Source organism: Pseudoxanthomonas sp. CCNWLW251, from assembly GCF_037402255.1.
Lineage (GTDB): Bacteria > Pseudomonadota > Gammaproteobacteria > Xanthomonadales > Xanthomonadaceae > Pseudoxanthomonas_A.
Genome location: NZ_JBBEGA010000002.1, coordinates 166,959 through 222,465 on the forward strand (window position 1 = coordinate 166,959; position 55,507 = coordinate 222,465).

The window sequence follows — 55,507 nt, forward strand, 5'->3', positions numbered from 1 at the left end:
CAGCACATCGTCGACGGGACGCGACACCAGGTCGCCGCGCATCGACGGAATGATGCAGAAACTGCAGCGGTGGTTGCAGCCTTCGGAGATCTTCAGGTAGGCGTAGTGCCGCGGCGTCAGCTTGATGCCGTAGTCCGGCACCAGGTCGACGAACGGATCGTGCTTCGGCGGCAGCGCCGCATGCAGTGCTTCCATGACGCTCTGGTAGTCCTGCGGGCCGCTGATCGCCAGCACATCGGGGTACTGCTCGCGGATCTGCTCCGGGCGCTTGCCCAGGCAACCGGTGACGATGACCTTGCCGTTCTGGTTCATCGCCTCGCCGATGGCGTCGAGCGATTCGGCTACGGCGGAGTCGATGAAGCCGCAGGTGTTCACCACCACCACGTCGGCTGCGTCATAGGTCGGCACGATGTCGTATCCCTCCACACGGAGCTGGGTAAGGATGCGTTCGGAGTCGACCAGGGCCTTCGGGCAGCCGAGGCTGACGAAGCCCACCTTGGGGTTCTGCAGGGACATGGGGAGTACGGCGGCGGCATGTACGGGGCGCGGATTATAGCCTCCGGCCACCGGCGGCCAGGGCTGGAGCGTTCAGCCAGCCCCGGCACACAGCCCCGCCGCGCGCGCCCTACACTGTCCCGTTCCCCACGACCGGACCGCATGCATGGGCTACTGGACCCATTTCGATTCCCCGCATGGCCGCATCCATGCCTGGCGGGCCGATCCTCAGGGAACACCGCGCGGCGCGCTGGTCGTGGTGCAGGAGATCTTCGGCGTCAATCCGCATATCCGCACCGTGGCCGAAGGATTTGCGCGCGACAGCTATGTCGCGCTGGCACCTGCCTACTTCGACCCGGTCGAGCACGGCGTGGAACTGGACTACGATGCCGACGGCATCGCGCGCGGCAAGGTCCTGATCGGTGCATTGGGCCTGGAGCGCGCATCCGACATCACCCGCGCCGCGGCCGATGCGCTGGCGGGCCAGGGCAGGATCGGCAGCGTGGGCTATTGCTGGGGCGGTACGGTCGCGCTGCTCGCCGCGCTGCGGCTGGGCCTGCCGTCTGTCAGCTATTACGGCGCGCGCAACCTGCCGTTCCTGGGTGAGACGCCCCGCGCAGCGGTGATGTTCCATTTCGGCGAACAGGATGCCTCCATCCCACCGGACATGGTGCAGGCGCATCGCGACGCCCTTCCGCAGATGGCCGTGCATACCTACCCCGCCGGACACGGGTTCAACTGCGACCTGCGCGCCGACTATGATCCCGCCAGTGCCCAGAGGGCGCGCCAGCGCACGCTCGATTTCTTCAGGACCCACCTTTCATGAGCGACTTCGTCCTCGACCCGCGATTGGCCGCCGACAGTGTTTTCATCGCCGACGGCCCGCTGTCGCAAGTCCGGCTGATGGACGACATGCGTTTCCCCTGGCTGGTGCTGGTGCCGCGCGTCGCAGACGTCACCGAATGGCTGGAACTGGACGGCGGCCAGCAACGCCTGCTGCTGGCCGAGATCAATCAGGCGGGCCACCTGATCCGTGCTCAGGATGGCGTGCAGAAGCTCAACATTGGTGCACTCGGCAACATCGTGCGGCAACTGCACGTCCACCTGGTCGGACGGCATGAGGGCGATGCGGCATGGCCGGGGCCGGTGTGGGGCAGCGGCGCGGCGGTCCGGCACGCCCCCGGGGCATTGGCTGACGAGGTTGCCCGCTGGCAGCAGCGGCTGCGATGAGCGCCCCCCTGATCGAACTGCTGGGTGACGATGCGCTGCTGGTGCGCTTCGGCGATGGCATCGACGGCGCCACCAACCAGCGCGTGCATGCGCTGGCCCTTCATCTGCGCCGCCTGGCACCCGCATGGCTGCGCGACCTGGTGCCGGCCTACGCCAGCCTCGGCGTGTTTTTCGACAGCGCGTACATGCCGGGCGAGGATCCCCGTGAGGTGATCGCGCAGGCCGTGGCCGGGTGGTCGGATCCGCCGTCGCCCCTCGAGAATGCGACGCCTACGCTGCACGAAATTCCGGTGTGCTACGGCGCCGGTTTCGGCGAGGACCTCGCAGCGGCCGCACGTGAACTCGGGCTGGCGGAAGCCGAGCTGATCGCGCGCCACAGCGCACCGCTCTATCGCGTCGCAATGATCGGCTTCGCGCCGGGATTCCCCTACCTGCTGGGCCTGGATCCCGCGCTCGCGCTGCCGCGAATGGCGACGCCGCGCGCACGCGTACCCGCCGGTTCCGTGGCCGTGGGCGGCGCGCAGACCGGCATCTATCCGCATGCGAGCCCCGGTGGCTGGCGCCTGCTCGGACGCACGCCACTGGTGCTGTTCGATGCGCTGCGCGATGCGCCCTCGTTGCTGCTGCCGGGTGATGAGGTCCGCTTCGTGCCGATCGATGCGCAAGCCTTCGCCGCGCTGGCGGGTGCCGCATGAGCCGCTGGGAAGTGCTGTCACCGGGTGTGCAGACCACCGTGCAGGACCAGGGCCGCACCGGCTGGCGTCACCTGGGCGTTGCGCGCGCCGGCGCACTGGATCCGTCTGCGCTCGCACTGGCCAACCGGCTGGTCGGCAATGCGGAATCCTGCGCGGGGCTGGAGATCGTACTGCAGGGGCCACGCCTTCACCTGCCCCGCCCCTCCCTCATCGCACTGGTGGGCGCACACGTGCAGGCCTCGTGGAATGACCTGCCTTTGCCGATGGGTCGACCGATCCATGTGCCGGCCGGAGAGTTGAAACTGGGCGCGGTACGCGACGGCGCACGCACCTGGCTGGCGATGACCGGCGGCATGGATGTCGCACCGACGCTGGGCAGCCGCAGCACCGACCTGCGCGGCGGCTTCGGCGGTCATGAAGGGCGTGCTTTGCGTGCTGGCGACCTGTTGCCTGCCGGCAGCGCACATGCTGCCGCTCCGCAGCCGCGGTTTCCTGCCTGGTGGATAGATCCCGACGATCCGTGGACCGTGGATCGGCACGTGCTGCGCTATGTCCCGTTGCATCACGCAGCAGCGTCGGCGCTCGGCACGCAGCGCTGGCGCGTCCATCCGAACAGCAACCGGCAGGGTCTTCGACTGGACGGGACACCGCTTGAAGCCCAGGACGGCAGCGGCATCTCCGAGCCGGTGGCGGTCGGCACACTGCAACTTCCTCCCGACGGGCAGCCGATCCTGCTGCTCGCCGATGCACAGACGGTGGGCGGTTACCCGCGCCTGGGCCATGTGGTTGCCTGCGACCTGGGCCGGGCGGCACAGCTGCGCCCCGGCGAATCCGTCCACTTCGAACCTATCGACCTGCGGCAAGCCCGCGCACTCGCGCTCGGGTACCAGCACCGGCTGGCGCGATTGCGGCTGGCCATCGCACAACGCCTGTAAGCCTGGGGTACGCTCAACGCATGCACGCAACGCGCGACATCGATTTCAACTGCGACCTGGGCGAGGACTGCGGGGATGATGCCGCGCTCCTGCCCTTCATCAGTTCGGCCAGCATCGCCTGCGGCTTCCATGCCGGGTCGCCGCTCACCATGCAGAAGACCGTGGCGCTGTGCCTGGCCAACGGCGTGGCGATCGGCGCGCACCCGTCGCATGCGGACCGCGCCAACTTCGGCCGCATCCCGCATGCGATCGAGCCTGCCACCGCATACGCGCTCACCCTGTACCAGGTGGCGGCGCTGGATGGCTTCGTGCGTGCCGCCGGTGGGCGCCTGCACCACGTCAAGCCGCATGGCGCGCTGTACAACCAGGCAGCGCAGGATGAAGCGCTCGCCGACGCCATCGCGCAGGCCGTGTACGACCACGATCCCGGCCTGGTGCTGTACGGACTTTCCGGCAGCGCGCTCACTGCCGCCGGTGAACGACTGGGCCTGAAGGTTGCGCATGAAGCCTTCGCCGAGCGCCGCTACGAATCCGATGCCAGCCTGACGCCGCGCACCCATGCCGATGCATGCCTGCCTTCCGTCGAAGCATCGGTGGCGCAGGTCACGCGGATGCTGCGGGATGGTGAAGTGGTCACGCGCACTGGCCCTGCCCTGCCCTTGCGCGCCGACAGCATCTGCCTGCATGGCGACCGCGCCGACGCCGCGACTTTCGCGCGTGCGCTGCGCGAAGCCATCGAGGCCGCCGGTTTCACGGTCCGCGCCATGGAGCGTCGCGCATGAGCTACTGGCCATTGCTGGGCATCGCGGTGGTGGTCGTGGGCTTCGTGCTGCGCTTCAACCCGGTGATCGTGGTGGTCGGCGCGGGGCTGGTCAGCGGCGTGGCCGCCGGCAAGTCGATCCCCGAACTGCTGGCCTTGCTGGGAGAAAGTTTCGTCTCCAATCGCGCGCTGCTGATGTTCGCGCTGACCCTGCCCACCATCGGACTGCTGGAACGCGCCGGTCTGCGCGAGCACGCGCTGCGCTGGATCGCGGGGCTGCGCGGGCTGACACTGTCGCGGCTGCTGGCGGGCTACCTGCTGGTGCGCCAGGGACTCAGCATGGTCGGGCTGATCGACATCGCCGGCCATGCGCAGACCGTGCGCCCGCTGCTGGCCCCCATGGCCGAATCGGCCGCGGAAAAGACCCGCGCGCCCCTGCAGCGCGAGGAAGCGCAACGCGTGCATGCGATGGCCGCCGCCACCGACAACATCGGCCGATTCTTTGGTGAGGACGTCTTCCTGGCGTTCGGCGCGGTGCTGCTGATCCAGGGCTTCTATGCCCAGCACGGCATCGTGCTGGAGCCGCTGCAGATCGCGCTGTGGGCGCTGCCGACGGCGATTGCCGCATTCGTCATCCACGCGGTGCGCATCGTGCTGTTCCAGCGCCGGCTGGATCGCCACGCCGTGCCGAAGGAGCGCAGCGATGCTGTCGATTGACCAGTTCTACCTGCTGCTGGCGGCCTTCCTGGCCTACGCAGGGTGGCGGAACCTCCGCCAGCACCGGTATGCGCACGCCGCGTTCTGGGGCCTGATCGCGCTGCTGTTCGCGGGTGGCGGACACGTACTGCGCGCAAGCAAGGCCGGCGACCCGCTGCCCGCGCAGCTGGCCGGTGCCGCGGTCATCGCGCTCGCGCTGCTGGCCACGCGCATGCGCCGGGAACCGCAGGATGAAGCACCCGAAGCCGAGCGCCTCGCCTCCGCGCTGCGGCTGGGACACCGCCTGTTCCTGCCCGCGCTGCTGATACCCGCGCTGACCATCCTGGTGGTGGTGGCCGGGCCGCACGTATCGCTTGGCGGAACACCGCTGTTCGCTTCCACCGGCCTCACGCTGACCGGGCTGGCATTGGCCTGCACGGTCTCCGCGCTCGCGGCGGTGGTGGTGACGCGCCAGCGTGCGTTGCAGGCCGCAGACGAAGGCCGGCGGCTGCTGGACACGTTGGGCTGGGCGGCGCTGCTGCCGCTCGTACTGGCGACCCTGGGCGGCGTATTCGCGGCCAGTGGCGTGGGCGAAGCGGTGGCATCGCTGGTCTCGATGGTGATTCCCGCCGACAGCCGCATGGCCTGCCTGCTGGCCTTCGCGCTGGGCATGGTGGTGTTCACCGTGATCATGGGCAATGCGTTTGCCGCGTTCCCGGTGATGATGGCCGGCATCGGCCTGCCGCTGCTGGTGCAACGGCATGGTGCCGACCCGGCCATCCTGGGGGCGATCGGCATGCTGACGGGCTATTGCGGCACGCTGCTGACGCCGATGGCCGCCAACTTCAACATCGTGCCGGCGGTGCTGCTGGGGCTGGACGACCAGTACGGCGTGATCCGCGCGCAGGCCGCCACCGGACTGTGGCTGATGGGCACCAACGTGCTGTTGATGGCATGGCTGTGTTTCCGCTGATCCTCCGCCGCCGGGATATCCGATGATGATGACGCGCACTGTGCTGCTGACCGGCTTCCAGCCGTTCGGTGGTGAACAGGTCAATCCCAGCTGGCAGGCGGTGTCCGCGCTGCACGGCACGCGCATCGCCGGGCATCGTGTGGTGGCGCGCGAGTTGCCGGTCGCGTTCGGCGCGTCGCTGAAAGCGCTGCGCGCCGCGCTCAGGGACATGCGCCCTGCGCTGGTGATCTGCGTCGGCCAGGCCGGCGGTCGCGCGCAGCTCTCGCTCGAGCGCGTCGCGATCAACATCGACGATGCACGCATTCCCGACAATACGGGCCAGCAACCGGTCGATGTGCCGGTGGTCGCGGAGGGTCCGGCCGCCTACTTTTCGACGCTACCGGTCAAAGCCATGCGCCACGCGCTGAACGCAGCGGGATTTCCAGCGGAGGTTTCGCAGACCGCCGGCACCTACGTCTGCAACCACGTGTTCTACGGACTAATGCATGCGCTGCGGCGCCAACGCATCGTCCGCGCGGGCTTCATCCACATCCCCTACTCGCCTGCCCAGGCATCCATGCATCCCGGCACACCCAGTGTGGCGGTGGAGACGGTGACCGAAGCGCTCCGTCTTGCCGTGAAGGTGGCGCTGAATACACGCATGGATGCCCGCCTTGCGGCCGGCGCGGAGCACTGACGCGACGACGTTCTATCAGTTGGCGCGGATGACGCGCGTGCCCGCGATCAGGTCGTGCAGACAGCGCTGGTCCTGGCGGAAGATCATCAGCGAATCGACCAGCACGTACAGCATTCCCAGGCACGGGATATTGGCGATGGCTTGCGTCGGCAGGTAGCGCTTCACCAACAGGTCCACCAACGAAGGCTTGTTGCCCTGCAGATCGACGATCCTGACGGACAGCAGCTTCTTGCCCCAGGTCTGGCCCGTCGCGTGCAAGGGGTAACCCTGGATGAGCACGAACACGACAAAGCCAATCACGGCCCATAGCAGCGTCGTACCAAGCGGCATCAGCCCGAGACCACCGGACCGTCCCGCTTCGAATGCCGCCTGCCAGTAGCCTCCGACAAACATCAGCGGCACGATCGCCACGAGCCCGATGCAGCCATCGATCAGCACGGCGGCCAACCGTAGCCAGCGCAAATCGGAATCCGGTGCCCCCGCGCCGTGCGGACCGGCAACATCGGCGTCGGGAGCGTGGTAGGGATCTTGCGGCATCTGCGGCGGTGTCTGCATGCTGCTTCCTTTCAACGTGATCGAGAGACGCTCAGGTGCGCGGCAGCGTCACGCCGGTCTGGCCCTGGTACTTGCCGCCACGGTCCTTGTAGCTGGTCTCGCAGACATCGTCGGCGTCGGACTGGAAGAACAGCATCTGCGCCACGCCTTCATTGGCGTAGATGCGTGCCGGCAGCGGCGTCGTGTTGCTGAACTCCAGCGTCACGTGGCCTTCCCACTCCGGCTCCAGCGGGGTGACGTTGACGATGATGCCGCAGCGCGCGTAGGTGCTCTTGCCCAGGCAGACCACCAGTGTGTCGCGAGGGATGCGAAAGAACTCCACCGTGCGTGCCAGCGCGAAGCTGTTCGGCGGGATGATGCACTCGTCGGCTTCGATGTCCACGAAGCTCTTCGGGTCGAAGTGCTTGGGGTCGACGATGGTGGAATTGATGTTGGTGAACACCTTGAATTCGCGCGAGCAGCGCACGTCATAGCCGTAGCTGGAGGTGCCGTAGCTGACGATCCGTTCGCCGTTGACTTGCTTCACCTGCCCCGGCTCGAACGGTTCGATCATGCCTTGCTGTTCGGCCATGCGGCGGATCCAACGGTCGCTCTTGATGCTCATGCAAATCCTGGTCTGAGGGGCAAAGGTCGCGCGGGCGGCGCGCGACGGACGGGGAATTGTAGGGCGGGCCCCGGCCCGCCGTCTTCGGCTGGCCCTAGACCAGCGACGAAGTGATGGGCACGGACGCCCGCGGCCTGAGCGCGAGCGTCGCCGCCATGACCCGCGCGGTCTGCCGGTAAGCCTGTGCCGCAGGCGAATCCGGTGCGGCCACGACGACAGGCCGCCCGGCATCCCCTTGCTCGCGGATGGCGATGTCCAGCGGCAAGGACCCCAGCAGCGGCACGCCGTACTGCGCCGCCATCCGCTCGCCGCCGCCCTGGCCGAACAGGTGCTCCACGTGGCCACAGTTCGAACAGGTGTGGACGGCCATGTTCTCGACGATACCCAGCACCGGCACTTCGACCTTCTCGAACATCTTCAGCGCCTTCTTGGCGTCCAGCGTCGCGATGTCCTGGGGCGTGGTCACGATGACGGCCCCCGCGACCGGGATCTTCTGCGCCAGCGTCAGCTGGATGTCGCCGGTACCCGGCGGCAGGTCGATCAGCAGATAGTCCAGATCGCCCCAGAGAGTGTCGTTGAACAACTGCATCAGCGCCGACGTAGCCATCGGTCCGCGCCAGATCATGGGGGTGTCCTGATCCACCAGCAGCCCGATGGACATGGCCTCCACCCCGAACGCCCGCATCGGCTCGATCGATTTGTTGTCCGGGCTGTCCGGCCGCCCCGACAGGCCCAGCATGGCCGGCACGCTGGGTCCGTAGACGTCGGCATCCAGCACACCGACCCGCGCCCCGTCGGCAGCCAGCGCCAGGGCCAGGTTCACCGCCGTGGTGGATTTCCCCACCCCACCCTTGCCGGAGCCGACTGCGATGACGTTGCGGACGCGGGGGTGGGGGGAGAGGTTGGCTTGGACGGCGTGGGCTCGGACAGACATCGACGTTTTTCCAGTAGGTGAGCAATCGCCGCGGCCCGCGGCACTGTCACATCCGTCGGACCTTATGCGGCGACGCGGCATCTTCTCATACTCGCCTGCAGGGGGGCTTTCCAGCTCGACCTAGCTGCACTACTCTGGCTGGCACACCAAAGGATGAACAATGCGTTCAGCATCGGGGGGCCGCAATACGCTGCGATGCGCGCTTGGCGCCTTCACTAAGAGCACGAAACAGGGGTACGAGCCAACCATGAGAAATTGGAAAATACGTTCAATCGCTGCGTCGCTGATGCTGCTGACCGGGACCGCCACCGCACGCGATGCGATCCCGATCGACTCGTTCGCGCGCCTGCCGAACATCCAGTCAGTCTCGATGAGTACCGACGGGAAGAACCTCGTCGCCATCGTCTCCATGCCTGACTCAAAGAACCAGGAGACCGGACTGGCGACCTGGAACTTGGACGATCTGAAGGCCGGCTCCGTCATCACGCCCTCGGGCGACCGCATGAAGTTCATTGCCGCCAACGCCATGAAAGCCAATCGTGTCCTCGTGCTGGGCCGGCAGGAGTGGACCGGACAACTGGGCGGCTGCGGCGAGGGCGGCAACGTCGGGGCGACCAAGACATTCGTCGTAAAGCCCTACCTGACCGACGTGAAGCAGCAGAAATTCGAAGAGGCTTTTGCCGACAAGACCCGCCGCCTGGGCGTGAGCGAGGAGCTGGAACGCTGCCTCGAGATCGCGGGCACCGCCAATCTCGTGCATACGCTGCCACTGGATCCCGACAACGTCATCATCTCGCAGATGAGCGGGCTATCCCTCAGCGGGGCTTACTATCTCTACAACCTGCGCACAGGCGATACCACGCTTTTGTTCCGCTCCAACAGCCGCACCAGCCCTGGCCTCTTCAATCCCCGTAATGGCGAACTGCTGACGCGCACGCAGCTGGAACCCATCTCGCCTGGCGAGTACGAGCAGCGCGTGCTGATCCGCAACAAGGCCGGCGAGTTCGAAGTCCACGCACCGCTCACCACCAAACTCAGCGAACGCCATGCCGTCGACATCGTCGGCATTGATGAGCAAACGGGCAAGTTCTACGTCCTCACCGACCTGTTCTCCGACCAAGTGCAGGCATGGATGTACGACCCAGCCTCACGCAAGTTCGACAGCGAACCCCTGCTGGCGCACCCCCAGTTCTCGATCAGCCGGCTGATCCTCGGCTCGCAACCCAGCAACTTCAACCGTGTGCTCGGTTTCGTCGTGGATGGCCCGGAGCCGGAGGCGACGTACGTCGACCCCGATCTCGGCGGCATCCATGCCGGCCTAAAGAAGGCCTATCCGGGCCAGACCGTCGCCATCACGGGCTACAACAACGACCTGTCCCGGGTGCTGTTCACGACGGAAAGCGCACAGCGTGCAGCGAGCTACCACCTGCTGACCGACCGCAAGAACGTCGTGGACCTGGGCGACGAGCGTCCGTGGATCAACCCCAAGCAGATCGGTGAGCAGCGCTGGGTCACCTACCCGGCACGCGATGGTCTGAACATTCCAGCGCTGCTGGATCTGCCCGTCGGCTGGAAGGAAAGCGATGGCCCCCTGCCCACCATCATCCACCCGCACGGCGGCCCCTGGGCGCGCGACTACGGCGGCTGGGACGCCTCCGGCTGGGTGCCGTTCCTTACCTCCCGCGGCTACGCCGTGCTGCGCCCGCAGTACCGCGGCTCAAGCGGCCTGGGCCGCAAGCTCTGGCTGGCCGGTGACGCCGAATGGGGCCAGAAGATGCAGGACGACAAGGACGATGGTGCCGCCTGGCTGGTCAAGCAGGGCATCGCTGACCCCAAGCGTCTGGCCATCTTCGGCTATTCCTACGGCGGGTTTGCAGCGGCCGCAGCGGTCGTGCGCCCGAACAGTCCCTACCAATGCGCAATCTCCGGCGCGCCCGTGACCGATCTCACCAAGCTGGGCTGGTCGTGGAGCGAAAACCGCTTGCAGCGCATCCTGCAGGGCCGGACGGTCAAGGGCATGGATCCGATGCTGAACACGGACAAGGCCAACATACCCGTCTTGCTGTACGTCGGCGACCGCGACGTGCGCACCCCCTCCTTCCATGCCCGCGGCTTCTACGATGCGGTCAAGGGCAAGGTGCCTGCCAAGTTCGAGCTGATCGCCGATATGCCCCACAGCATGCCCTGGTACTACCGACACCAGCAGCAGGCGCTGGGCCTGATGGAGGATTTCCTCACCAAGGATTGCGGCCCTGGCGGCCTCTGAGCCCGACCACCGTCAAAAACCCCGCCGTCGGCGGGGTTTTTTTTTGATCGTGACCCGGCTGATAGCCGTGCCTGGATGCCTGCGGCCCCTGTTCAGGTCCCTCGGCCGCCTTCATATCACACCCGGGCCGCCACGAACTGACGACGTGTCACACGTTTCTAACATTCAGTTGCTAAGGAGGATGAACGCTGCATATACTCGCTTAACCCCTACGTAACGCGCGCGGGGGGCATTCATCTAGCGGGACTCTTAGGGGATTCAACTCATGCAGCAAGCAAAGAAAGGCATTGCCTTCAAGAAGCTACCTCTATTCGTCGCAGTGCTGGGCTGCCTGTACGGCGGCAATGCACTGGCACAGGCCGAGACAACGGAGAGTGAACCGGCGAAGAAGAAGGAAGCCGTCGAACTCGACAAAATCACGGTTACGGGCTCGCTGATCAAGCGCGTCGAATACGATTCCGTGTCGCCCGTGCAAGTCATCACCGCCGACACCAACGTCGCGCTCGGCCAGGTGGAAACCTCCGAGTTCCTGCAGAAGTCCAGCATTGCCGCTGGCGCCACCCAGATCAGCCACCAGTTTGGCGCGTTCGTCACCGAAGGCGGCGTGGGTGCGCAGACGCTCTCGCTGCGTGGCCTCGGCCCCAATCGCAGCCTGGTGTTGCTGAATGGCCACCGCCCCGGTCCCGCCGGTACCCGCGGCCAAGTCGGCGCGTTCGACCTGAACGTGCTGCCGTCCTCGATCGTCCAGCGCATCGAACTGCTGAAAGACGGCTCCTCCTCGATCTACGGTTCGGACGCCGTCGCCGGCGTGGCGAACGTGATCACTCGCAAGAACATCACCTCTCCGGAAATCTCGGTGAGTTTCCGCGCGCCCTTCTATGGTGGCGGCGAAGTCGTCAACTTCTCCGGCGCCACCGGCTGGAACTTCGACAACGGCAGCATCACGCTGGCGGGCGAGTACTACAAACAGTCCCCCCTCAAAGTGGGCGACCGCGACTTCCTGAAGTGCTCCGAAGACCTGGTGTGGGACCAGGACGGCAACCGCATCGACCGTGAAGACCGCTCGATCCTGGCCGGCACCCCGCTCGGCGGCTGCACCAGCGGCAACCTGTACGCCAATACAGTTAACGACATCCTGACCGGCCGACGCTACGTGCCCTCGTGGGATGGCACGACCATCGGCAACATCCCGGGCTATCGTCCGCGCGTCAGCACCACCTACGCGAACTCGCCGCAGGCCAGCTACACCGACGTGCTCAACTTCCCGTTCTGGGGCGAGCAGTACGTCATCCAGGACCTGGAGCGCTTCAGCGGATACCTATCGGCCGATTTCTCGCTGGGCGAGGTCAACTGGAAGACCGAACTGCTGGTGAACCGTCGCGAGAGCAAGTACCAGGGCTTCCGCCAGTTCTTCCCGGTGATCGTCGGCGGCTCGGGCTACATCTACCAGAACGACCCCGACTTCGTTAACACCTCGACGCCCTCCGGCGTCTCGCAGCCGGTCATGCCGTTCCGCTCAGACAGCAACCAGAAGGTTGACTATTACTACGTCAACACCAACTTCAATGGCCTGTTCGCCGACACCTGGTCGTGGGACGTGAATGCCTCGTACTCGCGCTCCAGCGGCACGTACAGCGACCTGTCGATCGACGCTTCCAAGACAGGCGACTGGAACTACGGTGAAGACGCCCCGACGATCAACTACTTCGACCCGGGCTTCCTCAGCGGCGCCCGCATGGACGAACTGGTCGGCCTGATCGGCGTGATGGACACCGGCAAGACCGTGTACGACCAGACCGTCTTCACCGGCGTGCTGACCGGTGAGCTGTTCGACCTGCCGGCCGGTGCCGTGGCTACGGCCGTTGGTGCGGAGTATCGCGAGTTCAGCATCGACGATCAGCCTGGCTACTACTCGGCCAACGGCCTGCTGTGGGGCGCTTCGTCCGCCCAGCAGACCAAGGGCGACGACTCGGTCAAGGAAGTCTTCGCCGAAGTCGAAGTGCCGCTGCTGAAGGGCCTGCCCGGCGTCGAGTCGCTGACGTTCAACGCCTCGACCCGCTGGTTCGATTACGACTCCGTCGGCGACAGCGACAGCGTCTGGAAGATCGGTCTCGGCTGGCAGATCGTGCCGTCGCTGCGCCTGCGCGCCACCAAGGGTACGTCCTACCGTGCGCCGTCCCTGTACGAACTGTACCTGGGCGACCAGTCGGGCTTCCTGGACCAGACCGGCATCGATCCCTGCATCCAGTGGGGCGAGAGCTCGAACCCCCGCCTGCGTGCAAACTGCGATGCGGCCGGTATTCCGGACGACTACAACGGCTCTCCCAGCTCGGCAACCGTGTATGAGGGCGGCGGTGCCGGCGAGCTCACGCCGGAACACTCCAATGCCTTCACGGGCGGCCTGATCTGGACGCCGGAGTTCGCGCCCATCAGCGTGGCACTGGACTACTTCGAGATCGAAGTACTGGACCAAGTCGGCACCCTGACGGCACAATCCATCGTTGGCAGCTGCTACGGCGCGGATGTCTATCCGAACGAGTTCTGCACCATGTTCACCCGCAACCCGGGGAACGCGGCCGTGGAGCCCTACGCGATCGACGAGGTGTTCGCGCGTTACATCAACATCAACAAGCAGAAGATCCGCGGCTACGATCTGCTCGTGCGCTACGAGGACGACTTCTCCTTCGGCAAGCTGACGCTGGAATCCCAGGTCACCTACATGAAGGAAGACGTGGAGCAGCTGTTCGACAGCCCCCTGGCGGGCGGCACGAACATCACCGACTACGTCGGCGGCATCGGTCGTCCGAAGACGGTGGGCAACTTCGTCGCCTCGCTGGAACGCGGAGACTGGACCTACAACTGGGGTATCGACTTTGTCGACAGCACCCGTCGTCTGACGCCACTCACCTCCACCGGCAGCTACACCTACTTCGGCCACCCCAACGCCGTTGTCGACACCAAGGCCGACAGCCGCACCTACCACACGGTATCGGTGCAGTATGAACAGCCGAAGTGGTCGTTCCTGATGGGTATCCGCAACCTGTTCAACAAGGAACCGGACACCATCTCGGCCGCCGCTGGCTACAACCGCTACGGCAACGTACCGGTGAGTGCCACCCAGTACGACTACCTCGGCGTTTCGCTGTTCGCCCGTGTGAACTACAAGTTCTGACGGCCGATCCGCGCATCGCGGTGTGACAGGCAGGGGCGGCGAAAGCCGCCTCTGCTTTTTTTTGCGGAACCTCCGGCAACAAGTCGAGCACGACCCGTCTTCCATACCCCACCGGATGCGGTATAAAGAGGCCACCCCGCCGATCCTCGTCGGCGGGTCTGACCGACATCCCTGGGAGGGGAACATGCGCAAGACCCTGTTGGCCGCCTGCCTGGCCGTTCCGTTGCTTGGCCTGTCGCTGTCGGCCGCCGCTGCCGACGCGACCGGGCGCTGGAAGACCATCGACAGCGATACCGGCAAGCCCAAGTCCATCGTGGAAATCACCCGTGCCGCCAACGGTACGCTGAGCGGCCGGATCATCGAGCTGCTCAATCCGAGCAAGCCGAATCCGGTCTGCGACAAGTGCAAGGACGACCGCAAGAACAAGCCCATCACCGGCATGGAGATCATCCGTGGCATGAAGGCCGACGGTGCCAACGAATGGAGCGGCGGCACGATCCTGAAGCCCGACGAAGGCAAGGTGTACAAGTCGAAGATGGAACTGATCGAGGGCGGCAAGAAGCTGGAGGTCTCCGGCTGCATCGCCTTCATCTGCAAGTCGCAGACCTGGATCCGCCAGTAACCGCTGTTCCAGCAGTGCTGCGGGCCCGGTCATGCCGGGCCCGTCGCGTTCCGGGCGCAGGAAGGGCGCGCACCGGTCCATGCGATAATCGCGGCCCCCCGTCGCGAAGCACCCCATGAGCCGCACCGCCCTCGTCACCAACGCCCTGCCGTACGCCAACGGACCGCTGCACCTCGGTCACCTGGTGGGCTACATCCAGGGCGACATCTGGGTGCGGGCACGGCGCATGCGCGGCGACACGGTCTTCTTCGTCTGTGCCGATGACACCCATGGCACGCCCATCATGCTGGCCGCCGAGAAGGCGGGCGTCACGCCCGAAGTCTTCATCGCCGGCATCCAGGCCGGGCACGAACGCGACTTCGCCGCCTTCGGCGTGGCGTTCGACCACTACGACTCCACCAATTCGGTCGCCAACCGCGAGCTCACCGAGGCGTTCTACGGGCGCCTGGAGGCCGGTGGCCACATCGCACGCCGCAGCGTCGCGCAGTTCTACGACCCGGCCAAGGGCATGTTCCTCCCGGACCGCTACATCAAGGGCATCTGCCCCAACTGCGGTTCGGGCGACCAGTATGGCGACAACTGCGAAGTGTGCGGGGCCACCTACGCACCGACGGAGTTGAAGGAACCGAAATCCGTGCTGTCGGGCGCCACCCCCGAGATCCGCGATTCCGAACATTACTTCTTCGAGGTCGGCCGCTTCGAGGCGTTCCTGCGCGAATGGCTGGCCGGTGACGTTGCACTGCCTGGCGTCAAGGCGAAGCTGCGCGAATGGCTCGATGCGGAGGGTGGCCTGCGCGCCTGGGACATCTCGCGCGACGCGCCCTACTTCGGCTTCGAGATCCCCGGTGCGCCCGGCAAGTATTTCTACGTGTGGCTGGATGCGCCGATCGGCTATCTGAGCAGCTTCCGCACGCTGTGCGCGCGCCTGGGCATGGACTTCGACCCGTACCTGAAGGCCGGCACCGACACCGAACTGCACCATTTCATCGGCAAGGACATCGTCAACTTCCACGGCCTGTTCTGGCCTGCTGTGCTGCAGGGTGTCGGCCTGCGCGCGCCCACGCGCCTGCACGTCAATGGCTACCTGACCGTGGATGGCGCGAAGATGTCCAAGTCGCGCGGCACCTTCATCATGGCGCGTACCTACCTGGACGTCGGCCTGGAGCCGGAGGCGCTGCGCTACTACTACGCGGCCAAGTCCGCGGGCGGCGTGGATGACCTTGATCTGAACCTGGGCGACTTCATCGCACGCGTGAACGCGGACCTAGTGGGCAAGTTCGTCAACCTGGCCAGTCGCTGCGCCGGCTTCATCGACAAGCGCTTTGGCGGGAAGCTGGCGGACGTATTGCCGGAACCGGCGATGTACCAGCGCTTCGTCAACGCACTCGGCCCCATCACCGAGGCTTATGAACGCAATGAGCCCGCCATCGCACTGCGTCTGACCATGGCGCTGGCGGACGAGGCCAACAAGTACGTCGACGACGAGAAGCCCTGGGTGATCGCCAAGCAGGCCGGCGCCGACGCCGGATTGCAGGCCGTCTGCACGCAGGGCCTGAACCTGTTCCGCATCCTGGCCGCCGCGCTGAAGCCCGTGCTGCCGCGCACGGCGGCGGAGGCCGAAGCCTTCCTCAGCGCACCGGTGGTGGTCTGGGGCGACGTGACCGCGCCGCTGCTCGGCCACACCATCCAGCCCTACTCGCCGCTGTTCACCCGTATCGACCCGAAACTGATCGACGCCATGACCGACGCCTCCAAGGACACCCTCGCCGCACCCGCACCTGCCGTAACGGAGAAGAAGACGAAAACGCAACCCGTGGCGACGGCGGAAACCCAGGGGGCCGCGAGCGTCATCGGCATCGATGACTTCGCCCGGCTCGACCTGCGGATCGGCAAGGTGCTGGAATGCGGTTTCGTCGACGGTTCCGACAAGCTGCTGCGCTTCCTGCTGGACGCGGGCGACCTGGGCCAGAGGCAGATTTTTTCCGGCATCCGCACCAGCTACGGCGAGCCGGAGAAGCTGGTGGGTCGCAACGTGGTGTTCATCGCCAATCTCGCCCCGCGCAAGATGCGCTTCGGTGTCAGCGAGGGCATGATCCTGTCGGCCGGTTTCGACGGTGGCGCGCTGGCGCTGCTGGATGCGGATGCCGGCGCCCTGCCCGGCATGCCGGTGCGCTGATTCGCGAGGCCGCGCCACGGCGATGAACGCCGATCTGGTCGAACGGCTGGACCGCCTGCTGCCGCAGACCCAATGCGGCCAGTGCGGCTATGACGGATGCCTGCCATACGCCCAGGCGATGGCACGTGGCGACGCCCGCGTGGACCATTGCCCGCCCGGCGGCGATGAGGGCGCGCGAGCCCTCGCCAGGGTGCTGGAAGTGCCGCCGCTACCCTACGATCGCACGCGCGGCACCCACAAGCCGGCCATCGTCGCGGTGGTGGTCGAAGCCGACTGCATCGGCTGCACGAAGTGCATCCAGGCCTGCCCCGTGGACGCCATCATCGGCGGTACCAAGCACATGCACGTGGTGATCGATCCGCTGTGCACGGGCTGCGAACTCTGCGTGCCTGCGTGCCCGGTCGACTGCATCGTGATGGAGCCGGTCCAGGCGCCCTGAGTTCCAGGCGGGTCAACGACCGCCGTTCGCGCATGCCGAGCACACGCGCTCGACCGCATACCCCTGCGCCTTCAATTTCTCCACCACGCCATCCTTGCCCAGCAGATGCAAGGCGCCGACGACGACCAGCGCATCGTCGTCGCCGGGCTGGGTGAGGATCTGCCGGATCTTCGGCACCCACGCGTCGTTGCGGTCCAGGTTGATGCGCTGGTACAGGCGCGGGTATTGGCGCTTCATGTCGGCTGCCATGCCGTCCCACAGGCCTTCGGCATCGCCGCGACGCCAGGCCTGGTGCAGTCGCTCGGTTTCCGCCGACCCTTTGTCGGCCTGTTCCAGCGCTTCGGTGACGAACTGGCGCTGCTCGCTGGCGTCCATGCCGTCCAGCACGCCGATCTGTTCCTGCGCACGTTCCAGCCCGCCGGTCGGCTTGCCGGCGACCTTGGCCTTGTCCATGAAGTGGTTGTCCAGGCCCAGCTTCGGATCCAGTCCCTGCTTGGTCATCTCGACGATGCTGATGGTGAGGCCGACGAACCAGGGCTCGAAACCGTTGAAGGTAGCCAGCGGCACACCGTTCTTGCCGGCCCACGCGTCAAGCCGGGTCCATGTCGCCGCGTCCAGGTCCTGCTGGAGCGTCTTGCCATCGGTGCGCATGGCCGCCTGCATCATCAGCTGCGGCAGCGCCGGGGATTGCATTTCCTCGGGCGACAGTTCGAACAACAGTCGCTCGGCATCGGCGAATGCAGCGTCGACGTCGGCGGAGAGCGGATAGTCGCTGGTCCGCAGCAGGTGGAACGAGCCGAGCAGGTAGACCGCGTTGTCCTTGTCGGACACCTTCCACAGCAGCGGTACGGGCGCTCCCGTCGCCTTGGGGGCGTCTGCCGCCAGCACGGACGCGCTGCCCAGCAGCCCGCCCAGCACGAGGGTTTTCAGCGAACGGCGCAACAGCATCGGATCCTTCCTTTCAGAGCACTTTGATGGGCTTTGCATATGCCTTTTCACCCGCGTCGACCAGCAGGTCGAGCCGGTTCTCCGCCGGTGGCAGCGGACAGGTGGCGTACGGCGTGAACGCGCACGGCGGGTTGTAGGCGCGATTGAAGTCCAGCATCACCTTGCCGTTGCTGGGTCCGTCCGCGTCGAGGAAACGGCCTGCAGGATAGCTGCCGTGCCCACTGGTGCGGTCGGCCAGCACGAAGAACAACGGCCCCTGCGGCGGACCCAGCGCTTCGAGCCGGAACGTCTTGCCGTCGCGTTCGAATTCGACTGCGCCGGGATTCGGTGACTCGTTGGTCACGCCGATCACGTCCACGATGGTCAACGTCTTGCCCGGCGGGTGCGCGATGTAGCGCCCCTCCACGCGCCAGGCTTCCTGGATGGGCCAGTAGTCCAGTCCCACGAATTGCGTACGCGATTCGGCATCGGCATGCTTCACGCGCAAGGCGTGCCGTCCTCCGCGTTCGATGACCGACAGCGTGCCCTTGCCTTCATCGAATCCGACGGTGCTTGGCGAAGGATCGCGATCACTGTGCAATTCCACGCGCCCCTTCAGCGGTTCGCCGTCGAACGTCAGGTCGACACCGCGCTCGGGCGTGAAGAAGATGCGGCCTTCCTGCTGGGTCAACATGCCCATCTTGGCCGGGCCCACGGCGAGCTTGATGCCACTGGCCGGCCCGCTGCCGAGGAAGTGCGATTTCAGTTCGATCCAGTGCAGGCCGACGAGGCTGGTCCAGCCGTCCGGTGCCACGAGCTCATTCTTCCGCTGCTCGCGCCAGGCGGTGTTGTCAGCCAGGAAGCCGGCATCCACGACCTTGCCGGTCGTCGCGCCCTTCCCGCCATCACCCCCACACGCAGCCAGCAGACCCAGCAGCATGGCCATCCCCAGCCATCCCGTGTTCTTCCCCATTTCAGCGTCCTCGCAGGAACCAGCGGTCGATCTCGCTCAACAAAAAGCGCGTCCAGGTCGGACGGCCATGGTTGCATTGCCCGGAGCGCTCGGTGATTTCCATCTCGCGCAGCAGTGCATTCATTTCAGGCAGCGTGAGGCGCCGGTTGGCGCGTACGGCGCCGTGGCAGGCCATCGTCGCCAGCAGTTCGTCGCGCGCGGCGGCGACGCGCCGGCTTTCGCCATGCTCGCGCAGGTCCGCCAGCACGTCGCGCAGCAATGCCTCCGGCTCGGCATTGGACAGCAGGGCCGGGATGCTGCGCACGCTCAGCGACTGCGGACCGCTGCGGGTGACATCGAACCCCAGCGCAGCGAGCGTGGAGGCCTCGCGCTCGGCCACGTCCGCCTCACGCTCGGCCACCGCCAGCACCAGCGGCACGAGCAGCGGCTGGGTCCGCAGGCCGATGCTGTCGTGCGCGCCCTTCAGTTTTTCGTAGCCGATGCGTTCGTGGGCAGCGTGCATGTCCACCACGATCAGCCCGTCGGCGTTCTCCGCCAGGATATAGATGCCATGCAGCTGCGCGATGGCAAAGCCCAGCGGAGGAATGCCTTCCGCGTCGTTCGCCGGCATCACCGGCATGGATGACGGGGAATACATCGCCTGCGAGTCCGGGGACGTCGCGGGCGCGGACGCATAGAGCGCTGCGTATGCCGCCGGCGCTTCGGCCACGTTGAGTCCCAGCGGAGACTGCTGCGTGGGCATCCATGCAGAAGGCACGGACGTGGCGGATTGCGGCGCAAACGGCGGCGCAGCGCTGCCCTGCGGCACCATGCCCGCCCGCGTCTCCGCCAGGGCTTCATGCAGCGTGCGGTAGACGAAGTCGTGGATCAATCGCGTGTCGCGGAAGCGGACTTCGTGCTTGGCCGGGTGGACGTTCACATCCACACGCGTGGGATCGAGCTCCAGGAACAGCACGTACGCAGGCTGGCGGCCATGGAACAGCACATCCTGATAGGCCATCTTCACCGCATGCGCGATGTTGCGGTCGCGCACGGAACGTCCGTTGACGTAAACGTACTGCTGGTCGGCGCTGGCCCGTGAGTAACCGGGCTGCGCGATCCAGCCATGCAGGCGCAGGCCGGCGGCGGCATGGTCCACGCGCAGCGCGCTGCGTGCGAACTCCTCGCCCAGCGTCTCGCCCAGTCGCGCAAGCGATTCCAGTTCATCGGCCTTGTAGCGCCGCGACGGACGCCCGTTGTGCGACACCCGCAGTTCGATGTCGGGGCGCGCCAGCGCCAATGACCGCAACCACTCTTCGATGTGGCCCATCTCCGTGCGTTCGGCACGCAGGAACTTGCGCCGCGCCGGCACGTTGTAGAACAGTTCGCGCACTTCCACCGTGGTACCGACCGCGTGCGGCTTGGGCGCCACTTCACCGACCTTGCCGCCTTCCACCTGCAGCGACGCGCCATGCTCGTCCTGCGCACGGCGCGACGTCAGCGCAAAGCGGCTGACCGAGGCGATCGACGGCAGGGCCTCGCCACGGAAGCCGAGCGTGGCCACCGCCTCCAGGTCGTCGAGCGAAGCGATCTTGCTGGTGGCATGGCGCGACACCGCCAACGGCAGTTCGTCCGGCGCGATGCCGCCGCCGTCGTCGCGGATGCGGATCAGGCGGACGCCGCCCTCTTCCAGATCGATGTCGACGCGGCGAGCGCCGGCATCGAGCGCGTTCTCCACGAGTTCCTTGACCACGGACGCGGGGCGTTCGACGACTTCGCCGGCGGCGATCTGGTTGATGAGGGTATCGGGGAGCTGGCGGATCGGCACGTGCTGGCGGCGCTGGCGCGCCGTCCCGGGGAATTCAGACGTGATGATAGCCGAGCGCGTGCGGGATCAGGGCGCGCCGGCAGCACCACCGGCGGCGACGGTACGCGCCTCGGCTTCCGCCTGCGCGCGCGCGGCAAACAACGTGCCCGGCGGCGGCTGGCGGGTGAAGTAGGACTGGATGCCCTCCAGCACGGCGCTTGCCACCTTGCGCTGGTGGGCCGGGTCGAACAGGCGCTTCTCCTCGTCCGGATTGGAGATGAAACCTGTCTCGACCAGCATCGCCGGCATGTCGGAGTTGCGCAGGACTTCGAAGTTGGCGAACTCGATCTGCGGCTTGTGGGTCTTGCCCAATCCCTTCAGCGAGGTCAGCACGTGCCCTGCCGCGTCCTGCGACGCTTTCATGTGGCCGCTCTGGGCGAGATCCAGCAACACGTTCGACAGCGTGTCCTTGGTCAGGCGCACACCGCCGACCAGGTCGGAGGCGTTTTCCTTGTCGGCCAGCCAACGCGCGTGCTGCGACGATGCGCCGCGCAGGGACAGGACGTATACCGACGAACCCCACGCACTGCGGTTCTCCGCAGCATCCGCATGGATCGATACGAACATGTCGGCCTTCGCGCCACGCGCCTTGCGGGCACGTTGCGGGCGTTCCACGTAGACGTCGGTATCGCGGACCAGGTAGGCCCTCATGCCCGGCGTGGCATTGATCTGCCGGGCCAGTTCCTTGGAAATGGCGAGCACTGCATGCTTCTCGTAGCGGCCACTGGGGCCGATCGCGCCCGGATCCTGGCCGCCGTGACCGGGATCGATGGCCACGACGAGCGGCCGCGTACCGGCAACGAGGCTGCTGGAAGGCTTCGGAGCCTCCGGCGCGGGTGCGGTCGCCGGCGTGACGGCCGAGCCAGGTACAGGGGCCGGCTGACCGGTGGCGATGGTATAGGCAGGACGCTCGCCGCCCACCGTGGATGCCGGCGCGGTGTTCGGGATCGGCTGGCCATTGAGGATGGCCTGCGGCGAGGGCGTCGGGGCGGCACTCCCGACCGTCGTGGGTACCGATGATGCCGGCACGGGTGCGGAGGGCGCACTTCCCGCCTGCACCACCTGCGCGGTCAGCAGCGCGGTGGCGCGGGCGGCATCGGCCTGCGGCGAGGCAGTCGATGCGGCCGTCGACGCGGCCGTGGTCGGCACCGTCGTTGCCTGCGTGGGCGGGGCCGTCGGCGCCAGGGCCGTGGATGCGGGCACGCCATCGCCGGGCCATTCGATCACCAGGCGCGAGTTCCCACCGGCCTGTTCCATGCGGGGCTTCAGCGCGGCAACCGGCGATGCCAGGTCGAACACGATGCGCAGGGTGGTGGGATCGGGCTGGCCGGTGCGGACTGCCCGCACGATGCCCGCAGGCACGGGCAGACGCAGGCCTGCCTTCGCTTTCGAGGCCGGCAGGTCGACGACCAGCCGGTCCGGTGCTTTAAGGGTCAGGGTCTTGTACTGCCCGGCGCCTGCAAGCTGGATCTCCGCCCGTGTGCCGGTGCTGCCCTGGCTCAGGCTGACGGCGGTGACTTCACCCGCACGCAGCCCGCAAGGCGCCAACGCCAGCAGGCCCGCGAGGGCAAGGCGCAACGCGGCGGCGGTCGTGGTGGGCATCCCCGGGATCATGCCGCGGATTCAAGCACCATCGAGTCACGAATGCAAGGCGTTTTCCTTTAATAATCCGTGACCTGCCGGATGTTCCTAACCAGTCTGGAGAGATGGCGCATGCAACTGCGTTGCTTCGGCCAGCCGGAACAGCCACTGCTGCCCTGCCTCGGACGACGCGACAAGGCGCGCCGAGCGCCCCTCTCCCTCCACGTCCAGCTGCACCTTCAGGTCTGCCTGCGGCAGCGCCGCAATGCCACGCTCGGGCCATTCCACCAGCCAGAGCACAGCAGCCCCTTCATCCAGGCCCAGAAATTCGAGTTCACCGGCATCGCCGATCCGGTAGAGATCCAGATGCCAGGCTTCGCCACTTTCCAAAGGGTAACGCTCTACGAGTGTGTAGGTCGGGCTGCGTATCGCGCCGGTCACACCAAGCGCACGCAGCAGGGCGCGTGCCAGAGTCGATTTGCCCGCGCCCAGGTCACCCTGCAGGTGCACTACGGCGGGTTGCGGACGGGTGCGGGCAAGCGCGTGGCCCAACGCTTCGGTGGCGTCGCTGTCGGCGAGAAGGATGTGCATGCGGCGATTCTAAGTGCTGGCCGGTGTCGGGTGACGCGTGTGCGCGCGTCAAGGATTGGCCAATCGGCGTATGTGGGGAAACAGATCCCCGGGCAGCAGGCCGCGTTCGCCATCCCACGCCGCTGCATCACCCGCCAGCGCATGCAGCAACGCACCGGCACTCGCCGCATCGAACGCGGACAGGCCCTGCGCACGCAATGCCGCGATGACGCCCGTGAGCACATCGCCCATCCCGCCCACCGCCATGCCGGGATTGCCTGCATCGATCACCCGCGGCACCTGGTCGGGCGCGGCCACGATGGTGCCTGCGCCCTTCAACACCACGACGGATGCATGACGCCGCGCGATGGCTGCCGCAGCGCCGAATCGATCCCGCTGCACGTCCGCCGTCGTGCAACCGAGCAATCTCGCGGCTTCGCCAGGGTGTGGTGTCAGGATCGCGTCTTCCAGTGATTGCGGCGTGTCGGCCAGCAGATTGAGTGCGTCCGCATCGAGCACCAGGGGTTTCGCACTGCGCACGGCATGCTGGAACAGGGCTCGCCCCCAGTCGTGCAGCCCGAGTCCCGGCCCGATGGCGACGACGTGCGAGCGCGCCAGCATCGGCACCAGGTCGCTCGTCGACTCCACCGCCCGCACCATCGCTTCCGGCCTGCGCGACAGCAATGCCGCGACATGTCCCGCGCGCGTCGCCACGCTCACCAGGCCGGCACCCGTACGCAGCGCGGCCTCCGTGCACAAGGCGATCGCACCGCCACTGCCTTCATCGCCGCCGATACACAGTACGTGGCCGGACTCTCCCTTGTGCGTGTTGCGGCGGCGCGGCAGCAACCAGCGTGCCAGCGCATCCTGCTGCAACAGCGACGCCTGCGCCTGCACGCCGTCATGCGTGTCGGCAGGCAGGCCGAGGTCGTCCAGCGCGAGTACGCCGGTGTATTCCAGCGCATCCCCTGTATGCAGCCCCGCGTGCCGCACGATGAACTGCAGGGTGCGCGTGGCCACCACCGCAGTACCGGGCACGCTGCCCCGATCGGCGTCCACGCCGCTGGGAACGTCCAGTGCGAACACCGGCGCCACCTGCGTGTTGACCGCATCGATCACGGCCTGGACGTCCGCATCCGGTGCGCGCGAAAGTCCGATGCCGAACAGCGCATCGATCACGATGTCGCCCTTCGGCAACGCGCCATCGAACAGCGTTACGTGCCCGCCGGCCGCCACGTAGTCGGTGCAGGCACGCTGGGCGACGGCATTGCCCGGCACGTGCGCGGGAAGGTGCACCACTTCGACGCGCCGGCCCGCGCGATGTGCGTGCCGTGCAAGCACGTAGCCATCGCCGCCGTTGCTGCCCGGACCGCATACCACGACGATGCGCTGGGCCTCCGGCCAGTGCAGCAACAGGTGCTGCCAGGCCGCCTGCCCGGCACGCTGCATCAGCACGTAGGGATCGTCCCCCAGCGCATGCGTGGCGCGCTCGTCCAATGCCCGCGCGGCAAGCGTGGAATGAAGGGGCAAGGTGCCGGACATGGCCGGATTCTAGGACTGGCCGGGGTTGCGGGGAAGTGAATGCGGTCCAGCCACCTATAATTCCCGCATGTTCCATCCCGGCCCGACGACGCCCTCACCCGACCCGCATGCGCTGGCGCTCCGTGTGCGCTCACTCGCGCGCGAGTTCGGCTTCCAGCGCTGCGGCATCGCCGGCATCGAACTCGGCGACGACGAACAACACCTGCGCGACTGGCTGGCGCAGGGCCTGTATGGATCGATGGCGTGGATGGCACACCACGGCGACAAGCGCGCACGGCCACAGGAACTGATTCCCGGGACGTTGCGCGTCATCTCCGTGGGACTCGACTATGGCCGGAACGACAGCGACGACGCCTGGGACACGTTGCAGGACGGCACGCGCGCCTATGTCGCGCGTTATGCGCTGGGCCGTGATTACCACAAGCTGATGCGCAACCGCCTGCAGAAGCTGGCCGAACGCCTGCAGCAGGAAGTCGGCGCGTTCGGCCATCGGGTGTTCGTGGATTCGGCGCCGGTGCTGGAGCGCGCATTGGCGCGCAATGCGGGTCTGGGCTGGATCGGCAAGCACACCTGCCTGATCGACAAGGACGGCGGCTCGTGGTTCTTCCTCGGCGAGATCTATGTCGACCTGCCGTTGCCGGTCGATGCGCCCGCGTCCGCGCACTGTGGCACCTGCACGCGCTGCATCGACGTGTGCCCGACACAGGCGATCACCGCGCCGTACCGGCTCGATGCGCGCCGCTGCATTTCCTACCTCACCATCGAGCATGACGGCGCGATTCCGGAAGAGCTTCGGCCTGCCATCGGCAACCGCATCTTCGGCTGCGACGACTGCCAGCTGGTGTGTCCGTGGAACAAGTTCGCCAAGCGCACCGACGAACCGGATTTCCGCGCACGCAACGATCTGGACGTGGCCACGCTGCCCCAGCTCTTCGCGTGGGATGGCGATGAATTCCTGCGCCGCACCGAAGGCTCGGCGATCCGTCGCAGCGGGCATGAGCGCTGGCTGCGCAACATCGCAGTGGCACTGGGCAATGCGCCGGCGACGCCCGACGTACTCGCCGCGCTGGAAAGCCGACGCGAGGACCCGTCCCCGCTCGTGCGCGAACACGTGGCATGGGCCCTGCACAGGCACCACGCCGCGCAGGAGCAACACGAGTCGCGACCGCACGAGTGAAGCGGACGCGGGGCATGCATCATGCGAACGGACACGGAAGGTCGTTCGTGCGGGGCCGCATCCTCTGCGATCCGTGTGATCCATCGTCGATGGCGCTTCATTCGTGCGGTCGCGACTCACGTCGCTCCTACAGAATGGATGCGTCGATGCGCAGCGCCTTCAGCCGCGCGCGGCGATCTCGGCCAGCAGCGCCCGGGTCACCGGATCCTTCACCTCGGTTTCGCCCTTGAGCGCCGGCAGCAATCCGTTGGCCAGCTGCTTGCCGAGTTCCACGCCGAACTGATCGAAGGCATTGATGCCCCACAACACCGACTGCGCGTACACGCTGTGTTCGTACATGGCGATCAATGCGCCCAGCGACTGGGGTGTCAGCGCATCCAGCAGGATCAGCGTACTCGGACGGCCGCCAGCATAGCTGCGGTGCGGATCGTCGCTGTGCTGGCCATTGGCGAGCGCCTCGCTCTGCGCCAGCAGGTTGGACAGCAACGCGCGGTGGTTCTCCGCGTAGGGCGCGTCGCTGTTGACCGTGCCGACGAAATCCAGCGGCACGATGCCCGTGCCCTGGTGCAAGGCCTGGAAGAAGCTGTGCTGCACGTCCGTGCCCGCGCCCCCCCACCACACGGGCACCGTATCGACGCCCACCGGGCTGCCATCCAGCTTGACCGACTTGCCCAGGCTTTCCATCACCAGCTGCTGCAGATAGGCCGGCAGCAGCGCCAGGCGCTGGTCGTAGGTCATCACGCCCTGCGCCGCATGGCCGAGGACGTTCCTGTTCCACACGGCCGTCAACGCATGGCGCACCGCGATGTTGCCGGCCAGTGGGGTGCCGATGACGTGTGCATCGAACGCCGACGCGCCCTCGAGCAGTTGTTCGAAACGGTCGAAACCGATCGCCAGCGCGATCGGCAGACCGACCGCCGACCACAGCGAATAACGCCCGCCGACCCAGTCCCACATCGGCAACACGCGTTCGGCCGCGATGTCGAATGCCGCCGCCGCACGCTCGGGATTCGCGCTGACGGCATAGAGCCGTTCGCTGCCGCCCAGCCAGTCGCGCAGGATGGTGCCGTTGAGCAGCGTTTCCTGCGTGCCGAACGTCTTGGAGATCAGCACCGCCGCGGTGCGTGCCGGATCCAGCGGCGCCAGCGTACGCTGCGCGGCCGCGCCATCCACATTGGACAGGAAGTGCACGCGGAAACGACCCGGCAATGGATCACGCAGGGCATCTGCCACCAGGCGTGGCCCCAGGTCGGAACCGCCAATGCCGACACTGACGATGTCGGTCACGTCGCTGCCTTCCAGCTGCGACATCAGCGCCGCCATGCGCTGCCGGACATCCACTGCCGACGCATGCGCCTCGCGTGCGACGACGGCATCGGTGTGCTGTCCGCGCAAGGCGGTATGCAGTGCCGCGCGGCCTTCGGTGACATTGACCTTCTCACCGTCGAACAGGCGCCGGAACGCACCGGCCAGGTCGGCGGCACGCGCCTGCTCGAGCAGCGCCTGCCATGCCGGCGCATCATAGGACTGGCGCGCGAAGTTGAAGTACAGCGGCCCATTGCGCACGGCGTGCTGTGCAACGCGATCGGGCTCGCGCGCCAGCAACTCACTCAGTGGGCCCCCACGCAGGCGCGTGGCGTGGGACTGCAGCGCATCGAAACCGGTGGTCATGTCAGGCAGCCTGCTTGGGGATGCTGCGGTTGGTGTGGGTGATGCGGTTCTGGCCGTCCACATAGACGAGCGTGGGCTGGAACCGGTCGGCTTCCTCTTCGCTCATCGAGGCGAACGCGGCGATGATCACCAGGTCGCCCACTTGCACGTGGCGCGCGGCGCCGCCGTTGAGCGAGATGATGCCGCTGCCCTCGTCGGCACGGATCGCATACGTCGAGAAGCGGGCGCCATTGGTCACGTCCCAGATATGCACCTGTTCGAATTCCCGGATGCCGGTCGCGTCCAGCAGCAGACCATCGATGGCGATGGAGCCTTCGTAGTTCAGCTCGGAATGGGTGACGGTGGCGCGGTGGATCTTGGTCTTGAGCAGGCTGAGGTGCATGTCGGCGGCAAGGGGGACGGGAACGCGAAGTTTAGCCGCTCGTGCACGCCATGGCGTGCATGCCCGTGCAACACCGCGTACGGCGCCGGACTGCCTGCGCCGTCAGAATTCCAGATTGTCGATCAAGCGGGTACGCCCCAGCTTGGCGGCGATCAGCGCGACCTTCGCGCCCTGTTCGCCATCCTGCGGCTCGCTCAGGTCGTGACGGCGGACCACGGTGTAGTCGACCGCGTAGCCCACGCCGGCAAGGTGCCGCGCGGCGTCGGACTCCACCTGCGCACGTGATTGCCCGGCCAGCAGGCCTTCACGCATCGCGATCAGGGTCCTGCGGATTTCCGCGGCACGCGGCCGCTCGTCCGCGGACAGGTACTGGTTGCGCGAACTCATCGCGAGGCCATCCGCCTCGCGCACGATGCTGCCCGCCAGGACCTGCACGGGGAATGCGAGGTCGGTGACCATCTGCCGGATCACCGCCAGTTGCTGGTAATCCTTCTTGCCGAAGGCGGCGACGTCGGGCAGCACCTGGTTGAACAGGCGACTGACCACCGTACATACCCCATCGAAGTGACCGGGCCGGTGCGCGCCTTCCAGCACGCTGCTGACGCCGGGCACGTGCACCTTGGCCGCCAGTTCGACTCCGAACGGGTACATCGACTCGACCGTCGGCAGCCACAGGACATCGCAGCCGGCGCCTTCGAGCCCGCTCATGTCCGCCTCGGGCGTGCGCGGGTACCGGGTGAAGTCCTCGTTGGGTCCGAACTGGGTCGGATTGACGAACACACTGGACACCACGCGGTCGGCGTACTGCCGCGCCAGCATCACCAGCGAGTAATGGCCCGCATGCAGGTTGCCCATGGTGGGCACGAAACCGACACGCAGGCCCTGCTGCTTCCATTCCCTGACGCGTGCACGCAATGCGTCAAGCTGGGTAATGGTCTCGATCATCGTGGCCCCTGTGGCGTGTCGTTGCGCGCAGCGCGGTCAGTAGGAATGGGCGTCGTCGGGGAACGCCCCGCTGCGCACCGCGTCGGCATAGGCGCGCACCGCGCCCGCGACCGAACCGCCGTCGGCAAGGAAATCCTTGACGAACTTCGGACGCCGATGGCCCGTGTCCAGGCCGAGGAAATCGTGCAGCACCAGCACCTGCCCGTCGCAGCCGGGGCCGGCGCCGATGCCGATGGTGGGAATGGCGATGTCGGCCGTGATCGCGGCCGCCAGCGACGACGGCACGCATTCAAGCACCAGCATCTGCGCCCCTGCCTCCGCCACGGCGCGCGCATCGTCGCGCAACTGCGCAGCCGCCGCTTCACCGCGACCCTGTACGCGATAACCACCGAACTTCAACACCGACTGCGGCGTCAGGCCCAGGTGCGCGCAGACCGGAATGTCGCGCTCGACCAGGAAACGGATGACGTCGAGCTTGTGCCCCGCGCCTTCCAGCTTGACCATCTCGGCACCCGCCTGCAGCAATGCGGTCGCGGCGTCGAGCGCGCGCTCGGGCGTGGCATCGGACTGGAACGGCAGGTCCGACACCAGTAGCGCGCGGGTCAACCCACGCGCCACCACGCGGGTGTGGTAGGCGATGTCGTCCACCGTCACCGGCAGCGTGGAGTCATGACCCTGCACCACCATGCCCAGCGAATCACCGATCAGCACCAGGTCGACGCCATTGGCATCCATGACCCGGGCGAAACTGTTGTCGTAGGCCGTCAGCATCACCAGCTTGCGGCCCTCGCGCTTGGCGTCGGCGAGGGCGGGAACGGTCCAGGGCTTGCTGTCTGCGTGCGTGCTCATAGCCCCGCATTATCCACTCATAAGGGATGGATGTTGGACATTTCCAGCACGGACACAGCGTCCCGCGCGTCGCCGTAACCGGGGATACGGGCGTCCGGCATGATCTCCAGCAACGGAACCAGCGCGAACGCACGCTCGTGCAGGTGCGGGTGCGGCACGCGCAGGCCGGGTTCGTCGATCACTGCATCACCGTAGAGCAGCAGATCCAGGTCCAGCGTGCGCGGACCCCAGTGTTCGCCATCGATCCGATGACGGCCAAAGTCCGCTTCCACCGCCAGCAGCAGATCGAGCAGCGCGCGCGGCGGCAGGCGGGTCTCCAGCAACGCCACCGCATTCACGAAGTCAGGCTGGTCTTCCCTGCCCCACGCCGGCGTGCGGTAACAGCGCGACATCCGGCGCACCGTCACGTCTTCGCGTTGCCCGAGCGCGATCACGGCCTGTCGCAACGTGCCTGCGGCATCGCCGAGATTGGCTCCCAGGCCGATGCAGGCCTGGACCATTGTCTTCATTCGGGCGACGAAGCCGTGCTGCGGGAACGGCGACGGCGACGACGCTTGGACGCCGGCGCACCTTCTTCACCGAAGGAATCGCCCGGCACTGCGACGCCGAGCGCAGCCGCGAGTTCTTCGCCGGATTGCGTCTGTGCATCACGCCAGAACGCGACGTCCTCGGCGTGTTCGGGCGATGCCGCGAGCCTCAACGCAAGGAAGTCGAACGCCGCACGGAAACGCGGATGCGACAGCAGCCGCGTGACGCGCTTGCGCTGGCGGTTGCCGAAGCGGGTCTGCAACAACCAGATTTCCTGCATGGGCAACGAGAAGCGGCGCGGCAGCGCCACGGTGTTCAACTGGTGCAGGGTGACGCGGTCGGCGGCGCGTCGCTGGGCTTCTTCGGCATGCACGCCCTGGGCCTGCAACCCCATCAGGGCGCGGCAGTACGCCGGCCAGAGCAGCAATGCGAAGAGGAAGGCAGGCGACACGGGCTCGTCGTTGGCGACGCGCTGGTCGGTTCCCGCCAGCCCTGCCATCACCATCCGGCGAAGCGCACCGCTGCGGTTGGATGCCAGCGCTGCCGCGGTCTCGGGGAAGAGCACCTTCAGCAAACCGAAGTGCTCAAGCCCTTCGAAACTGGCGACCGCATGGCCGGACAGGAAGAGCTTCAGGATTTCCTCGAACAGGCGGGCGGGCGCGGCTTCCGAAAGCAGCGGCGCCAGCCGGCCGATCGGTTCGGCGGTCGCCGCTTCGATCTCGAAATCGAGCTTCGCCGCCAGCCTGACCGCGCGCAGCATGCGGACCGGGTCTTCCTGGTAGCGGAGTTCCGGCTCGCCGATCAGTTTCAGGCGCCGCGCCATCACGTCCTCGAAGCCGCCCACGTAGTCGCGCACGGAGAAGTCGTCGATGGCGTAGTACAACGCATTTGCGGTGAAGTCGCGGCGCACCGCATCGTCTTCCACGGTGCCGTACACGTTGTCGCGGACGAGGCGGCCGTTGTCCATCTCGCGGTCGCCACTGCCGTCATCGACGTTGGCGCGGAAGGTGGCGACTTCGATGATCTCGCGACCGAACACCACGTGCGCCAGGCGGAAGCGGCGCCCGATCAGGCGGCAATTGCGGAACTGCTGGCGGACCTGCTCCGGCGTGGCATCGGTGGCCACGTCGAAATCCTTGGGGTGGCCGCCCACGAGCAGGTCACGCACCGCGCCACCGACCAGGTAGGCCTGGAAGCCGGCATCCCGCAAGCGGTAGAGCACGCGCAGCGCATTCGGGCTGATGTCCTTGCGCGAGATGGTGTGCTGGTCGCGGGGAATGGTTCGCAGAGCAGTGAGCGGCGTAATAGCGGCGGTTCCATGCAGGTGGGTCGCACGGCTGCCAGGATGATTGCCCTGGGCCGGGTCGCCGCCTATACTAATCCGCTGAGCCGGTTTCACCAAAAACGCTCCCTTCGTCTAGAGGTTAGGACGTGGCCCTCTCAAGGCTAAAACAGGGGTTCGAGTCCCCTAGGGAGCGCCATCCGGCACAGGGCCACGGGTTGAGAACCATGGCCGGTGAATCGACTCAAGACCCCGCTCCGGCGGGGTTTTGTGTTTCCGCTGCCCATGCCATCGCCCCATTAAAGACTGTTTAATCGCTTCCACCTAGCATGGGGCCCCCGCCATCCCCAAGGGTCGCCCGTGTCGCGCCTGCTCCTGGTTGAAGACGATCGCATGCTCGGCGACGCACTGGCCGCCGCACTGGCACAGGATGGCTGGTCCATCGATCGTGCCGAGGATGCGTCCACGGCGCGCCTCGCCCTGGTGGACCATGGTTACACGGCGGTCCTGCTCGACCTGGGCCTGCCTCGCGGGTCCGGTCTGGACGTGCTGGCTGCGCTGCGCCAGCGCTACGACACCACACCGGTCCTGATCATCACGGCCCGCGACCAGCTGAGCGACCGCGTCCGCGGCCTGGATGCCGGTGCCGACGACTACATCGTCAAGCCCTTCGAAACCGGCGAACTCGGTGCGCGCCTGCGTGCCGTGGTGCGGCGGACCCAGGGGCGCGTCGCACCCGTGCTGCGCCACGGCGACATCGTGCTGGACCCGGCGGATCGTTCGGTCCGTCAGCAGGGCCGCCCGATCAAGCTCGGTGTGCACGAGTACCGCACCCTGCTGGCGTTGATGGAACGGCCCGGCCGCGTGATCGCGCGCGAAACACTGGAGTCGCTGGTCTATGGCGGCGACGGGGCGATCGAGAGCAACACCATCGCGGTGTACATCCACCAGTTGCGCAAGAAGCTCGGCGACGGCGTCATCGCCACCGTGCATGGCTTCGGCTACCGGCTGGGAGAGAGCGAATGAGCCACCATTCACTGAAAGCCAAACTGTTGCTGGCCGTGATGACGCCCCTGGCATTGGGGTGGGCGTGCTGGCTGGGCGGACAGCACCTCCAGATGACGCGGCAGCAGCAAGGACACGAAGACCAGTTCCTGCAGGAGGTAGCCGAGCAGATCCTGCTGTCGATGCCGGCCAACCTCGACGCACTGAGTGAAGGGCCGCGCCTCAAGTTGCCCACGCGCGCCCGCTCCACCTACAGGAAGTTCGAAACCCTGCGCTACCAGGTGTGGATCCTCGGCCGGCGCCATCCTGTGGTGCTTTCGGCCGGCGCACCGACCGAGCCGCTGCGCGCCGATTTCGAACCGGGATTCGTGGTCAGCCAGGTGGGCGGCGAACCGTGGCGCGTCTATGCCATCACCGATGCCAGCGGCCGCATCCAGGTGCAGGCCGGCATGGCGCAATCCGCCATGCGTGCGGAACTGGCCTACTGGGTGAAGATCAGCCTGTGGAGCGGGATCGGCATCCTGCTGGTGCTGGCCATGACGGTCGGCCTTGCCATCCACTGGAGCCTGAGGCCGATGAACCGCCTGCGCCGGGACATGGCGCAGCGCGAGGCACACGATCTCGCACCGCTGCCGTCCACCGGTATGCCGCGGGAGATCCGGCCGCTGGTGGATTCGTTCAACCTTCTGCTCGAACGCCTGTCGCACGCCATGCGCGGCGAAAGGCAGTTCCTTGCAGACGCAGCGCACGAACTGCGCACCCCCCTCGCCGCGCTGCTCACGCAGACCCAGGTGGCGCTGCGCGCCGGCACCCAGGCCGACGCACATGCGGCACTGGAGCAGTTGGCGCAGGGCATCCAGCGCACCTCGCGGCTCGCACAGCAGTTGCTCGACTCCGCTCGCGTGGATGCGTCGCCCCTGCGCGAAGACCGCCCCGTCGTCGCGCTGCCCGACGTGGTGACGATGGTGGCGCGCGAGTTCGAATCGATGGTATCGCGACGCCAGCAGACCCTTGCGATCCACGCCGAGCCGGCCAGCGTCCTGGGCGACCTGGACGATATCGGCATCCTCGCCCGCAACCTGCTGGACAACGCCGTGCGCTACAGCGGAGAAGGCGCCCGCATCGAGATCGCCTGCGGCATGGACCCCGATGGCGCGAGCGCCTGGCTGGCGGTCCGCGACAACGGTCCCGGCGTTCCCGCCGAGGAGCGCGAGCGCATCTTCGAACGCTTCTTCCGTGGCAGCCATGGCAATGGCGAGCGCGGCAGCGGCATCGGCCTTTCGCTGGTCCAGCGCATCGCGCGTGCACACGAGGCGATGATCACGGTGAGTGACGGCATCGCCGGCCGCGGCTTCGGTTGCAGGGTCGGCTTCAGCGCGGCCCAGGACGCCTGAGCCGCGCGGCATACCTCACTCGCTGCGCCACCACGGATGCGTGCCTTCCGGTTGCCTGACCACCAGCGGCTGGCCGATCACGGGGGTGGTGATGTCCACGCCTGCCTGCCGCGACAGCGTGTACAGCGTTTCCATCGGTTCGCTCCAGCCATGGAAGGCCAGGTCGAAGGTGCTGTTGTGGATCGGCAGCAACCACTTGCCGCGGAGGTCAAGATGCGCCTGCAGGGTCTGCTCGGGCAGCATGTGGACGTCCTGCCAACGGCGATCATAGGCACCACACTCCAGCAGCGTGATGTCGAAAGGCCCCATGCGCTCGCCAATCGAGCGGAAGCCGTCGAAGTAGCCCGTGTCGCCACTGAAGAAGATCCGCAGGTCGTCCGATTCGATCACCCATGACGCCCACAGCGTGGCATTGCGGTCGAAAGGCGTGCGGCCGGAAAAGTGCTGCGACGGCGTCGCGGTGAAGCGCACGCCCTGCAGCGCGACGTCGCCCCACCAGTCCAGTTGCCGGACCTTCTCGCGCGGCACGCCCCAGCGCACCAGGCGGTCACCCACGCCCAGCGGGGTCAGGAACACATCCGTCTTGGCCGCCAGCGCACGCACCGCGTCGCGATCGAGATGATCGTAGTGGTCGTGCGACAGCACCACGGCGGAAAGGTGCGGCAGTTGCTCGATGGTCAGCGGCGGCGCGTGGAAACGCTTCGGTCCCGCCCACTGGACCGGTGACGCACGTTCGGAAAACACCGGATCGGTCAACCAGAACCGTCCGTCCAGCTTCATCAGCACCGTGGAATGCCCCAACCGGTACAGCGTGCCGTCCGCAGCGTGGTCCAACTGCGCCGCCGTCAGTGCCTGCACGGGGATCGTGCCGGCAGGCACCGTGCCCGCCGGCTTGCCGCCGATGAGGAAATCCCACCAGAGCTTGCCGGTCTGGCGCCAACCCAACGGGCGCGGCTTGCGTACGTTCTGGAATCCATCCTCGCCGAACTGGGGCGATTGCGGATACGCCACCGTGCTGCAGCCCGACAGGCCGGCATACCCGAAGGCGGTGGCGGAAACGCAGGCGGCCGCGACCAGGCGCCGCAAGTGCCTGCGCCCTTTTCGGGGCTCCGGGCGGAGTGGATGGCTTCTCGGCACATCAGTCATGCTGCTGGTCCTGCAAGGTGGGGAACACGTACTGGATCATCGTCGCGGCACCGGCGTGGCCGGGCAGCGCGATTTCCCCGCTGCCCTGCGCCAGCGGCACCTGCCAGCGCAGGTCCACGCAGCCGAGCGTTTCGGCCATGCGACGGGCCTCGGCGAGCAACGCGACGGCGACTCCCGATGGGCGCTCGCTCGCCGGAACGAACAGCGATTCCAGGTTGAAGTAATACGCGCGCTCGATCATCGAGAAGCCCACCGTGGCGAATGCATGGCCGATGGGTTCGCCGCCCCGCTCCGCCATCCAGGCCCATGCGCGCAGAGGCGGCTCGAACAACGCCTCCATCAGTTCGAGCACGCCGCCGACGCGCCTGCCAGGCACACGCGACAGTTCGGCCGTCTGGCGGTCGCACAGTTGCATCAGCGCGGCAGCCTGGGTGCGCGACACGCGTCGTATCAGGACGTCGTGATCGACGGGCACGTGTGCGCCCGCCAGTTCATCCGGCGACGGCAGGTACGCTGCGGGCATCGGACCCGGCACAGGTTCCACGCCGGCATGGGGGGATCTGGAGAACATGGGGTCGCTCCGGTGGGGGAAAGGACAACTGCGTTTCAGAACCCGCGCGACACGCCGATGAAGAGGGAAGCGCTGCGGTCCTTGTCCGCCTCGACCAGCGGACTGTCCTGCAGGGCATCGGGCAACGCGCGGTACTCCAGGTTGCCCAGCAACGCCCAGCGCTTGGCGAAGGGATGGATCAGGGTGAGGCTGGCGCGGGGCACTGTCGCGGCACCCGGACGGTAGGCGACCACGCCGCGTGCGACCTCCTCATCCAGCGTGCCGTAGTAGTAGTCGGCCATGTCCGCCGACAGGCGCATCGCGCCGATGGAAGGGACCAGGGTCGTGCGCCCCAGCGTCACCGGATAGCTGTAGTCCAGCGCGATGGAGTAGCCGTCGCTGGTGCCGGTGACATCGACACGTGCATCCAGATCAAGCTTGCCGGCGGCGCCCTTCCAGCTCGCGCCCACACCGACATCGACGCTGTCGTCGCGATCTTCCAGCAGATCGCGGTCCACGCCGCGCCGCGCCAGTTCGGCCCTGCCGAAGTCATCGGCATCGATGCCGTCCAGGCGTCCGGCGACGAAGGCACGGAATTCGAAGCGATCGTCCTGATAGGCCCGGTAGCCGAACGCCGCACCACGCAGGTAGAAGCGGTCACCGTCATAGGCGACATTGGGCAGCAGGCGCGTCCGGGTGCCCTCGCCGGCGTACTCGCTGTCGCGGTGGACGACCGCCAGGCCGGCGCTCCAGCGCGACGACAGCTGGTCATGCGCCTGTTTGTCGGTGCGTTCGACGACCTGTGCGGCAGCGGAGAGCGGCAACAGCAACAACAATGGCGTACAGGCGCGCAACGCACTCATGGAGACCTCGCAGGTGGGGGACCGGACATCCGGCCCACCCATGCTCCCGTACGCTCTTTAAGAACTCCTTAAATCCTTCAGAGATGGAAGATCCCGCGGCGGACCGCGATGGTGACCGCATGCGTGCGGTCGTTGGCATCCAGCTTGGCGAGGATGTTCTTCATGTGCGCCTTCACCGTTTCCTCCGCGATGCCGAGGTGGTGGGCGATGCGCTTGTTGCCGTTGCCGTCCGCCACCTGCCGGAGCACTTCGATCTCGCGCAGGGTCAACGCGTCATCCGACGCATGTTCGGCGATGCCGGACGCGATCTCGGGCGGGATGCACCGGCGACCTGCATGCACGTTGCGGATCGTGTCCACCAGTTCGCGGCGCAGCATGCTCTTGAGCAGGTATCCCGACGCACCCGCCTTGAACGCGCGCAACGCCTGCGCATCGCCCTGGTACGTGGTCAACACCACGACCCGCGCCTCCGGGAATTCGCGATGGATCGCACCGATGGCTTCCACGCCATCCATTTCCGGCATCTGCAGGTCCATCAACGTCACGTCCGGGCGGCAGTCGCGGAAAACCTGCAGGGCCTCGCGCCCATTGGCGGCCTCCCCCACCAGTTGCATGTCGGATTGCCCCTCGATCACCGCCGCGATGCCTTCACGCAGCAAGGGGTGATCGTCGACGGTGAGGATACGGATGGGCATTCGGACTTCGGCCTGGATGGGCGCCACGCAATCGGCGGCGCAGCGATCCTTGCACGATACGGGCGCAGCCTCCGGACAGGCAACCCGCCCCCCAATCGGGGGATCCACCCGTCGCCCGATCGGGGCTTATGCGCCATGTGCCGCGTGAGGACCATGACGTACAAGCCCTGCGCCATACCCCTGTCCGCAGGCGCCCCCCACCGCCAACACCCGAGGACACTGCCGTGGATGGTTCCCCGTCCCTGTTCCCTCTCGAGTCGACGCTTGCGCATTCCACATCAACCGGGATGTACGCGGACAATGTGCCGGCCCCGAGAGGCCTTGGCGCGCGCGCACTCGCACGTGCGCTTGACCACATCGAACGCCATATCGGCGACAGCCTGACGTTGACCGACATCGCGGCTGCGGCCTGCGTCAGTCGCTTCCACTTCGCCCGACTGTTCCGCGTCAGTACCGGCCAGAGCCCGATGGAATACGTGCTGGCCAAGCGCATCGCCCTGGCCAAGGCGCAACTGGCGCGCGGGCCGCAGAAGATCTCCGCCACGGCCGCCTCGCTGGGCTTCTTCGACCAGAGCCACTTCACCCGTACCTTCCGTCGGATGACGGGCTACTCGCCGCGCGAGTTCCGCCACCTGCACGCGCCGATAACCCGGCACGGGTAACCCTGCCCGGCATCGCGGCGCGATCGCCGCATTCCTCCGTCCTCCACGGGAGCCGCACGATGGCCAAGGTCCTGATCCTCTACTACTCCGCCTACGGGCATATCGAAACCATGGCCCATGCCGTGGCCGAAGGCGTGCGCGCGGGCGGCGCCAGCGCGGACATCAAACGCGTGCCGGAACTGGTGCCCGAGGAGGTCGCGCGAACGTCCCACTACAAGCTCGACCAGCCCGCCCCGGTGGCGACGATCGCGGAACTCGCCGACTACGACGCGATCATCGTCGGCACCGGCACGCGCTTCGGCCGCATGTCCTCGCAGATGGCGAACTTCCTGGACCAGGCCGGCGGCCTGTGGGCCAGGGGGGCGCTGCACGGCAAGGTCGGTGCCGCGTTCACCTCCACCGCCACCCAGCACGGCGGGCAGGAAACCACGCTCTTCTCCATCATCACCAACCTGCTGCATTTCGGCATGGTGATCGTGGGGCTGGACTACGGCTTTGCCGGCCAGATGAAACTGGATGAAGTCACCGGCGGCTCGCCCTACGGCACCACCACCATCGCGGGCGGCGACGGTTCGCGCCAACCCACGCAGAACGAGCTGGACGCCGCGCGCTACCAGGGCCAGCGCGTCGCCGAGACCGCGATCAAGCTGCACGGATGAGGTTCGCGGGCAGCGCGCACGCCGATGCAAGCCAGCGTGCGCGTGCGCGCGCCACAGTGGTGCGATTCCTACCCCATGCCCGGAGCCCGCCATGCCCACCGCCACCCCCGCCGCCGGCAAGACCCTGCTCACGCCTCACGACCACACGCTGATCCTGATCGACCACCAGTCGCAGATGGCGTTCGCCACCCACTCCATCGACGTGGCGATGCTGCGCAACAACGTTGCGCTGGTCGCCAAGGGCGCGGCCGGCTTCGGCGTGTCGACGCTGCTGACCACCGTGGCCGAGAAGTCGTTCTCCGGTCCGCTGTTCCCGGAAATCCCCGAGGCCTTCCCGAATGCGAACGTGCTCGACCGCACCACCATGAACTGTTGGGAAGATACAGCGGTCATCGCGGCGGTGAATGCCTCCGGCAAGGGACGCATCGTGCTCGGCGGCCTGTGGACCAGCGTGTGCATCGTCGGGCCGGCGCTGTCCGCGCTTGACCAGGGCTTCGAGGTCTACGTGATCGCCGATGCCTGCGGTGATGTCACCGCCGAGGCGCACGAGCGCGCCATGCAGCGCATGGTCCAGGCCGGCGTCCGCCCGCTGACCAGCGTGCAGTACCTGCTGGAACTGCAGCGCGATTGGGCACGCAGCGCGACCTACGACCTGACCACCGGCATCGCCAAGCTGCATGGCGGCGGCTATGGCCTCGGCATCCAGTACGCCAAGAGCATGTTCGGGGCGTCCGAAGGCGGCCACTGACGGGACGCCGCGATGACCGCCAACGTCGCGCAACGCGCAGGCCATGAGACTGTCCCGGCCGGTCTGCTGGTGCTGCGCCTGGCCGCCGGCGGTTTCCTCCTGCCGCATGGACTGGGCAAGTTGCTGGGCTGGTTCGGCGGGCCGGGGATCGCCGGGTTCGCAGCCGAACTCCAGCACTTCGGCCTGCCTTCCGCCGCGCCATTGCCTTTGCTGCTTGCCGCACTGCAGACCCTGCTCGGACTGATGGTGCTCGCGGGTGCGTTCACACGCATCGCGGCCTTCGGCTCGGCGGCGTTCCTCGGCGTCACGGTGGCGCTGAACCTGTCGCACGGCTGGTTCTGGATGCACGGCGGCATCGAGTACCCGCTGCTGTGGCTGCTGGTGAACCTCGCGGTGGCATTGACCGGCCCAGGCGCATTGTCTTTCGATGCCCTGCGCACCGCACGATCGGGGTTCGCGCATGGCCGTTGACGATACGCGCCGCCACCTGCTGAAGACTGCGGCGGCGGTTGCCGCGCTGGCTGCACTGCCCCGTGATGCCCGATCCGGAGAACTTCCCGTGGCCGACCTGATCCTGCGCAACGCCCGCATCACCACGCTGGATGCGGCACAGCCTTCCGCCAGCGCGATCGCCTTCGCCGACGGACGCATACTCGCGGTGGGCGACGAGGCCCACGTGATGGCGCACGCCCGCGACACCACGCGCATCATCGATGCCGGCGGACGCCGGCTGATCCCCGGCCTCAACGACAGCCACACGCACCTGATCCGCGGCGGGTTGAACTACACGCTGGAACTGCGCTGGGACGGCGTGCGTTCGCTGGCCGATGCCATGGCGATGCTGAAGACCCAGGTGGATCGCACGCCGGCGCCGCAATGGGTGCGGGTGGTGGGCGGTTTCAGCGCGCACCAGTTCGCCGAAAAGCGCCTGCCCACGCTGGAGGAGATCAACGCGCTGGCGCCGGACACGCCGGTCTTCCTGCTGCACCTGTACGACCGCGCCCTGCTCAACCGCGCCGCGCTGCGTGCGGTGGGCTACACGAAGGACACCCCTGATCCGCCCGGAGGCCAGATCCAGCGCGACAAGGCTGGCAATCCCACCGGGTTGCTGCTGGCCAAGCCGAACGCGTTGATCTTGTACGCGACGCTGGCCATGGGGCCGAAGCTGCCGGCCGAGTACCAGCTGAACTCCACGCGCCACTTCATGCGCGAGTTGAACCGGCTGGGCATCACGTCGGTGATCGATGCGGGTGGCGGCTTCCAGAACTACCCGGAAGACTACGAGATCATCCAGAAGCTGCACGCGGATGACGAACTGACCGTACGCATCGCCTACAACCTGTTCACCCAGAAGAAGGGGCAGGAACTGGCCGACTTCCAACGCTGGTCGGGCATGCTCTCGCCGCGCCAGGGCGATGACATGCTGCGCCACAACGGCGCGGGCGAGATGCTGGTGTTCTCGGCGGCGGACTTCGAGGATTTCCGCGAACCGCGCCCCGAACTGCCGGTCGGCATGGAAGGCGAGCTAGATGACGTGGTGCGCCTGCTTGCGGAAAAGCGCTGGCCTTTCCGCATCCATGCCACCTATGACGAAAGCATCACCCGCGTACTCGACGTCTACGAACGCGTGAACCGTGAAGTGCCGTTCGATGGCCTGCACTGGATCATCGACCACGCCGAGACCATTTCGCCGCGCAACATCGACCGCGTGCGCGCCCTGGGCGGCGGCATCGCCATCCAGCACCGCATGGCGTTCCAGGGCGAGTTCTTCGCCGAGCGCTACGGCAGCGACGCGCTGAAGCACACGCCGCCGGTGCGCCGCATGCTGCAGGCGGGCGTGCCGGTCGGCGCCGGCACCGACGCCACCCGCGTCGCCAGCTACAACCCGTGGGTGGCGCTGTACTGGCTGGTCAGCGGGCGCACGCTCGGCGGACTGCGCATGTACGGCGACGACAACCGGCTGGAACGCGAGGAAGCGCTGGCGCTGTGGACCCGGGGCAGTGCGTGGTTCTCCAGCGAACAGGACCACAAGGGACGACTGGCGCCGGGCCAGTTCGCCGACGTGTCGCTGTTGTCTGCGGATTTTTTCAGCGTGCCCGAGGCCGACATCCCCGACATCACTAGTGTGTTGACGGTAGTGGGCGGCCGCATCGTGCACGGCGACGGACCGTACTCCCCGCTCGCACCTATCTTGCCACCCCCGATGCCGGACTGGTCGCCGGTCAACCGTTTCGGCGGCTACCAGGGCGGCACCCTGGCGCAGGCGACCGCAGCGATATCGCATGCACAGGGCAAGCACTGCCAGGTGCATGAGCACGGCCATGCCGCGCACCACGCCACGCCCGCGCATGACCTGCGGAATTTCTGGGGCGCGATGGGCTGCTCCTGCTTCGCGTTCTGACCGATGGCGACGCCCGCACCCGTCGGACCCTGGTCACCGCTTCAGCAACCGACATTCCGCGCGTTGTGGCTGGCCATCCTGGTCGGCAACATCGGCACGTGGATCCATGATGTCGCCGCCGCCTGGGTCATGGCGGAAACCACCGGTTCGCCGCTGATGGTGGCCGCGGTGCAATCCGCCACCACCCTGCCCGTCGTGCTGCTGGCCATCGTGGCCGGCACGCTGGCCGACATCGTCGACCGGCGGCGCTACCTGATCATCGCGCAGCTGTGGATGCTGCTGGTCGCCAGCACGCTGGCGGTGCTGGCGCACCTGGACATGCTGCGGCCGTGGACGCTGGTGGCGCTGACGTTCGCGCTGGGCATCGGCGCGGCGATGGCGATGCCCGCGCAGCAGGCGACCACACCCGAGCTGGTTCCGCGGCCGATGCTGGGGCCGGCGGTGGCGCTGGGCTCGCTGAGCATGAACATCGCGCGCTCCATCGGACCTGCGCTCGGCGGCCTGATCGTGGCGCAGGCCGGCATCGCGTGGGCGTTCGCGGTGAACGCGTTGAGCTTCCTCTGCGTGGTGGTCGTGCTGTGGCGCTGGCGGCGCTCGCCGGCATCCTCCGCTTTGCCACCGGAAACCTTCGGCGCGGCGCTGCGCGCCGGGCTGCGTTATGCCGGGCAGGCCTCGGTACTGCAGTCGGTACTGGTGAAGGCCGCCTGCTTCTTCGTCTTCGCCAGTGCGTTGACCGCGCTGCTGCCCATCGTGGTGAAGCAGGAGCTGGGTGCCAGTGCGGGCACCTATGGCCTGCTGCTGGGCTGCATCGGCATCGGCGCGATCGCCGGCGCCATGCTGCTGCCGGCCCTGCGCACGCGGTTCGATCCCGACGCGATGGTGCTGGCCGCCACCGGCGTCTACGCAGGCTGCATGGTGGCGCTCGCCCTGCTGCGCAACATCCCCGCGCTGTATGTGGTTTCGCTGCTCAATGGCTTCGCGTGGATCACGGTGCTGTCATCGCTGCAGATCGCCGCGCAGACTTCGGTGCCGGCGTGGGTACGGGCACGTGCGCTCTCGCTGTACATCGTGGTGTTTTCCGCAGGCATGGCGGTCGGCAGCCTGGGCTGGGGCGCGGTCGCGCAGGCCTACGGAACGCCGATGGCGCTGATCGTGGCGGCGATCGGCACGGTGATCGCTGCACTGGCCAGCTGGCGGTTCAAGCTGGGCGAGGCCGCGCGGGTCAACGTCACCCCGTCCGGCCACTGGCCGCAACCGGTGGTCGCGGGTGATGTCGGTGGTGACCGCGGACCGGTGCTGGTGACGGTCGAGTACCGGGTGGATATCGCACGGCGCGAGGAATTCCTGGCCCGCATGCAGCCCTTGGGGCATGCGCGCCGTCGCAACGGCGCCGTGCAATGGGGCGTGGCCGAAGACAGCACGCAGCCCGGCACCTACCTGGAATACTTCGTCGACTGTTCCTGGCACGAGCACCTGCGTCAGCACGAACGCGTCACCGAAGACGAGCGCGCGCTGCAGGACGCGATCAAGGCCCTGCTGCAGGACCCGATGCACGCACCCGTCGTGCGGCATTTCATCGGCGGTGCGCCGGGCAGTCCCGTGCCGGTGCCATCGCAGGCGCCCGGAGGCATGGCATGAACCTGAAATTCCTCGCCGGCGTGCTGCTGGGCTTCGCGATAGGTTTCGGCTGTCGCTGGATGGGCATCCCGGTGCCGGCGCCGCCGGTGCTGGTGGGCGCGCTGCTGGTGGTGGCGATGACGCTGGGGTATGTCGTCGCCGACCGTTTCATGGCGCGCCGCGAAGCACGCCACGTCGCCCACTGCGGCGGACCGACCGGCGAAACAAGACAGGGAGGACGCCCATGATGCTGACGGTGCTCGGCCTGGTGCTCGCGCTGGCCATCGGCATGGGCTGCCGCCTGCTGGACGTGCCGCTGCCCGCGCCGCCCCGGCTGCAGGGCGCGCTGCTGGTAGTCGCCATGACGGCAGGCTTCCTGGTCGCCGAGCGCATGCTCACCTGATCCACCGCGTCCCGAGAACGGAAAAGGGTGCGCATCCGCGCACCCTTTCTGTCGATGCAAGCGCCGCAGCGCCGCCTGCCTACTTCAACGGCGGCAGGTCGAATACCAGCACTTCCGCCCCGATGCCCTGGCCCACGCTGACCAGCGGCTCGCCTTCGTAAAGCAACGCATCGCCCGCCGACAGGGTACGGCCATTGACGGTCACTTCGCCGCGCGCCACGTGCACGTAACCCAGGCGACCTTCGGCCAGGCGCAGTTCCGCCGCTTCATCCCCGTCGAACAGCCCGGCGTACAGGCGCGCATCCTGATGGATGGAGATCGAACCATCGGCGCCGTCCGGGCTGACCACCAGCCGCAGGCGGCCCTGCTTCTCTTCGGCGGCGAAGCGCTTCTCTTCGTACGAGGGCGCCACGCCCTGCTTGTCGGGGATGATCCAGATCTGCAGGAAATGCGTGGTACCGGTTTCGCTGTAGTTGAACTCCGAATGCTGCACGCCGGTGCCGGCGCTCATGCGCTGCACGTCGCCCGGCACGATGCTGGAGCTGGTACCCATCGAGTCTTTGTGGCCCAGCGCACCTTCCAGCACGTAGCTGATGATTTCCATGTCGCGGTGGCCGTGTTCGCCGAAGCCGCGGCCGGCGGCCACGCGATCCTCGTTGATCACGCGCAGCGGACCCCAGTGGACGTGCTTGTCGTCGAAATAGCTCGCGAAGGAGAAGCTGTGCCACGAGTCCAGCCAGCCGTGGTTGGCGTGGCCGCGAGCGGTGGCGGGGCGCAAGGTGATCATGGCGGTACTCCGGTGTGTGGTGAGGCGTGCAGCATGATCCTCGACACGAATGGGATAAAGCCAACAAAAACCAATAGGTCGTTCCATTAATGGAAATATAGGCCAGGCAACCTGCGTAGCGCCAAGCCTGCTGGAACGATCAGACAGGAAGCGCCGCAGCCCTGGCCGTCGCGCACGCGGACATTCCATGCGTGCCACGCCCCGATCCGCGCGCAAGCGCACGGGGGCTGCCGAGAAACATTTCCATCCTGGATGACGCGGTGATTTAAACTTGCATGGTTTCCTTCGCTGCACATCCAACCTCATGCCCTTCGTCGTCACCGAAAACTGCATCAAGTGCAAGTACACCGACTGCGTGGAAGTCTGCCCTGTGGACTGCTTCCATGAAGGCCCCAACTTCCTGGTGATCGACCCGGACGAATGCATCGACTGCACGCTGTGCGAACCCGAGTGCCCGATCAATGCCATCTACCCGGAAGACGACGTGCCGGCTGGCCAGGAAGGCTACGTCGCGCTCAACGCCGAACTCTCCCGGGCATGGCCGGTGATCACCACGCGCAAGGATCCGCTGCCGGACGCGAAGGAATGGGAAGGCAAGCCGGACAAGCTGCCGCTGCTGGAGCGTTGACGGGCGCGCACTGCCGCACCATGCACATAAAAAAAGGCGCCGCGAGGCGCCTTTTTTCGTCATCCCGGCGAACGCCGGAATCCATGTCGCCTTTGCCGTGGCAGTCGGAGTGCACTCGCAGGATCAAGATGGGTCCCAGCGTGCGCTGGGACGACGGCAAACACCACTATCTCCGCCGCAGCGGGCTGCCCATCGGCCAGCTTGACCTCCAGCGCGGCGAGCAGCTCGACTGTCATCGGCAAGTTGGCGGGCCCGCCGCAAGCACATGGAAAAGGCGCCGTGAGGCGCCTTTTCGTCATCCTGGCGAACGCCGGGATCCATGTTGCCTTTGTCGTGGCAGTCGGAGTGCACACGCAGGATCAAGATGGATCCCAGCGTGCGTAAACGGGACGACGGCAGCACATCCTTCACCCCGCCGCAGCGGATTGATCACCCGCCCAGCTTGGCCTTCAGCGCCGCCAGCAGCTTGGTTGCGGCCGGCGACGTGGCTGGCAGGCCGCGCGGATCGACTGCCGTCACGTAGGCGCCGGCTTCGACGCCCGACACACGGACGAGGAAGCTGGCTCCCTCGTAGCTGACGTCGTAGGTGCCCAGCAGCTGGGCCCGGCTGGCGATGGTGACGCCCTCCACGCCGGCGAGCGCTTCGCCCACGCGGGTGAACGCTTCGTCACGGGTACCGGCGACGGTGAAACCACCCGCGGCTGCGGGTGCTGCGGCCGCCGTGGCCTGGCTGGCGGCAGGTATCTGCATGGCGCCACTGGTGTTGGGCAGGTTGAGGTCCGGCGGCACTTCCAGCGGACGCGTTTCAGGCGCCAGCGCGTAGTCGCCCTTCGCGCCCTTCTTGAACCAGGAGCAGCCGGCGACGGAAACGACCAGCAGCACCAGGGCAAGCGGACGCACGAGGGAAGACGAAAGACGCATGAGGATCTCCTGGGTTCAGGCCGCGAGGATGTCGCGGTTGGATTGTGCTTCCAGCGCCTGCGCCATGGCGGCGAGACGATCGGCAGTATCGGTATGGATGGAGGACAGCGAAAGCAGCGGCAGGCGCAGGCCATCGCCGAAGCCTGCGCGCTGCAGCAGCGCCTTCACCGGGATGGGGTTGGATTCCACGCCGAGGAAGGCATAGATCTCCTGCAATTGGGCATCCAGTCCGGCGACTGCGGCCACCTCGCCCGAACGGGCGAGGTCGCACAGGCGGCGGAAGGTGCGCGGCAGGGCATTCGAGCCCACCGAGATGAGGCCATCGGCACCGGCCAGCATGGCGCGGGAGGCCGTCGGGTCGTCGCCGCTCAGGACCGCGAAGCCTTCCTTCCGCAGCGCCAGCAGGGCCGCCATGCGTTCGGGTTCGGCGCGCGCTTCCTTGATGCCCACGATGTTCGGATGATCGACGAGCTCGGCCACCGTTTCCGGCAACAGATCGCATCCGGTGCGGCCGGGCACGTTGTAGAGCACCACGGGCAATCCGCCCTGGTCGGCCACCGCCCGGTAATGCGCCACCAGCCCGGCCTGCGTCGGGCGCACGTAGGGCGGCGTGACGACCAGCGCGAGCTGCGCACCCGCTGCTGCTGCGCGTCGCGTGGCGGCAATGGTCTTGGCGGTATTCATCTGGCCGGTGCCGGCCAGCAGGGGAATGCGCCCGCGCACGTCCTCCACCGCGATGCGCAGCAGTGTGTCGTATTCGTCGTCGGAGAGCGCAGCCGCTTCACCGGTCGATCCCGCCACCACCACGCCCTGCGTGCCTCCGTCCAGTTGCTGTTTGAGCAGCGAACGCCAGGCTTCCAGGTCGAGTTCGCCCGACGCCAGGAACGGCGTGGCCAGTGCGGTGATGCTGCCGGAAAGATGCAAGGGATGGCTCTCGGTGGGGTGTCCGGCGTCCGGAGGCGCCCATAAGCGCAGTTGGCCGGTTCGCCTGCAATGTCGGCCGCATGTTACTTGCGGGCTCAAAGGGCGGGCAAGTATGCTGCCTGCGTCGCCGGGACGCTGCCCGGCCGCCATTCAGCCTGACCGCAACGCCGGAAGCTCTCTTGACCGATTCCACGCCCCGGCCTTCGCCGACCGAAAACCACCTCCTGATCACCGCCTATACGACGCATCCGGAGTCGCCGCTTCTGTCGGTGACGCGCCGCATCGCCGACAGCGGCTGCAATCTGGTGGATGCCCGGCTGTCCACGGTGGGGCGCGACGTCTCCGTCACGGCGCTGGCGACGGGTTCGTGGGACGCGGTGGCGAAGCTGGAAACCATGCTCACGCGGCTCGAGCGCGACGAGGGCCTGAAGCTGGTGTTCTACCGCACCGGTCCCAAGGTGGTGCAGTCCAACCTGCTGCCCTACATCGTGGAAGTGGTGGCCGCGGACAAACCGGGCATCCTGTTCCAGCTGGCCGACTTCTTCGACCGCCAGGGCATCACCATCGAAAACCTGCAGAGCACGCGCTACCGCGCCATGCAGACCGGTGCGGAGATGTTCTCGGCGCAGGTGACCATCGGCGTGCCGGCCAACATGCACATCGCCGCGCTGCGCGACGACTTCCTTGAATTCTGCGACCATCTGAACCTGGACGCGATCATGGATCCGATGAAGTTCTGACGATGACGGCGAAAAGCGCGAACGCCCTGCCCAAATCGACACTGAAACTGCCGCTGGCCTTGTCCGGCGGCGAGACCACCACCCTCGCCGACCATGCCGGCCACTGGCTGGTGCTGTACTTCTACCCGAAGGACAGCACGCCCGGGTGCACCACCGAGGGCCTGGACTTCAATGCGCTGCTGCCGGAGTTCCGGAAACTGGATGCCACCGTGCTGGGCGTCTCGCGCGACTCGGTGAAGTCGCACGACAACTTCTGCGCAAAGCAAGGGTTCAAGTTCCCGCTGGTGAGCGATGCCGACGAAGCCCTGTGCAGGGCCTTCGACGTGATCCACGAAAAGAACATGTACGGCCGCAAGGTGCTGGGCGTGGTGCGCAGCACGTTCCTGATCTCGCCCGACGGCCGCATTGCACAGGAATGGCGCGGCGTGAAGGTTCCCGGCCATGCCGACGCCGTGCTGGACGCCCTGAAGGCCCACCAGGCCCAGTGACCGAATTCCCCTCCACCCCATCCACCATCCCGCGCCGCGGCGGGTCATGGTGGTTCGCTGCTGTCCGCGGAAAAGTCGCCCGTGTTCACACATCTTCCTCGATGAGGTTGCCCGAATGACCCGTAGCAAGCGTATCTATGTGTTGGACACCAACGTGCTGATGCACGACCCCACCGCGCTGTTCAAGTTCGAGGAACACGACGTCTACCTGCCGATGCAGGTGATCGAGGAACTGGACAACGGCAAGAAGGGCACGTCGGAAGCGAGCCGCAATGCGCGGCAGGTCAGCCGCTTCCTCAATGAACTGGTCGAGACCTCCGGCCTGGACAACGTGGCCGCCGGCATTCCGCTGATCCAGCCGAACAGCCTGCAACTGCGAGGCTCGCAGAGCGCGGGCCTGCTCCGCTTCCAGACCAGCCATTTCGACGCCGGCAAGAGCTTCGGCGCGGTCATCCCCGACAACGCCATCCTCGGCGCCATCCTCGCGCTGAAGGAGAGCGAGCCGGAGATCCCGGTGGTGTTCGTCTCCAAGGACATCAACCTGCGCATCAAGGCGGCGATCGCGGGCATCGTGTCGGAAGACTACGAGAACGACCGCGCGCTGGACGATTTCAGCCTGCTGTACACCGGCGCGGATCCGCTGCCGGAGGACTTCTGGCAGCGCCACGGCAAGGACCTGCGCTCCTGGACCGACAAGGGACGCACGTATTACGAAGTCACCATGACCGAGGGCGCAGGCTGGTACCCGAACCAGTACCTCTACCTGCCCGGTGATGACGAATCGGAGTTCCGCGTCAGCCGGGTGGAAGGCGACAAAGCGACGCTGCAGATCGTCGACGACTTCCGCCACAGCCAGCACGCGGTATGGGGCATCAATGCGCGCAACCGCGAGCAGAACTTCGCCCTCAACGCGCTGATGGATCCGGAAGTCGACTTCGTCACCCTGCTCGGCACCGCCGGCACCGGCAAGACGCTGCTGGCACTGGCGGCCGGCCTGGCGCAGACGATGGACCAGCAGCGCTACCGCGAGATCATCATGACCCGCGCCACGGTCAGCGTGGGCGAGGACATCGGCTTCCTCCCCGGCACGGAAGAAGAAAAGATGACCCCGTGGATGGGCGCGCTGACCGACAACCTGGAAGTACTGACGCACAACCAGGAAGGCGGTGCGTGGGGGCGTGCGGCGACCAACGACCTGCTCGCCTCGCGCATCAAGATCCGCTCGATGAACTTCATGCGCGGGCGCACGTTCCTGTCGCGCTACCTGATCCTCGATGAGGCGCAGAACCTCACGCCCAAGCAGATGAAGACGCTGATCACCCGCGCCGGCCCGGGCACCAAGATCGTGTGCCTCGGCAACGTGGAGCAGATCGACACGCCGTACCTTACCGAGACGACATCCGGCCTGACCTACGCGGTGGACCGCTTCAAGAACTGGGCGCACAGCGCGCACATCACGCTGCGGCGTGGCGAGCGGTCGCGTCTGGCGGATTACGCGTCGGAAGTGCTGTAACGGCGTACGGCCGCTGCGCTCACTGGTCAGCGCAGCGGCCACACGCGAACCCGCCATGCACGATCCCTACGCCCCGACACACTACGCCTCGGATCCCGTCCGGCCGGACGCGGAGGCTACGGCACCGCACGGCATGCAATGGCGGCGCATCGTGCTTGCCAGCGCAGCGATTTTCCTGGCGATCGCAGTGTCGGCCGCCGTTTCCGCATTCTCCCTGTCGATGCTTGCACTACGCTTCGCAGACGGCCGGTGGCAGGACGTGGCGGACATCTCTTACATCGTCCAGAGCACGATCTTCGTTCTCGTCGCCTCGGCAGGCTACGGGTGGTTTGCCGCAGGCGTCAGGTATCGACGCCTCCTGCATGTATTGATCGCCTGGAGCCTGGTCCAGTTGGCTGCGCTCGCCGTTCTGCTTGTCGTTCGACCGGGTGGCCTCGGTCCTCCCGCTTGGCAGCCCTGGCTGCTGGAACTGCTGCCTGCGTTCGCCGGTTGGGCGCTGACGGGTCTGTGGCCGGGACGCGGCCGCCGCGCCACGCGCGTGGCGGGGTAACCCGGTCATGGGTCTGCACCTTCCCCGCTGGGTCTGGATCGGCGCCGTCCTGCTGGCGTGCGTGGCGGGGATGGTCAATGTCATCGGCTACCTCGGCTTCGAACACCAAGCCGTGAGCCACCTGACCGGCACCACCAGCCTGCTGGGCGCGGCGATCGCGCATGGCGACCTCCGTTCCGTGATCCACCTGTGGGGCGTGCTGATCGCGTTCTGCGCAGGCGCGATGCTGAGCGGCCTGATCATCCAGGACCAGACGCTGAAACTGGGGCGTCGCTACGGCGTGGTACTGGCCCTGGAAGCGGTCGTGCTGCTCGCCGCGATTCCGCTGTTCAAGCAGGAACAGATCTGGGGCGCCCTGCTCGCCGCCATGGCGTGCGGACTGCAGAACGCGATGGTCACCACCTACAGCGGTGCCGCCGTCCGCACCACGCACCTCAGCGGCATGTTCACCGATCTCGGCATCGGACTGGGTCACCTGCTGCGCGGCATGCCGCTGCCGGTGCGCCGGCTGACCCTCAGCGGCCTGATCATCAGCGGTTTCCTCGCCGGAGGCGTGCTTGGCGCGTGGCTGTACCTGCGCCTGGCCTACGACGCGCTGCTGGTGCCCGCGATGCTCACCGGGCTCACGGGTATCGCGCACGTCGTATATCTGCATCGACGTTTCGTCGATACGGGCACGGAGCCGGTGGATCACGGCGTCGAACGCGGACCACCGGATTGATCCGTCCTTTCCCGGGTCTCAGTGCCTGAATCGCTCGCGTAGCCGGATCAGCGGCTTCTCCACCGCGAAATAGCTGGCGCAGGCCGCCAGGAAAGGCAGGACGATCGCCAACGGCAGCATCTCGCGGGCGAGCGGGACATTCCTGCCCAGGAAGATCTGTTGCCACAGATAGAGCGAGTAGCTGATCGTACCTATGAACACGGCCACCTGGCTGTTCAGCACGCGGTCGATTCCGGCATTGACCCGGAACACGACACCGAGCAGGCAGACCGCGATGGCGATGTTGACCAGCGTCGCACCCACCGGCAGGTAGAACGACGGCCACTCGGAGAACGACGCCGCCACCACGGCAACCAGCGCCGCGAGCGGATAGGCTGCCGCCGGAATCGCGCCCGCCAACCGCTCCTTGCCGAACCGGTGCACCAGCAGCGCTGTCAGGCAACCCGTGGCCAGTGAATCCGCCACGTACTGGAACTCTTCGTCGATCCCGATGCGCGCCTGCGGCCACCCCATCCACGCGACCACACGCACCAGCGGTGCCAGCGCGATGATGACCCCCACCACGACGGCGGCGCGCTTGCCCGACCACAGGAACAGCAAGGGCCAGAGCAGGTAGAACTGCTCCTCCACCGCCAGCGACCACAGGTGCCCCAGCGCCCATCCACGGTCGTGGTGGTAATCCATCGTATAGGTCAACGCATGCAGCACGTCCCCGGGCTTCAGCGTCGCCCAGCCGATGGACGCCACCACGACCGCGCACGCAATGTACAGATAGGCCGCGGGGAAGATCCGGATCGTCCTGCGCAGGTAGAAGTCGCGCAACGAAACACGCCCCCGCCGGCTGCGCTCGTCGATCAGCAGCGTGGTGATCAGGAAGCCGGAGAGCACGAAGAAGATCGCCACGCCGAAGCGTGCGATGTCGAGCACGAGCAGGTTCCTGATCACCACCGGGAACTGGGGAAGGCCGGCGGCGTGTCCCAGCAGAACCATGAGCACGGCGATCGCGCGCACGCCATCGAGCCCTGAAAGCCGTTTTCCCACGCCATCCCCTGTCGCCGTTCCCGGCACGCCTTGCGATACCCCCTAGACGCAGGATGCGCGCCAACGGGGCCATCCGGCGCGAGGCTGACGGCATAATGACCGCATGCGCTCACCTTCCACTGTCTCCGCCCTGACCATCGCCGGTTCCGATTCCGGTGGCGGCGCCGGCATCCAGGCCGACCTCAAGACCTTCGCGGCGCACCGCGTGCACGGCCTCTCCGCAATCGCGGCGCTGACCGCGCAGCACACCCGGGGCGTGACCGCAGTGAACGTGCCGCCGATGGAATTCCTGCGCGCGCAGCTGGATGCGTGCTTCGAGGACTTCGATATCCGCGCGGTCAAGCTGGGGATGCTGGCCACCGCCGAGGTGATCGGCACCGTGGTCGAAGCACTCGTCCGGCACCGCCCCGGCACGGTTGTCGTCGACCCGGTGATGGTCGCCACCAGTGGCGCGAGGTTGCTGGAGAACAGCGCGCTGGACGCGATGCGCCGCCAGTTGCTGCCGCTGGCCGACGTGCTGACACCCAATCTGCCCGAAGCCGAACTGTTGCTGGGGCGCACGATCCCCGATGTGCAGGCAATGCGCGACGCGGCGCGGGACCTGCTGGCGCTGGGCGCGCATGCCGTGTTCCTCAAGGGCGGCCATCTGCCCGGCGACGGGGACGTCGTCGACCTGTATGCGGATGCGGAAGGCGTGGCGGAAACGGCACATCCGCGCCTCGCACTTGAAGCCCATGGCACCGGCTGCACGCTGGCGTCCGCCATCGCGGCCCGCCGGGCGCAGGGCATGGCGATGAAGGAGGCCTGCCTCGCCGCATCCGACTACGTGCACGCCGGGCTTCGGGGCGGCTACCGCCCGGGACGCAGCGACATCCTCGTGCTGGACCATTTCGGCGCCGCGCCCGTCTGATGGACGACATCCACATGCCCACGATTTCAGCGCAGGACATCCCGCTGACCACGCCCGACGGCCATGCGTACACGTTGATGGCGCGCATCCCCGCACAGGCGAACTCCGCCGTGCTGTGGGTCCCCGCCCTCGGCGTGGCGGCGCGGCATTACATGCCGTTCGCGGAGGGCCTGGCCGCACGCGGCATGGCAGTGTTCGTGCACGAATGGCGCGGCAACGGCAGCAGCTCGCTGCGCGCGGACCGTCGCCACGACTGGGGCTACCGAGAGCTGCTGGGCATGGACCTGCCGACGAGTCATGCGGAACTTCGCCGGCAGGCACCCGATATGCCGCATGTGATCGGCGGGCACAGCCTGGGTGGGCAACTCGCGGCCTGCCATCTGGGCCAGCATCCCGACGCATTCGCAGGGCTGTGGCTGGTCGGCAGCGGCACGCCTTACTGGCGTGCGTTCCCCGCGCCTCGCGGCTACGCACTGCCGTTCTTCTACCAGTTCGCGCCCTGGCTGGCACGCGCATGCGGTGCGCTGCCCGGTCGTCGCCTGGGATTTGGCGGCGACGAAGCACGCAGCCTGATCCGCGACTGGGCACGCGTGGGCCTGAGCGGCCGCTATCGCGCCGCCGGCTTGCCGGCGGATCTGGAAGCCGGCATGCGCCGGGTCCAGGCACCACTCCATGGCGTGCTCTTCGACGACGACTGGCTGGCGCCGGAAAGCTCGCTGCGCGCGCTGGCGGCCAAGATGCCCGGAAGCCCGACCCGCGTCACCACGCTGCACCACGCGGCGCTGGGCACGCATGCGGATCACTTCGCCTGGATGAAACAACCCGCCGCCGTGATCGACGCCCTGCTGTCCTGATCGCGGATCAGCAGCCCACGACGATGCTGTCGCGTCCCTGCGCCTTGGCACGGTAGAGCGCACTGTCCGCGCTGTTGATCCAGTCCGATACCGATGCGATGCCGGGATGCGCTTCGGACAGGCCGATGCTGACGGTGCAGCGCAGGCCGCGTGCGGAAAAGGCACAGGCGGCCACCTGCCGCCGCAGCCGCTCCGCCGCCACGATCGCTTCTTCCCAGCGCGTATCGGGCATGACGACGCCGAACTCGTCGCCGCCATACCGGCCACCCGTGTCCACATCGCGCAGACAGGCCTTCAACAATCGCGCGAACTCTTCCACCACTTCATCCCCGACCGTGTGGCCGTAGCCGTCGTTGATGTCCTTGAAGCGGTCGATGTCGATCAGCACCAGCACCGCCGTCCGGCCCGAGCGCTGGAAGCGCTTGAGCTCGGTGGTGGCGGCATGCAGCCATTGCTGCCGGTTCATCAGCCCGGTGGCGGCATCGAAGCGCGCCATCTTCTCCAGCAGGTCCTTCTGTTGCCGCGCCTTGCGCGACAGCGAATGGGTGGCAACGCCGATCGCCATCGGATAGATGGCCAGGAACGGCAGGCAGGCCAGGACCACGGGGTAGCTGGTGTAGGGATCGAAGGCGAAACCCCACGCTGCGCTGGCCGCCAGGCAGGTCAGCATCATCGTGCCCAGCGTGCGGATGCCGAAGCGTCCACCGCCGATGATCACCTTGTCCATCGTCAGCATCACCGCCAGCAGCACGCTGGGCAGCGCATCGAAGTGCATGGCGGCGATCCAGAAGCCGCCCATCGCCGCATCGAAGGTCAGGTTCTGGAATTCGGCCTGAATGGGTTCATCGCGGCTCAGTTTCACCCGCAGGTAGGCCAGGTGCGGCCACAGGAAGCCATTGGCGACCAGCAGCGCCCACAGGGCGGGCGACGCCGAATGTTCGTAAAGCACGGCCGCCACGCATATCGCGCCCAGCCCCAGCCCCAGCGCGCGCATGCGGTACATGCGCAAGCCATAGCGTGAGCGGTTCTGTTCCGCCATGTCGCGTGCAGCGTCGGAGGACAAGCGGATCCAGGCGGTGGGAATTGAGCGGATTCTCGGCCAATCACGCGGGCGGTACCAGCCCGCGACACGACGCCGCGCCCCCGCTTATGCCAACCGGGTCACGTTCGGCGCATCGATCACGCCGCCGGGTAGCCCTGGGGATTCCGGGATTGCCAGCGCCACGCATCGCGGCACATCGCTTCCACCCCCAGCTCGGCCTGCCAGCCGAGCGCCTGCCGGGCCAACGAGGGATCCGCGTACACCTCCGCCACGTCGCCGGGGCGCCGCGCGACCACTTCGTAGGGAATGTCCCGCGCGGCCGCCTCCGCGAATGCCTTCACCAGCTGCAGCACGCTGACCCCCTGGCCCGTGCCCAGGTTGACGGTCAGGTTGCGTTGCTCGCGGGCAAGGAAATCCAGCGCATCGGCATGCGCGCGCGCCAGGTCCATCACGTGGATGTAGTCGCGCACGCCGGTGCCGTCCAGGGTTGGCCAGTCACCGCCGAACACGCTCAGCCGGTCGCGGCGCCCCACCGCCACCTGGCAGATGTACGGCATCAGGTTGTTGGGAATGCCGGTGGGATCTTCGCCGATGAGCCCCGATGCATGCGCGCCCACCGGGTTGAAGTAGCGCAGGTTCGCGGCATGGAATCCCGCATCGCTGCGGCACAGGTCGCCGATGAGCTCTTCCATCACCAGCTTGGTGCGGCCATAGGGATTGGTGACCTGGAGGCTCGCATCTTCG

The 55,507-nt window shown here is 67.1% G+C and carries 58 protein-coding genes and 1 tRNA gene (2 of these 59 only partly in view); 33 read left to right on the forward strand and 26 right to left on the reverse strand.

All coding sequences use genetic code 11. From position 1 onward, the window contains the following. Positions 1-516 carry the beginning of a 30S ribosomal protein S12 methylthiotransferase RimO gene (gene rimO, locus WBN46_RS07700; RefSeq protein WP_337731035.1) on the reverse strand. Its footprint begins 846 nt before the window's first position, so 516 of the gene's 1,362 nt are visible here — the first part of the coding sequence; its start codon is at positions 514-516; its stop codon lies beyond the left edge, outside the window. Between the two features lie 145 nt (positions 517-661). Here rimO and WBN46_RS07705 point away from each other — a divergent pair, with 145 nt between their 5' ends. Genes WBN46_RS07705 through pcp form a run of 8 tightly spaced genes read left to right on the forward strand, consistent with a single transcriptional unit; the run spans position 662 to position 6,460 of the window. Then, positions 662-1,321, forward strand: coding sequence for a dienelactone hydrolase family protein (locus WBN46_RS07705; RefSeq protein WP_337731036.1), 660 nt, complete (start codon positions 662-664; stop codon positions 1,319-1,321). After that, the gene (locus WBN46_RS07710) at positions 1,318-1,725 is read left to right on the forward strand and encodes an HIT family protein (protein WP_337731037.1); all 408 of its coding nucleotides are present in this window, start codon (positions 1,318-1,320) and stop codon (positions 1,723-1,725) included. The genes WBN46_RS07705 and WBN46_RS07710 overlap by 4 nt, the downstream gene beginning before the upstream one ends. Continuing rightward, on the forward strand, positions 1,722-2,420 hold the full coding sequence (pxpB, locus tag WBN46_RS07715; RefSeq protein WP_337731038.1) for a 5-oxoprolinase subunit PxpB: 699 nt from the start codon (positions 1,722-1,724) through the stop codon (positions 2,418-2,420). Before WBN46_RS07710 ends, pxpB begins: the two co-directional genes overlap by 4 nt. Continuing rightward, entirely contained in the window at positions 2,417-3,355 is a 939-nt protein-coding gene (locus tag WBN46_RS07720; RefSeq protein WP_337731039.1) for a biotin-dependent carboxyltransferase family protein, read from the forward strand. Before pxpB ends, WBN46_RS07720 begins: the two co-directional genes overlap by 4 nt. 20 nt (positions 3,356-3,375) lie before the next feature. Then, the gene (locus WBN46_RS07725) at positions 3,376-4,137 is read left to right on the forward strand and encodes a 5-oxoprolinase subunit PxpA (protein ID WP_337731040.1); all 762 of its coding nucleotides are present in this window, start codon (positions 3,376-3,378) and stop codon (positions 4,135-4,137) included. Continuing rightward, positions 4,134-4,832, forward strand: coding sequence for a DUF969 domain-containing protein (locus tag WBN46_RS07730; RefSeq protein WP_337731041.1), 699 nt, complete (start codon positions 4,134-4,136; stop codon positions 4,830-4,832). The genes WBN46_RS07725 and WBN46_RS07730 overlap by 4 nt, the downstream gene beginning before the upstream one ends. Continuing rightward, entirely contained in the window at positions 4,819-5,784 is a 966-nt protein-coding gene (locus WBN46_RS07735; RefSeq protein ID WP_337731042.1) for a DUF979 family protein, read from the forward strand. The genes WBN46_RS07730 and WBN46_RS07735 overlap by 14 nt, the downstream gene beginning before the upstream one ends. 25 nt (positions 5,785-5,809) lie before the next feature. Then, entirely contained in the window at positions 5,810-6,460 is a 651-nt protein-coding gene (pcp, locus tag WBN46_RS07740; RefSeq protein ID WP_337731043.1) for a pyroglutamyl-peptidase I, read from the forward strand. 15 nt (positions 6,461-6,475) lie between these two features. Here the strand turns inward: pcp and WBN46_RS07745 are convergent, their stop codons facing one another. From WBN46_RS07745 to apbC, 3 genes are all read right to left on the reverse strand, one after another. Continuing rightward, complete coding sequence (locus WBN46_RS07745; RefSeq protein ID WP_337731044.1) at positions 6,476-7,015, reverse strand: RDD family protein; 540 nt, start codon at positions 7,013-7,015, stop codon at positions 6,476-6,478. A 31-nt stretch (positions 7,016-7,046) separates the two neighbouring features. Next, a complete protein-coding gene (gene dcd, locus WBN46_RS07750; RefSeq protein ID WP_062353420.1) occupies positions 7,047-7,619 on the reverse strand; it encodes a dCTP deaminase in 573 nt (190 codons plus the stop codon). Positions 7,620-7,713: 94 nt separating this feature from the next. Next, complete coding sequence (apbC, locus tag WBN46_RS07755; protein WP_337731045.1) at positions 7,714-8,553, reverse strand: iron-sulfur cluster carrier protein ApbC; 840 nt, start codon at positions 8,551-8,553, stop codon at positions 7,714-7,716. Between the two features lie 286 nt (positions 8,554-8,839). Between apbC and WBN46_RS07760 the strand changes: the two genes are divergently transcribed. From WBN46_RS07760 to rnfB, 5 genes are all read left to right on the forward strand, one after another. Then, positions 8,840-10,819 carry a prolyl oligopeptidase family serine peptidase gene (locus WBN46_RS07760; protein ID WP_337731892.1) on the forward strand — a complete coding sequence of 660 codons (1,980 nt, stop codon included), beginning with the start codon at positions 8,840-8,842 and terminating at the stop codon, positions 10,817-10,819. A gap of 265 nt (positions 10,820-11,084) precedes the next feature. Then, positions 11,085-13,991 carry a TonB-dependent receptor gene (locus WBN46_RS07765; RefSeq protein ID WP_337731046.1) on the forward strand — a complete coding sequence of 969 codons (2,907 nt, stop codon included), beginning with the start codon at positions 11,085-11,087 and terminating at the stop codon, positions 13,989-13,991. A gap of 184 nt (positions 13,992-14,175) precedes the next feature. Beyond that, the gene (locus WBN46_RS07770) at positions 14,176-14,613 is read left to right on the forward strand and encodes a DUF2147 domain-containing protein (protein ID WP_192201453.1); all 438 of its coding nucleotides are present in this window, start codon (positions 14,176-14,178) and stop codon (positions 14,611-14,613) included. A 115-nt stretch (positions 14,614-14,728) separates the two neighbouring features. After that, complete coding sequence (gene metG, locus WBN46_RS07775) at positions 14,729-16,789, forward strand: methionine--tRNA ligase (RefSeq protein WP_337731047.1); 2,061 nt, start codon at positions 14,729-14,731, stop codon at positions 16,787-16,789. A 22-nt stretch (positions 16,790-16,811) separates the two neighbouring features. Then, a complete protein-coding gene (gene rnfB, locus WBN46_RS07780) occupies positions 16,812-17,228 on the forward strand; it encodes an Rnf electron transport complex subunit RnfB (RefSeq protein WP_337731048.1) in 417 nt (138 codons plus the stop codon). A 12-nt stretch (positions 17,229-17,240) separates the two neighbouring features. On the opposite strand, the gene WBN46_RS07785 is transcribed toward rnfB, so the two are convergent. From WBN46_RS07785 to WBN46_RS07810, 6 genes are all read right to left on the reverse strand, one after another. Further along, positions 17,241-18,176 carry a TraB/GumN family protein gene (locus WBN46_RS07785; protein ID WP_337731049.1) on the reverse strand — a complete coding sequence of 312 codons (936 nt, stop codon included), beginning with the start codon at positions 18,174-18,176 and terminating at the stop codon, positions 17,241-17,243. Positions 18,177-18,189: 13 nt separating this feature from the next. Further along, the gene (locus tag WBN46_RS07790; RefSeq protein ID WP_337731893.1) at positions 18,190-19,095 is read right to left on the reverse strand and encodes a DUF1684 domain-containing protein; all 906 of its coding nucleotides are present in this window, start codon (positions 19,093-19,095) and stop codon (positions 18,190-18,192) included. Between the two features lie 34 nt (positions 19,096-19,129). Beyond that, positions 19,130-20,935 (reverse strand): DNA mismatch repair endonuclease MutL, encoded by a 1,806-nt coding sequence (gene mutL / locus WBN46_RS07795; protein WP_337731050.1) that lies wholly within the window; start codon positions 20,933-20,935, stop codon positions 19,130-19,132. Positions 20,936-21,001: 66 nt separating this feature from the next. Next, positions 21,002-22,576: an N-acetylmuramoyl-L-alanine amidase gene (locus WBN46_RS07800; protein WP_337731051.1), complete on the reverse strand. Its 1,575-nt coding sequence runs from the start codon at positions 22,574-22,576 to the stop codon at positions 21,002-21,004. A gap of 87 nt (positions 22,577-22,663) precedes the next feature. Beyond that, positions 22,664-23,146 (reverse strand): tRNA (adenosine(37)-N6)-threonylcarbamoyltransferase complex ATPase subunit type 1 TsaE, encoded by a 483-nt coding sequence (tsaE, locus tag WBN46_RS07805; protein WP_337731052.1) that lies wholly within the window; start codon positions 23,144-23,146, stop codon positions 22,664-22,666. Positions 23,147-23,194: 48 nt separating this feature from the next. Next, positions 23,195-24,667: an NAD(P)H-hydrate dehydratase gene (locus WBN46_RS07810; RefSeq protein ID WP_337731053.1), complete on the reverse strand. Its 1,473-nt coding sequence runs from the start codon at positions 24,665-24,667 to the stop codon at positions 23,195-23,197. 67 nt (positions 24,668-24,734) lie between these two features. Between WBN46_RS07810 and queG the strand changes: the two genes are divergently transcribed. Then, the gene (gene queG, locus WBN46_RS07815) at positions 24,735-25,844 is read left to right on the forward strand and encodes a tRNA epoxyqueuosine(34) reductase QueG (RefSeq protein ID WP_337731054.1); all 1,110 of its coding nucleotides are present in this window, start codon (positions 24,735-24,737) and stop codon (positions 25,842-25,844) included. Positions 25,845-26,003: 159 nt separating this feature from the next. On the opposite strand, the gene pgi is transcribed toward queG, so the two are convergent. The 6 genes from pgi to pcnB form a co-directional block, all read right to left on the reverse strand. Further along, positions 26,004-27,515 (reverse strand): glucose-6-phosphate isomerase, encoded by a 1,512-nt coding sequence (pgi, locus tag WBN46_RS07820; protein ID WP_337731055.1) that lies wholly within the window; start codon positions 27,513-27,515, stop codon positions 26,004-26,006. A 1-nt stretch (position 27,516) separates the two neighbouring features. After that, a complete protein-coding gene (gene panD / locus WBN46_RS07825; RefSeq protein WP_192201462.1) occupies positions 27,517-27,897 on the reverse strand; it encodes an aspartate 1-decarboxylase in 381 nt (126 codons plus the stop codon). A gap of 102 nt (positions 27,898-27,999) precedes the next feature. After that, positions 28,000-28,842: a pantoate--beta-alanine ligase gene (panC, locus tag WBN46_RS07830; protein WP_337731056.1), complete on the reverse strand. Its 843-nt coding sequence runs from the start codon at positions 28,840-28,842 to the stop codon at positions 28,000-28,002. A gap of 36 nt (positions 28,843-28,878) precedes the next feature. Continuing rightward, a complete protein-coding gene (panB, locus tag WBN46_RS07835) occupies positions 28,879-29,691 on the reverse strand; it encodes a 3-methyl-2-oxobutanoate hydroxymethyltransferase (protein WP_192201464.1) in 813 nt (270 codons plus the stop codon). 17 nt (positions 29,692-29,708) lie between these two features. Further along, a complete protein-coding gene (gene folK, locus WBN46_RS07840; RefSeq protein WP_337731894.1) occupies positions 29,709-30,191 on the reverse strand; it encodes a 2-amino-4-hydroxy-6-hydroxymethyldihydropteridine diphosphokinase in 483 nt (160 codons plus the stop codon). Between the two features lie 5 nt (positions 30,192-30,196). After that, positions 30,197-31,594: a polynucleotide adenylyltransferase PcnB gene (gene pcnB / locus WBN46_RS07845; protein ID WP_337731895.1), complete on the reverse strand. Its 1,398-nt coding sequence runs from the start codon at positions 31,592-31,594 to the stop codon at positions 30,197-30,199. A gap of 31 nt (positions 31,595-31,625) precedes the next feature. Here pcnB and WBN46_RS07850 point away from each other — a divergent pair. The 3 genes from WBN46_RS07850 (at position 31,626) to WBN46_RS07860 (ending at position 33,900) form a co-directional block, all read left to right on the forward strand. After that, positions 31,626-31,700 (forward strand) — tRNA-Glu (locus WBN46_RS07850). Positions 31,701-31,861: 161 nt separating this feature from the next. After that, positions 31,862-32,527 carry a response regulator transcription factor gene (locus WBN46_RS07855; RefSeq protein WP_337731057.1) on the forward strand — a complete coding sequence of 222 codons (666 nt, stop codon included), beginning with the start codon at positions 31,862-31,864 and terminating at the stop codon, positions 32,525-32,527. Beyond that, a complete protein-coding gene (locus WBN46_RS07860; protein WP_337731058.1) occupies positions 32,524-33,900 on the forward strand; it encodes an ATP-binding protein in 1,377 nt (458 codons plus the stop codon). The genes WBN46_RS07855 and WBN46_RS07860 overlap by 4 nt, the downstream gene beginning before the upstream one ends. 15 nt (positions 33,901-33,915) lie before the next feature. Here the strand turns inward: WBN46_RS07860 and WBN46_RS07865 are convergent, their stop codons facing one another. The 4 genes from WBN46_RS07865 to WBN46_RS07880 all read right to left on the reverse strand — a co-directional run bounded on the left by WBN46_RS07865 (position 33,916) and on the right by WBN46_RS07880 (position 37,154). After that, the gene (locus WBN46_RS07865) at positions 33,916-34,911 is read right to left on the reverse strand and encodes an MBL fold metallo-hydrolase (RefSeq protein ID WP_337731896.1); all 996 of its coding nucleotides are present in this window, start codon (positions 34,909-34,911) and stop codon (positions 33,916-33,918) included. Between the two features lie 127 nt (positions 34,912-35,038). Then, a complete protein-coding gene (locus WBN46_RS07870; RefSeq protein ID WP_337731059.1) occupies positions 35,039-35,617 on the reverse strand; it encodes a GNAT family N-acetyltransferase in 579 nt (192 codons plus the stop codon). A gap of 35 nt (positions 35,618-35,652) precedes the next feature. Then, complete coding sequence (locus WBN46_RS07875; protein ID WP_337731060.1) at positions 35,653-36,459, reverse strand: MipA/OmpV family protein; 807 nt, start codon at positions 36,457-36,459, stop codon at positions 35,653-35,655. 77 nt (positions 36,460-36,536) lie between these two features. Then, on the reverse strand, positions 36,537-37,154 hold the full coding sequence (locus tag WBN46_RS07880; protein ID WP_192201469.1) for a response regulator transcription factor: 618 nt from the start codon (positions 37,152-37,154) through the stop codon (positions 36,537-36,539). A gap of 287 nt (positions 37,155-37,441) precedes the next feature. Between WBN46_RS07880 and WBN46_RS07885 the strand changes: the two genes are divergently transcribed. From WBN46_RS07885 to WBN46_RS07920, 8 genes are all read left to right on the forward strand, one after another. After that, a complete protein-coding gene (locus tag WBN46_RS07885; protein ID WP_337731061.1) occupies positions 37,442-37,816 on the forward strand; it encodes a helix-turn-helix transcriptional regulator in 375 nt (124 codons plus the stop codon). A gap of 59 nt (positions 37,817-37,875) precedes the next feature. Then, a complete protein-coding gene (gene wrbA / locus WBN46_RS07890) occupies positions 37,876-38,475 on the forward strand; it encodes an NAD(P)H:quinone oxidoreductase (RefSeq protein ID WP_192201470.1) in 600 nt (199 codons plus the stop codon). Positions 38,476-38,566: 91 nt separating this feature from the next. Beyond that, positions 38,567-39,223 carry a hydrolase gene (locus WBN46_RS07895; RefSeq protein WP_337731062.1) on the forward strand — a complete coding sequence of 219 codons (657 nt, stop codon included), beginning with the start codon at positions 38,567-38,569 and terminating at the stop codon, positions 39,221-39,223. A 12-nt stretch (positions 39,224-39,235) separates the two neighbouring features. Further along, entirely contained in the window at positions 39,236-39,694 is a 459-nt protein-coding gene (locus WBN46_RS07900; protein WP_337731063.1) for a DoxX family protein, read from the forward strand. An 88-nt stretch (positions 39,695-39,782) separates the two neighbouring features. Next, on the forward strand, positions 39,783-41,624 hold the full coding sequence (locus tag WBN46_RS07905; RefSeq protein WP_337731897.1) for an amidohydrolase: 1,842 nt from the start codon (positions 39,783-39,785) through the stop codon (positions 41,622-41,624). A gap of 3 nt (positions 41,625-41,627) precedes the next feature. Beyond that, entirely contained in the window at positions 41,628-43,262 is a 1,635-nt protein-coding gene (locus WBN46_RS07910) for an MFS transporter (protein WP_337731064.1), read from the forward strand. Continuing rightward, a complete protein-coding gene (locus WBN46_RS07915) occupies positions 43,259-43,489 on the forward strand; it encodes a DUF1427 family protein (RefSeq protein WP_337731065.1) in 231 nt (76 codons plus the stop codon). The genes WBN46_RS07910 and WBN46_RS07915 overlap by 4 nt, the downstream gene beginning before the upstream one ends. Then, a complete protein-coding gene (locus tag WBN46_RS07920; protein WP_337731066.1) occupies positions 43,486-43,644 on the forward strand; it encodes a DUF1427 family protein in 159 nt (52 codons plus the stop codon). The genes WBN46_RS07915 and WBN46_RS07920 overlap by 4 nt, the downstream gene beginning before the upstream one ends. 79 nt (positions 43,645-43,723) lie before the next feature. Here the strand turns inward: WBN46_RS07920 and WBN46_RS07925 are convergent, their stop codons facing one another. Then, positions 43,724-44,431 carry a pirin family protein gene (locus WBN46_RS07925; protein WP_192201475.1) on the reverse strand — a complete coding sequence of 236 codons (708 nt, stop codon included), beginning with the start codon at positions 44,429-44,431 and terminating at the stop codon, positions 43,724-43,726. 304 nt (positions 44,432-44,735) lie between these two features. On the opposite strand from WBN46_RS07925, the gene fdxA reads away from it, so the two are divergent. Beyond that, positions 44,736-45,059, forward strand: coding sequence for a ferredoxin FdxA (gene fdxA, locus WBN46_RS07930; protein WP_056881145.1), 324 nt, complete (start codon positions 44,736-44,738; stop codon positions 45,057-45,059). Positions 45,060-45,488: 429 nt separating this feature from the next. On the opposite strand, the gene WBN46_RS07935 is transcribed toward fdxA, so the two are convergent. Both WBN46_RS07935 and dapA read right to left on the reverse strand, forming a co-directional pair. After that, positions 45,489-45,980: a hypothetical protein gene (locus WBN46_RS07935; protein ID WP_192201476.1), complete on the reverse strand. Its 492-nt coding sequence runs from the start codon at positions 45,978-45,980 to the stop codon at positions 45,489-45,491. A 15-nt stretch (positions 45,981-45,995) separates the two neighbouring features. Next, positions 45,996-46,904, reverse strand: a complete 909-nt coding sequence (gene dapA, locus WBN46_RS07940; RefSeq protein ID WP_337731067.1) for a 4-hydroxy-tetrahydrodipicolinate synthase — start codon at positions 46,902-46,904, stop codon at positions 45,996-45,998. Positions 46,905-47,083: 179 nt separating this feature from the next. Here dapA and WBN46_RS07945 point away from each other — a divergent pair, with 179 nt between their 5' ends. From WBN46_RS07945 to WBN46_RS07965, 5 genes are all read left to right on the forward strand, one after another. Continuing rightward, a complete protein-coding gene (locus WBN46_RS07945) occupies positions 47,084-47,644 on the forward strand; it encodes a glycine cleavage system protein R (RefSeq protein WP_142124317.1) in 561 nt (186 codons plus the stop codon). 2 nt (positions 47,645-47,646) lie between these two features. Continuing rightward, positions 47,647-48,132 carry a peroxiredoxin gene (locus tag WBN46_RS07950; protein WP_337731068.1) on the forward strand — a complete coding sequence of 162 codons (486 nt, stop codon included), beginning with the start codon at positions 47,647-47,649 and terminating at the stop codon, positions 48,130-48,132. Positions 48,133-48,247: 115 nt separating this feature from the next. Then, complete coding sequence (locus WBN46_RS07955) at positions 48,248-49,645, forward strand: PhoH family protein (protein WP_337731069.1); 1,398 nt, start codon at positions 48,248-48,250, stop codon at positions 49,643-49,645. A 55-nt stretch (positions 49,646-49,700) separates the two neighbouring features. Continuing rightward, positions 49,701-50,195, forward strand: a complete 495-nt coding sequence (locus WBN46_RS07960; protein ID WP_337731070.1) for a hypothetical protein — start codon at positions 49,701-49,703, stop codon at positions 50,193-50,195. Between the two features lie 7 nt (positions 50,196-50,202). Next, positions 50,203-50,916, forward strand: coding sequence for a YoaK family protein (locus WBN46_RS07965; RefSeq protein WP_337731071.1), 714 nt, complete (start codon positions 50,203-50,205; stop codon positions 50,914-50,916). An 18-nt stretch (positions 50,917-50,934) separates the two neighbouring features. Here the strand turns inward: WBN46_RS07965 and WBN46_RS07970 are convergent, their stop codons facing one another. Next, the gene (locus tag WBN46_RS07970; RefSeq protein WP_337731072.1) at positions 50,935-51,984 is read right to left on the reverse strand and encodes an acyltransferase; all 1,050 of its coding nucleotides are present in this window, start codon (positions 51,982-51,984) and stop codon (positions 50,935-50,937) included. A 76-nt stretch (positions 51,985-52,060) separates the two neighbouring features. Here WBN46_RS07970 and thiD point away from each other — a divergent pair, with 76 nt between their 5' ends. Together thiD and WBN46_RS07980 are read left to right on the forward strand one after the other, a co-directional pair. After that, positions 52,061-52,867, forward strand: a complete 807-nt coding sequence (gene thiD, locus WBN46_RS07975; protein ID WP_337731073.1) for a bifunctional hydroxymethylpyrimidine kinase/phosphomethylpyrimidine kinase — start codon at positions 52,061-52,063, stop codon at positions 52,865-52,867. 14 nt (positions 52,868-52,881) lie between these two features. Next, a complete protein-coding gene (locus WBN46_RS07980) occupies positions 52,882-53,721 on the forward strand; it encodes an alpha/beta fold hydrolase (RefSeq protein WP_337731074.1) in 840 nt (279 codons plus the stop codon). Positions 53,722-53,728: 7 nt separating this feature from the next. Here WBN46_RS07980 and WBN46_RS07985 read toward each other — a convergent pair whose 3' ends face one another. Then, the gene (locus WBN46_RS07985; RefSeq protein WP_337731075.1) at positions 53,729-54,784 is read right to left on the reverse strand and encodes a diguanylate cyclase; all 1,056 of its coding nucleotides are present in this window, start codon (positions 54,782-54,784) and stop codon (positions 53,729-53,731) included. A gap of 116 nt (positions 54,785-54,900) precedes the next feature. Then, positions 54,901-55,507, reverse strand: the 3' portion of a protein-coding gene (gene galE / locus WBN46_RS07990; RefSeq protein WP_337731076.1) for a UDP-glucose 4-epimerase GalE. It continues 410 nt past the right edge of the window; only the last 607 of its 1,017 coding nucleotides appear in the window; its start codon lies beyond the right edge, outside the window; the stop codon is at positions 54,901-54,903.

What these genes read in the sequence shown, in the direction of transcription:
- apbC (WP_337731045.1), bottom strand. Translation starts at nt 8,553, where the DNA reads ATGTCTGTCCGAGCCCACGCCGTCCAAGCCAACCTCTCCCCCCACCCC.
- WBN46_RS07965 (WP_337731071.1), top strand. Translation starts at nt 50,203, where the DNA reads ATGGGTCTGCACCTTCCCCGCTGGGTCTGGATCGGCGCCGTCCTGCTG.
- WBN46_RS07745 (WP_337731044.1), bottom strand. Translation starts at nt 7,015, where the DNA reads ATGCAGACACCGCCGCAGATGCCGCAAGATCCCTACCACGCTCCCGAC.
- WBN46_RS07705 (WP_337731036.1), top strand. Translation starts at nt 662, where the DNA reads ATGGGCTACTGGACCCATTTCGATTCCCCGCATGGCCGCATCCATGCC.
- folK (WP_337731894.1), bottom strand. Translation starts at nt 30,191, where the DNA reads ATGGTCCAGGCCTGCATCGGCCTGGGAGCCAATCTCGGCGATGCCGCA.
- WBN46_RS07785 (WP_337731049.1), bottom strand. Translation starts at nt 18,176, where the DNA reads ATGCTGTTGCGCCGTTCGCTGAAAACCCTCGTGCTGGGCGGGCTGCTG.
- WBN46_RS07895 (WP_337731062.1), top strand. Translation starts at nt 38,567, where the DNA reads ATGCCCACCGCCACCCCCGCCGCCGGCAAGACCCTGCTCACGCCTCAC.
- rnfB (WP_337731048.1), top strand. Translation starts at nt 16,812, where the DNA reads ATGAACGCCGATCTGGTCGAACGGCTGGACCGCCTGCTGCCGCAGACC.
- WBN46_RS07950 (WP_337731068.1), top strand. Translation starts at nt 47,647, where the DNA reads ATGACGGCGAAAAGCGCGAACGCCCTGCCCAAATCGACACTGAAACTG.
- WBN46_RS07935 (WP_192201476.1), bottom strand. Translation starts at nt 45,980, where the DNA reads ATGCGTCTTTCGTCTTCCCTCGTGCGTCCGCTTGCCCTGGTGCTGCTG.
- thiD (WP_337731073.1), top strand. Translation starts at nt 52,061, where the DNA reads ATGCGCTCACCTTCCACTGTCTCCGCCCTGACCATCGCCGGTTCCGAT.
- WBN46_RS07900 (WP_337731063.1), top strand. Translation starts at nt 39,236, where the DNA reads ATGACCGCCAACGTCGCGCAACGCGCAGGCCATGAGACTGTCCCGGCC.
- WBN46_RS07980 (WP_337731074.1), top strand. Translation starts at nt 52,882, where the DNA reads ATGCCCACGATTTCAGCGCAGGACATCCCGCTGACCACGCCCGACGGC.
- pxpB (WP_337731038.1), top strand. Translation starts at nt 1,722, where the DNA reads ATGAGCGCCCCCCTGATCGAACTGCTGGGTGACGATGCGCTGCTGGTG.
- panC (WP_337731056.1), bottom strand. Translation starts at nt 28,842, where the DNA reads ATGATCGAGACCATTACCCAGCTTGACGCATTGCGTGCACGCGTCAGG.
- WBN46_RS07770 (WP_192201453.1), top strand. Translation starts at nt 14,176, where the DNA reads ATGCGCAAGACCCTGTTGGCCGCCTGCCTGGCCGTTCCGTTGCTTGGC.
- tsaE (WP_337731052.1), bottom strand. Translation starts at nt 23,146, where the DNA reads ATGCACATCCTTCTCGCCGACAGCGACGCCACCGAAGCGTTGGGCCAC.
- WBN46_RS07920 (WP_337731066.1), top strand. Translation starts at nt 43,486, where the DNA reads ATGATGCTGACGGTGCTCGGCCTGGTGCTCGCGCTGGCCATCGGCATG.
- WBN46_RS07875 (WP_337731060.1), bottom strand. Translation starts at nt 36,459, where the DNA reads ATGAGTGCGTTGCGCGCCTGTACGCCATTGTTGTTGCTGTTGCCGCTC.
- WBN46_RS07790 (WP_337731893.1), bottom strand. Translation starts at nt 19,095, where the DNA reads ATGCTGCTGGGTCTGCTGGCTGCGTGTGGGGGTGATGGCGGGAAGGGC.
- WBN46_RS07725 (WP_337731040.1), top strand. Translation starts at nt 3,376, where the DNA reads ATGCACGCAACGCGCGACATCGATTTCAACTGCGACCTGGGCGAGGAC.
- pcp (WP_337731043.1), top strand. Translation starts at nt 5,810, where the DNA reads ATGATGACGCGCACTGTGCTGCTGACCGGCTTCCAGCCGTTCGGTGGT.
- WBN46_RS07810 (WP_337731053.1), bottom strand. Translation starts at nt 24,667, where the DNA reads ATGTCCGGCACCTTGCCCCTTCATTCCACGCTTGCCGCGCGGGCATTG.
- panB (WP_192201464.1), bottom strand. Translation starts at nt 29,691, where the DNA reads ATGAGCACGCACGCAGACAGCAAGCCCTGGACCGTTCCCGCCCTCGCC.
- WBN46_RS07915 (WP_337731065.1), top strand. Translation starts at nt 43,259, where the DNA reads ATGAACCTGAAATTCCTCGCCGGCGTGCTGCTGGGCTTCGCGATAGGT.
- WBN46_RS07710 (WP_337731037.1), top strand. Translation starts at nt 1,318, where the DNA reads ATGAGCGACTTCGTCCTCGACCCGCGATTGGCCGCCGACAGTGTTTTC.
- WBN46_RS07730 (WP_337731041.1), top strand. Translation starts at nt 4,134, where the DNA reads ATGAGCTACTGGCCATTGCTGGGCATCGCGGTGGTGGTCGTGGGCTTC.
- metG (WP_337731047.1), top strand. Translation starts at nt 14,729, where the DNA reads ATGAGCCGCACCGCCCTCGTCACCAACGCCCTGCCGTACGCCAACGGA.
- WBN46_RS07955 (WP_337731069.1), top strand. Translation starts at nt 48,248, where the DNA reads ATGACCCGTAGCAAGCGTATCTATGTGTTGGACACCAACGTGCTGATG.
- WBN46_RS07760 (WP_337731892.1), top strand. Translation starts at nt 8,840, where the DNA reads ATGCTGCTGACCGGGACCGCCACCGCACGCGATGCGATCCCGATCGAC.
- fdxA (WP_056881145.1), top strand. Translation starts at nt 44,736, where the DNA reads ATGCCCTTCGTCGTCACCGAAAACTGCATCAAGTGCAAGTACACCGAC.
- dcd (WP_062353420.1), bottom strand. Translation starts at nt 7,619, where the DNA reads ATGAGCATCAAGAGCGACCGTTGGATCCGCCGCATGGCCGAACAGCAA.
- pgi (WP_337731055.1), bottom strand. Translation starts at nt 27,515, where the DNA reads ATGACCACCGGTTTCGATGCGCTGCAGTCCCACGCCACGCGCCTGCGT.
- WBN46_RS07960 (WP_337731070.1), top strand. Translation starts at nt 49,701, where the DNA reads ATGCACGATCCCTACGCCCCGACACACTACGCCTCGGATCCCGTCCGG.
- WBN46_RS07765 (WP_337731046.1), top strand. Translation starts at nt 11,085, where the DNA reads ATGCAGCAAGCAAAGAAAGGCATTGCCTTCAAGAAGCTACCTCTATTC.
- panD (WP_192201462.1), bottom strand. Translation starts at nt 27,897, where the DNA reads ATGCACCTCAGCCTGCTCAAGACCAAGATCCACCGCGCCACCGTCACC.
- WBN46_RS07720 (WP_337731039.1), top strand. Translation starts at nt 2,417, where the DNA reads ATGAGCCGCTGGGAAGTGCTGTCACCGGGTGTGCAGACCACCGTGCAG.
- WBN46_RS07880 (WP_192201469.1), bottom strand. Translation starts at nt 37,154, where the DNA reads ATGCCCATCCGTATCCTCACCGTCGACGATCACCCCTTGCTGCGTGAA.
- WBN46_RS07800 (WP_337731051.1), bottom strand. Translation starts at nt 22,576, where the DNA reads ATGCCCACCACGACCGCCGCCGCGTTGCGCCTTGCCCTCGCGGGCCTG.
- wrbA (WP_192201470.1), top strand. Translation starts at nt 37,876, where the DNA reads ATGGCCAAGGTCCTGATCCTCTACTACTCCGCCTACGGGCATATCGAA.
- WBN46_RS07910 (WP_337731064.1), top strand. Translation starts at nt 41,628, where the DNA reads ATGGCGACGCCCGCACCCGTCGGACCCTGGTCACCGCTTCAGCAACCG.
- WBN46_RS07735 (WP_337731042.1), top strand. Translation starts at nt 4,819, where the DNA reads ATGCTGTCGATTGACCAGTTCTACCTGCTGCTGGCGGCCTTCCTGGCC.
- WBN46_RS07885 (WP_337731061.1), top strand. Translation starts at nt 37,442, where the DNA reads ATGTACGCGGACAATGTGCCGGCCCCGAGAGGCCTTGGCGCGCGCGCA.
- WBN46_RS07870 (WP_337731059.1), bottom strand. Translation starts at nt 35,617, where the DNA reads ATGTTCTCCAGATCCCCCCATGCCGGCGTGGAACCTGTGCCGGGTCCG.
- WBN46_RS07860 (WP_337731058.1), top strand. Translation starts at nt 32,524, where the DNA reads ATGAGCCACCATTCACTGAAAGCCAAACTGTTGCTGGCCGTGATGACG.
- queG (WP_337731054.1), top strand. Translation starts at nt 24,735, where the DNA reads ATGTTCCATCCCGGCCCGACGACGCCCTCACCCGACCCGCATGCGCTG.
- WBN46_RS07925 (WP_192201475.1), bottom strand. Translation starts at nt 44,431, where the DNA reads ATGATCACCTTGCGCCCCGCCACCGCTCGCGGCCACGCCAACCACGGC.